Here is a 54,350-nt window from a genome sequence, read left to right as displayed (position 1 = left end):
CTTGAGCGCGGTGGCCAGGTCGTTGGCCTCCACGTCGCGCAGCACCAGCTGCAGCGAGCGGTCGTCGATGGTGACGATGTCCTCGAAGACGAACATCTGCGAGCGGATCCGCTCGGCGAGTTCCGGGTCGCTGTCGTCCAGCCACTCCAGGATGGAGCGCTCGGTCGGGCGGGGGGAGCGGTTGATGATCTCCACCAGGGTGTCCACGCCGCCGACGGTGGCCATGTCCTGGTAGGCCAGCAGGGAGCCCATCCGGCGGCCGAGCTCCTCCTCGACCATCCGGACCATCTCCGGTGCGGTGCGGTCCATCAGCGCGATCCGGTAGGCGACGTCGGCCTGCTGGTCCGGCGGGAAGCCGGAGAGGACCTCCGCCGACTGCGGGGCGGGCAGGTGGGCGAGCACCAGGGCGATGACCTGGGGGTGCTCGTCCTTCAGGAAGGTGACCAGCTGGCGCACGTCGGTGTTGCGCAGCGAGGCGAAGGGCAGCTCGGTGTAGACGACGTTGAGCCGGGACAGGATGCCGTCGGCCTTCTCCTCGCCGAGGCCGGCGGCGAGCACCTCGCGGGCGAAGTCGATGCCGCCGGTGCCGACGAAGCGGCGGGCCTGCATCAGGGAGTGGAACTCGCTGAGGACGTCGTCGACGTCGGTGCCGTCCACCTTCTCCAGGCGCATGAGCTCGCTGGTGAGCTTCTCGACCTCCGAGGGGCGCAGCTGGGCGAGGATCGTGCCGGCCTCCTCCTTGGTCAGCTGGGCCAGGAAGAGGGCCGCCTTGCGCAGTCCGGGCATCTCCTTGCGGGCGACGGCTGACCCGGTCCGGACGGCCGGCGGCATGCCGGCCATCTGCTCCACGCTCGCGATGCTCACTGTCGGATCTCCCCGGTGCTCTCGAAGCGCCCGCTGGCGCCCGCTCCCGTCATCGGCAGTCCCGGGCCCCGTCGGTGTGCGACGGGGCCCGGGAGGTGGGTCACTTGGCGTCGGCGAACCAGCCGCGCAGCATGGTGGCGACCTCGTCCGGGCGCTCGCTGACCATCTCGGAGATCTCGCCGCGGACCTTCTCCCGCTGCGCGGACTCCAGCCGTGCCTGCTGGTCGTCGACCTCGGGGTCGCGGATGCTCTCGACCTGGATCCGCGCCTGCTCCAGCGCGTCCACCTCGTCGTCGAGCTCCTCGTACTCCTCGCGGTTCCGGCGCGAGCGGAGCCAGACGATGAGCACCAGCAGGGCGATGCCGAGCGCGATGCCGCCGGTCTTGATCATCGACCACATGGCGGCGGTCTTCTCCGCCTCCTCCGCGGCGGCGAGGTCCGCGGCCGCCTGGTCGGCGGCGGTGGTGTCGAAGGGCATCGCCGCGACGGTGATGGCGTCACCGCGGGCGACGTCGAGGCCGACGGCGTTGCCGACCAGCTGCTGGATCGCGGCCTGGTCGGCGGCGATGCCGACGTCCATGACCACCGAGACGGTGAGCCGGTTGACCGTGCCGGGGGAGCCGGTGATGGTCTCCACCGTCTTGTCCACGGCGTTGTTGGACGTGGTCGACTCCTTCTCGTAGGTCGACTCGCCCTGGCCGTTGACCGCGAGGTCCTCGGCGCCGAGCACGCCACCGACGGCCCCGCCGGTGCCGGTGTAGTTCTCCCGGGTGGTCGACTCCGACAGTGCCGGGGTGCCCTCGTTGTACTGGTAGCTCTCGGTGGTGGTGTCCCGCTTGGAGAAGTCCAGGTCGGCGCGGACCTTGACCACGGCCTTGCCGGGGCCGGCGACGGTGTTGAGGATCTGCTGGGCGTTGTCGGCCAGCCGGGCCTCGTAGGTCTGCTCCATCTCGGTGCGCGCGTCGCCCCCGGCGCCGGTGACCTCACCGGCGGCGGAGAGCACCGCGCCGTTCGAGTCGGCGACGGTCACGCCCTCCGGGGCCATGCCCTGCACGCTGGAGGAGACCAGGTGGGTGACCGCCTGGATCTGCTCACCGGACAGGGAGGTGCCGGGCTTGAGGTCGAGCAGCACCGAGGCGGTCGGCTCGCCCTCGTCGGTGGCGAAGACCTCGTCCTTGGGCAGCGCGACGTGCACCACCGCGGTCCGCACGCCGCTGATCGACTTCAGCGTGCTGGACAGCTCGCCCTCCAGCGCGCGCTGGTAGGAGATCTGCTGCTGGAACTCGCTGGTGGTGATGCCCTGCTCGTCCAGCAGCGCGTAGCCGGTCTCGTTCCCGGCCGGCAGGCCCTGGCCGCTCATCGCCAGCCGCAGGTCGTACACCTTGTCCTGCGCCACCATGATCGTCTGGCCGCCGTCGGCCAGCTGGTAGGCCGCGCCCTGGGCGTTCAGCTCCTCCACGATCGCCGAGGCGTCGGTGGACGACAGGTTGCTGAACAATGGCGACATGGTGGGCGCGGTGATCCAGCGGGTGAAGAAGAAGCCGCCGAGGAGCAGCCCGGCCAGCAGCAGACCGATGACGATCTTCTGGCCGAGGCTGATCGTCGTCAGCATCGAGCGGACCCGGTCCAGCGGGCCGGCGAGGGCGGCGGGCATCAGATCTGCATCCTCATGATCTCGGTGAAGGCGGCCACCGCGGAGTTCTTCAGCGTCACCACGGTGTCGGTGGCGAGCCGGGCCTCAGTGCTGGCGATCATGTAGTCGTGGGCGTCCTGCAGGTCGCCGGTGGCGGCCTGCAGGGCCAGGGAGTCCGCGGTCGACTGCACGGCCTGCAGGTTGTCCACGGCACCGGTCAGGACGGCGGCGAACCCGCCGGCCCCGTTGGTGGACGGGACGGCGGCGGCCGAGGCGATGCCGGCGGTGCCGGTGAGCTCCTGGACACCGGTGGCCGCGGCGGTGGGCATGCCGAAGGAGATCGGTCCGATGGGGGAGGTCACGGTCAGCCCTTCCCGAGCTGCAGGGCCTGCTGGTAGGCCGAGGTGGCGCGTTCGATGGTGGCCAGGTTGGCCTGGTAGCCGCGCTGGGCCATCAGCAGCTGGGTCATCTGCTCGCCCAGGTCGATGTCGGGGTAGCGGACGTAGCCCTCGCCGTCGGCCAGCGGGTTGTCCGGCTCGTAGACCATCCGGCCCTCGGCGCTGCCGAGCTCGGTCCGGGCCACCCGCACGCCGCCCTCACCCGAGCCGTACTGCACGGCCTCGGCGACGATCATGCGTTCCTGGAAGGCGTCCTCGCCGGCCGGGCGGACGGTGTTGATGTTGGCCATGTTGTCCGCGACGGCGTCCATCCACTTGCGGTGGACGAACAGCGACGAGCCACCGATGCGCAGGGTGTCGAAGACGCTCATCACTGCGTCCGCAGGGCAGAACGCAGCAGCGCGTACTTGCCGTCGAGGGCGTTGATCGCGAGCTGGTAGCGCAGGCCGGTCTCCTGGGCGATCACCGTCTCGGTGTCCAGGTTGACGTTGTTGCCGTCCATCCGGGTCGGGTCCATCGACCGGGTCACGGAGCCCTGCCCGACCCGGGCGGCCTCCCCGTTGGCGATCTCGGTGCGCAGGGTGGACTCGAAGTCCACCCGGCCGGCGAGGTAGCCCGGCGTCTGGAGGTTGGCGATGTTGTCGGCGGTCACGCGCTGGCGCTGCTGCAGGCCGGTGAGCGAGGCGTGCAGCGCCGTCATGGTCGAGTCGGTGATCACCGGACGCCCAGCGTGGAGCGACGGAGCACGAGATACCTCCGGGTACGGCGAGTCGCGCGGGCAGGTGGGCCTGCGCGCGTGAGGGGGGTCGCCGATCCGTGGCGGGATGGTGCATTCCGTGCAGCAGAGTCATCGGCAGCTGCGGCGCCCGGCATGACCACGTGCACTCGATCGTGCACCTCCAGTCACACAACGCACACGTCCCCCGGGGCAGAAATGGCCCTTTCTGCCCCGGGGGACGGGGGAGGTGCGTGGGGTGGAGGAGGTCAGAGGGCCCGGTCGATGAAGGAGGCGACCGGGCGTGACGGTGCGTAGCTCATCCGGGCGGCGACGTCGCGCTGCTTCTGCGACTGGGTGATCCGCTCGACGAGGGCCTCGGCCACGGCCAGCTGGTGCTGCAGGAGCCGGGCGGCGCGCTCGCGCAGGTCGTCGGGGAGCGGACCCAGGTTGCTCGGCGGGATCCAGTCCGTGGACCGCCGTCCCCAGGCCGCGATCTCCTCGGCCCGGCCCCGGGCGAGGGTCTCCTCGGCGTCGTGCACGTCACCTTCCAGCGCGTCCAGCACGGCCGGCCAGTTGCGGGCCTCGTCCACCAGCGCCGGGAAGTCGCCGACCCGGTTGCGGGCGGGGTCGTCCCCCGCCCGGTCGCCGATCATGCGGGTGCGGACGTGAGGGAGGCCGCGGCCTCCCGCCAGGCGTCCCGCAGCGGCTCGACGACCTTGCGGCAGTCCCCGACGCGGCGCAGGTCGCCCTTGACGGCGGCCTGCCCCAGCTCGGCGATCAGCCAGTTGTAGAGGGCAGCCAGCCGCGGCGCGCCCTCCCAGGCATCGACCTGCAGGCTCTCCAGCAGGCCGAAGACGACGTCCTGGGCGTGCTGCAACTGCTCCTGGGCCGCCTGCCGGTCGCCGTTCTCCAGGGCGGTCTGGCCGCGCTCGAGATCCAGGGCCAGCCGGTCGTAGAGCATGACCAGCAGCCGCTGCGGCGAGGCGGTGGTGACCGTGTCGCCCAGGTAGCGGGCGCGGAGGGAAGCGGTGCTCATCGTTTCGGGGCTCCAGGGGAAGACGCGGCAGCGGGGTCAGGACTACTTGGAGGAGGAGGACCAGGAGGGCAGCCCGGCGATCTGCGAGGTCAGCCAGGACGCCTGGTTCTGCATCGTGCTCAGCGCGGTCTCCATCGCGGTGAACTGCCGGGTGAGCGTGGTCTTGCGCAGCTCGAGCCGGATGTCCCAGGCGGCGATCCGGTCCTCGAGGTCCCGGGCGAGTGAGTCCCCGCTCTTGGCGAGCAGCACCAGCGACCCGTTCGTGCTGTCGCTGGCGCCCTTGGCCAGCACCTCGAGCTGGGCGGCGAAGCCGACCGGGGAGGTGACGTCGTCGGCGTTGCCGCTGATCCCGTCCGTGCCGGCGCTGACGATCTTCTTCTCGGTGAGCAGCGCCTGGACCGCGGCGGGGTCGCTGCTCAGTGCCTTGGTGAAGACCGCCTTGTCGAAGGTGAGCTGGCCGTCGCGGGTCAGCTCGATGCCGACCGTCGAGGCCGACTTCCCGCCGACGGCGCGGGACACGATGTCGAGGATCTGGGTCGACAGGCCGCGCAGCGTGCTGTCGCCCTTGAGGACCGCCGAGGTGCTCTCCGCGTCGGTGTAGGAGGAGACCGCCGAGAGCAGCGAGTTGGCTGCGTCGACCAGGCTCTGCACCTTGGTGGCGGTCGCGTCCGGGTCCTTGGCCACCGTGACCGTGGCCGCGGCGTCCTTCTTGCTGACCGTGAAGGTGGTCCCGGGGAGCACGTCGGTGAACGTGTTCGTCGACGACGTCACGTCGTAGCCGGTGGTCGCGTCCCCGACCCGGAGCTTCGCGTCGGTGCCGGTGGTGAGCGTCGAGACCGGGACGTCGCCGGAGACGGTGAAGACGCCGCCGGCGCCCGATGTCTTGGACGTGAGCTGGAGCCGGACGCCGTCGCCGGTGTTGACCGCCACCGCGGTGACCCCGGCGGTGGAGTCGTTGATGGCCTTGACGGCGTCGTTGACCGTCTTGCCGGCGGTCAGCGTGACGTCGACCCCGCCGATCGTGAGCGTGGTCGGTCCGCTGGCGTTCAGGGCGGTGTCGGCGGTGGCCCAGCTGCCGTTGCTGTAGACGGCGTGGGTGGCCGCCAGGCTCGTGACGGTGAAGCTCAGCGACCCGGTGGCCGCGCCGGCGGAGGCGGAGGCGGTCACGGAGGTGTCCGAGCTGCTCGCCTTGGTCGTCGTCCAGGCGGTGTCCGCGGTGAGCGCGGCCGCGGCGGTGCGCAGGGCGTCGAACCGGGTGTTGACCGCGCGGTAGGCGGCGGCGTCGGCCTGGGTGGCGGACAGCTGCTGCTTGAGCAGCGTCTGCGGGTTCGCCTCCACCTGCATCAGCTGGGTGATCATGGTGCTGTAGTCGATGCCCGAGATGAGGCCCGTGCTCACGCTCATGCCTGCCATGCCGGTGCCTCCGTCGTTCGGGGATCAGGGAGTGGAGCACCAGTGAGGGGGGAGGCCCGAGGGCCTCCCCCCTCACCGGGTGTTCAGGTGGTGCGGGTGGATCAGCCCAGCAGCTTCAGGATGCCCTGGGGCGCCTGGTTGGCCTGGGCCAGCATCGCGGTGCCGGCCTGGGTCAGGATCTGCGTGCGGGTGAAGTTGGTCATCTCCTGAGCCATGTCCGTGTCGCGGATCCGGCTCTCCGACGCCGACAGGTTCTCGACGGCGACGTTGAGGTTGTTGACCGTGTGCTCGAACCGGTTCTGGATGGCACCCAGGTCGGCGCGAGTGGTGGAGACCGACTTGATGGCCTCGTCGATCATGCCGATCGCCTCGGAGGCGCCCGAGGCGGCGGTGAAGGACACCGTCGCGTCGGCCAGCTCCTGAGCGGTCGCCGGGTTGGGCGCTGCGGCGCCGGTGAAGGTCAGCCCCGTGGCGGTGTTGGCCACGGTGACCCCACCGGAGCCGAAGGCAGCGGTCAGAGCGGTCTGGATCTTGGTCGTCTTCTGCGCGGCGGTGTCCGTCTCGGCGAACTTGACCGAGGACAGGTCCACGCTCTTGCCGTTGTAGGAGATCGACCCGTTGAGGGTGTCGAACGACGCCGCGACGGTGTAGTCGTTCGCCGCGCCGACGGTGGCCACCGAGGAGGCGCCGGCGGCGGCCGCCGTGGTGGTGGAACCGGTGGTGGCGGTGCCGGCGACCGACACGTCGACCCCGTCGACACCCAGGCCCTGGGCGCCCATGTTGGTGCCGATGCTGACGCCGATGGTCTCCCCGGCGTTGGCACCGACCTGGAAGGCGGTGTTGTAGTTGCCGTCCAGGAGCTGCTTGCCGTTGAAGTTGGTCGTGGACGCGATGCGGTCGAGCTCGGACTTGAGCTGGCCGATCTCGGACTGGATGTTCTTCTTGGCGTCGCCGTTCAGGGAGCCCTCGTTGGAGGCCTGGACGGACAGGTCGCGCATGCGCTGCAGGATCTTGTGCGTCTCGGTGAGCGCACCTTCAGCGGTCTGCACGACCGAGATGCCGTCCTGGGTGTTGCGGACGGCGACCTTGAGGCCACCGATCTGCGAGCGGAGGCCCTCGGAGATGGCCAGACCCGCAGCGTCGTCGGCGGCGCGGTTGATGCGGAAGCCGGAGGAGAGCTTCTCCAGCGACTTGCTCATCTGGCTGTCGGTGACCGACAGGTTGCGGTACGAGTTCATCGCCGCGATGTTGTTGTTGACGCTCAGACCCATGGTGTTCCTCCGTGGACGTGGGTTTCAGGATCCCGCTGCATCCGTGCTGCGGGGTGTTGCAGTGCCAGGATCGGCGGGTGCCGAGCCGGTCTTGACCTGAAACGGGAACGAACTTCCGAAGGCCCCCAGGAGGGCCCGAGCGGGTGCGCGGACGGTCGGCGCAGCGGTGAGGGGGGGAGGCCGGGGCCTCCCCCCCTCACCGGGTGCTGCTCAGGGAGTGCGGGTGGGTCAGCCCAGCAGGCGCAGGATGTTCTGCGGCGCCTGGTTGGCCTGGGCCAGCATCGCGGTGCCGGCCTGGGTCAGGATCTGGGCCCGGGTGAAGTTGGTCATCTCCGAGGCCATGTCCGTGTCGCGGATCCGGCTCTCCGACGCGGTCAGGTTCTCGACGGCGACGTTGAGGTTGTTGACCGTGTGCTCGAACCGGTTCTGGATGGCACCCAGGTCGGCGCGGGTGGTGGAGACCGCCTTGATGGCGTCGTCGATCTGGCCGATCGCCAGGGACGCGCCCGAGGCGGCGGTGAAGGACACCGTCGCGTCGGCCAGCTCCTGGGCGGTCGGGGTGGTGCCGGGGGCGGTGCCGGTGAAGGTGAGGCCGGTGCCGCTGTCGGCCACGTCCACCACGCCGGTCCCGAAGGTGGCGTCGGCGGCGGCCTGCAGCTTGTCGCGCGCGTCACCGGCGGTGTCGGTGCTGGCGTACTTGACCGAGGCCAGGTCCAGGCTCTTGCCGTTGTAGGAGATCGAGCCGTTGAGGGCGTCGAAGTCCGCGGTGGTCAGCGCAGCGCTGGCCGTGACGGTGGCGATCGACGCCTGGTTGGCCGCAGCGGCCTGCGTCGTGGAACCCGCGCTGCCACCGGCGCCGTCGGCCAGCGAGACGTCGACGCCGTCGACGCCCAGGCCCTGGGCGCCCATGGCGGTGCCGATGCCGACGGCGATGGTCTCGCCGGCGTTGGCACCGACCTGGAAGGTGGTGTTGTACTTGCCGTCCAGCAGGCTCTTGCCGTTGAAGTTCGTCGTGTTCGCGATCCGGTCGAGCTCGCTCTTGAGCTGGCCCACCTCGGACTGGATGTTCTTCTTGGCGTCCTCGTTGAGCGAACCGGAGTTCGACGCCTGGACCGACAGGTCACGCATGCGCTGCAGGATCTTGTGCGTCTCGGTGAGCGCACCTTCCGCGGTCTGCACGACCGAGATGCCGTCCTGGGTGTTGCGGACGGCGACCTTCACGCCACCGATCTGCGAGCGCAGGCCCTCGGAGATGGCCAGGCCCGCGGCGTCGTCGGCGGCGCGGTTGATGCGGAAGCCGGAGGAGAGCTTCTCCAGCGACTTGCTCATCTGGCTGTCGGTGACCGACAGGTTGCGGTACGAGTTCAGCGCCGCGATGTTGTTGTTCACGGTCAGACCCATGAGGGGCTCCTCCTTGACGGGGTGGCCGCGGCATCCGTGCCGCGGTCGTTGCTCCCCTGTCAACGGACCGGCCCGGCGGCTCCTTGAGGCCCGGCCGGCGGTGTCCCCCCATCGGGTGGGTGACCGCTCCGGTCAGCTCAGCAGCTGCAGCACCCCGCGGGCGCTCTGGTTGGCCTGGGCGAGCATCGCGGTGCCGGCCTGGGTCAGGATCGACGTCCGGCTGAGGGCGGTCGTCTCCGCGGCCAGGTCGGCGTCGCGGATGCGGCTCTCGGATGCCGCGGTGTTGTCGATCGCCGCCCCGAGCTTGGCGATGTTGTGCTCGAACCGGTTCTGCACTGCGCCCAGCCCGGCGCGGATGGTCGACACCTGACCGATCGCCGCGTCGATCACCGCGATCGCGTCCGGTGCGCCCCCGGCCGTCACGGCCACCCCGGACACCCCCAGGCCGGTGGCGGACACGGAGGAGTCGAGGTCCACGGAGATCGTGTGACCCACGTCGGCGCCGACCTGGAACACCGTCCGGTAGCTGCCGTCCAGCAGCTTCCTGCCGTTGAAGGAGGTCGTGTCGGCGATCCGGTCGAGTTCGGCGGTCAGCTGCCCGATCTCGGTCTGGACGTTCGCCAGGGCCGCGTCGTCCACGGCCCCGGCGTTCGCCGCCTGGACGGCGAGGTCCCGCATCCGGTGCAGGATCGACTGGCTCTCGGTGAGCGCACCCTCGGCGGTCCGCAGCACCGAGATGCCGTCCTGGGTGTTCCGCAACGCGACCTTGAGGCCGCCGATCTGGGTGCGCAGGCCCTCGGAGATCCCCAGGCTGGCGGCGTCGTCGGCTGCCCGGTTGATCCGCTGGCCGGAGGACAGCCGCTCCACGGAGGTGACCAGTTGCCGGTCGGCGACCGAGAGGGCGCGGTGGGCGTTCAGCCCGGGGATGTTGCTGTTGACGACGAGGCTCAAGGAACCCTCCGGAGACCGAGCGCGGCGAGGAGGCCCACCGCAGGGTGCGGTGGGCCTCCTCTCCTACGGTCCGCCCGGTCCGGTGTTGACCCGAAACGGGTGAGGTCCCTGATGCGGCTGTGACTCGGCCGCCCCGGATCAGGCGGGCTGGGCGGTGGGCTCGTGCTCGGGCGCCTGCCATCCGTACCGCTGGCGCACCCGGGCGGCGGGTGCCGGCACCGGTGCGGGAGCCGGCGGGTGCACCCGGGCCGGTGCGGCCGCGGGAGCGGAGGGCCCCGGCGCCGCGGCGGTGCGGACCGCCGGCCGGGCGGCGTTCCGCCCGGCGGCCTGGGCGGCGGCGACGCGGTCGACGTAGGCGCGCTGCTGGTTGCGGGCGCGCACCCCGCCGTCGGCCGGTACGGGGGTCTCGTCCCAGATCTCGCTCATCGCCGCGTGCAGCAGGGTGAGCGCGCGGGCGCGCATCTGCGAGACCCGGGAGAGCGTGACGCCCAGCGAGTCGGCGATGTCGGTCAGCGACTCGTCGCCGAAGAAGTTCCGTTCGACGACCTCGTCGAGGCGGTCGGGCAGCGCGCGGATCGCCTCGTGCAGGTGCCGGGCCCGCTCGGCGCGCAGCAGCGCCCGCTCGGGGGAGTCGCCGGTGTCGGGCAGGTCCAGGGACGTGCCGCCGGCACCGGTCTCGGCGTCGATGCTCACCATCACGGCGCGGTGCACGTCGACCTGCAGGGAGTCCAGCTCGGCGCGGCCGACGCCCAGGCTGGCCGCGAGCTCCTCCCGTGTCGGGGGCCGGCCCAGGCTCATGGTCAGCGCGTCCGCCGCGGCGTCGCTGCGCCGGGCGGCGGCCCGGACCGAGCGGCTGGCCCAGTCCCCGGAGCGCAGTTCGTCGAGGACCGCGCCCTGCAGGCGGGGCAGCGCGTAGGTGGCGAAGGTGGCGCCGGCCGTCGGGTCGAAGCGGCGGGCCACCTCGACCAGCGCCACGCGGGCGCAGGCCTGCAGGTCCTCGCGGCTGACGTGGCTGGGCAGGGAGATGCGCGAGGCCACCGCGTTCACCGCGAAGTGCGTCAGCGGCAGATGGGTGGTCACCAGTGCGTCGACGTCGGGGTGTCGGCGTTCGCCCCCGGCGACGGGGGTGGGGCTGGCTGCGGTCACGTCGTCTCTCTCGGCGGACCGGAACCGGTCCGGGACCGGTGCGCACGGATTTCTGTGCGGCCGCGCTGCTCGGCTTGACCGGGCGCCGGGCCGTGCCGATGGGAGTGGCGTCGGCACGCCCCACCCGGGCCCGTGCCGCAGACGGACACGACGACGAGGAAGGCGGCCGGCATGGACCACCAGCACCTGTCGACGTTGCTGTGGCGGGAGCACGAGCTCCTGGACCTGCTGCTGTTCAAGGCCGAGGAGAAGCAGTACCTGATCCTCACCGGGAAGAGCCGCTGGCTGCCCCGCATCGCCCACGAGATCGAGGTCGTCCTGGAGCAGCTGCGCACCCTCGAGGTGGAGCGCGCTGCGGCGACCGAGCAGATCGCCGGGCGGCTGGGGCTGGACGCCAACCCCTCCCTGCGGCAGCTGGCCGACTCCGCGCCCGCGCCGTGGAACGACCTCTACGCCAAGCACCACGAGGCGCTGCTGACGCTCGTCACCGAGCTGCGCAGCCTCTCCGACGCGAACAAGGAGCTGATCGAGAGTGGGTTGTCGGTGATCGGCGACGCGCTGCTGTCCACCCGCACCGGGACGCAGTCCGGGACGTACACCCAGAACGGCCGCGCCGCGGGCAACGCCTACCGCTCGGTGACCCTGGACGGTGCGATGTGAGCACGTTCTCCGGCCTCAACACGGCGACGAGTGCGCTGTGGGCCCAGCAGCGCGGGCTGGACGTCACCGGCCAGAACATCGCCAACGTCAACACCGAGGGCTACAGCCGCCAACGCGCGGAGCTGCAGTCGATCGGCGGCAACCCGGTGCCGGCGATCTGGTCGGTCAGCAAGGACGTCGGGCAGGGCGTCAACGCCGACACGGTGATCCGCATCCGGGATGCCTTCCTCGAGGCCCGCGCCCAGGCCGAGAGCGGCAAGACCGCCTCGATGACCGTGCACGACACCACCCTGGCGCAGATCGAGCAGGCCTTCCGGGAGCCGGGCGAGACCGGCATCCAGGCCAAGCTCACCGACGTGTTCAAGTCGTGGGGCGACCTGGCGAGCAACCCGACCGAGGACGGCGCCCGGACCGCGGTGCTGCAGAAGACCGCCACCCTGGTGGCCGAGTTCCACACCACCGACGCCGCCCTGGACAAGGCCTGGACGCAGACCCGAGGCGCGCTCGACGTGCTGGCCGACGACATCAACACCACCATCACGCAGGTGGCCGACCTCAACACCGCGATCAAGAAGGCCACCCAGTCCGGGCTGCCGAGCAACGAGCTGGCCGACAAGCGGGACGCCCTGGTGCTGCAGCTGTCGCAGTCGATCGGCGCGACGTCCTCGAAGGGCGACTTCGGCACCGTCGACGTCGCGGTGGGCGGGGCGACGCTCATCTCCGGGAGCTCCGCCACCGGCGTGCGGGTCGTCGGCACCGCCGACCCGCTGGAGGCGAGGACGACGCCCCCGCGGCTGGTGACCGATCCCGGTGGCACGACCCTGAACGCGGGCGGCACCGCCGGCGGGCAGCTCACCGCGCTGCGCGACACGATCCCCGCCTACCGCGAGCGGCTGGACGGCGTCGCCCAGAGGATGGCCGACGAGTTCAACGCGGCGCACACCACCGGTGTCGACAAGACCGGCGCCCGCGGCGGTGCCCTGTTCGACGACGGCGCGGGCGCCACGACCGGCATCACGGCCGCGACGCTCCGCCTGGCGATCACCAACACCGACCGGCTCGCCGCAGCGGACCTGGGCACGGAGGGCACGCCGAGCACGGACAACGGCAACGCCATGGCCATCGCCAGGCTGCAGAGCTCCGCGGACGGTACGGCGGTCGGCTACCGGCAGCTGATCGTGAAGCTGGGCGTGGAGGCGTCGGTGGCCACCGGCAACCTGAAGACCCAGACGGTGGTCGCCAGCCAGGTGGACGCCTCCCGGGAGTCGGTCTCCGGGGTGAACCTCGACGAGGAGATGACGAACATGCTCCGCTTCCAGCACGCCTACTCGGCGGCGGCTCGCATGATCACCGCGATCGACGAGACGCTCGACGTGCTGATCAACCGCACCGGCCGCGTGGGGCTGTGACCCGATGAGGATCACGCACAAGGCGGTCGTCACGACCAGCCTGCAGGGGCTGAACCGGAACATGGACGCGATCCAGAAGCTGCAGCAGCAGCTGACCTCCGGCAAGACGATCAACAAGCCCTCGGACGACCCGGCCGGCACCAACGCCGCGATCATCGCGCGGCAGGAGCTCGCCACCGCGACCCAGCACGCCCGCAACATCACCGACGGCATGGGCTTCCTGGACGCCACCGACTCCACCCTGCAGAACATGATCGCGCAGGTGCAGAAGGTGCGGGACCTGACCGTCCAGGGGCTCAACGACGGCGCCAGCTCGGAGAGCTCACGGGCGGCGATCGCCACCCAGGTCGCCGGCATCCGGGAGAGCCTGCTGGGCCTCGCCAACCAGACGGTGCAGAACCGTCCCATCTTCGGCGGCATCACCGCCGGCGCCACCGCCTACGACGTCACCACCGGCGCCTACGTCGGCAACGGGAGCGGGGAGACCCCGATCAACCGGCAGGTCTCCGACGCCGACGTCATCCGCATCGACATCACCGGGCCGGAGGCGTTCGGCGTGACCGATCCCGCGACGGGGCAGCGCGACCTGTTCACGATCATCGGGGACATCGCCGCCGACGTCGGGCCCGACCCGGCGGCGCTGGAGGGGCACCTGGCCGCCCTCGACGGGGCGCTCAAGGACATGCTCAAGGTCACCGCGGACATCGGGACGCGCACCTCACGGCTGGAGACCGCCAAGCAGGTCAACACCGACCTGCAGCTGTCCCTGACCAGCCGCTCGGCCGACATCGAGAACATCGACCTGGCCAAGACGATCATGAACCTGCAGATGCAGCAGACCGGCTACGAGGCGGCGCTGTCCGCCACCGCGAAGGCGATCCAGCCCTCGTTGCTGGACTTCCTGCGCTGATCGGGGAAGGTCGGGTGCCGCACCGGCGCCCGGCCTGCCGAGAAGGGAAGTGCAGGGCGCCGCGCGGCGGCGTCCCGCCCCGCACCGCGGGGCGAGCCACGGATGGCACCACACCCATGGAGGGGTCAACGACATGCTCACACTCACCCGCAGCGTCGGCGAGAGCATCCGCATCGGCGAGGACATCGAGGTCTACGTCGTCGAGGTCCGCGGCGGCACCGTGCGGCTGGGCTTCAAGGCCCCCCGCGAGGTGGCGATCCACCGCGAGGAGGTCTACCGGCAGATCGCCGAGGCCAACGCCCTGGCTGCCGAGGTGGCCGCCGATGCGCTGGGCGCTTTGGCAGCATTCGCGCCAGAGTCGGAGCAGGCATCCAGCAAGAAGTGACAACGAGCTGGTCATATCGGGCCAATAACCGCTCGACACGTTCGCCTCAGTAGTCACAGGGCGGCGAGTCTTGCCGTCGCAGCTTCGGATCGTGCGCAAGCCTTCCCCTACCGCGCCAGCTACAGGGGGAGACCAAGATGGCACTCAGCGCACGCACCACGAGCACGGTCGATGCGGTCGACCTGCTCGCCGACAGCACCACGGCCGACCGGTACCGCACGGTCGGTGACGAGCACCTCGAGCCCGGCTGCCCGGACTCCGCCTGGTCCGACACCGTCGTGGTGCACGTGCAGCTCCGCCCGCGCCGCTCGGCCACCCGTCGCTGCCTCGCCGCGCTCACCGAGCTGGCCGCACGACACGAGTCGGTCGCCTTCGCCCTGACCGGCCTGTCCGGTGACGCCCGTGCGGTGCGGGTGACGGTCGGCGTCGAGCTGGGGCCGCGGGACCAGATCGCCCGGTTCTCCGCCGAGGCGCAGGCGGCCTACGCCTTCGTCGACGCGCTGTTCACCGACCTGTACGACTTCATGCCGGTCTACGTCGGTGAGCCGAGCGAGGCCGAGCGGGTCGCCGCGGCCGGCGTGCTCGACGCCGTCGGCGGAGCGCGGACCCCCGCGCCCCGTTCGCCGATGCCCCGCATCCCCACCCCCCGCACCCCGTCCTCGGTCGCGGGTGCGGCGGTCGCCGGCTTCCGCGGCATCCCCGTCCCGGCCTGAGCCCGGTCGTCGGGCCGCGCCTCGCCGCTCCGCCGCTTCGCCGCCTCGCCGTCGGCCTCCGGCCCCTCGTCACCCCGCCCACCTGCACTTCCCCTCAGGAGGACCCGGTGCCCCAGCACACCACCACCCCCGCCGACACCTCACCCGCGGCCGACGACGACCGTGGCCGCAGCCGCGAACCGCTGGTCTTCGGCGGACTGACCGAGGCCGAGGGATGGGCGCTCGCGCCCATCACCCCCCGCGACCGGGTGCACTTCCGCACCGACCGGGAGCTGTCGCTGACCGACTTCCGGGCAGCCCTGCCCACCGGCGTCGAGGTGAGCTACGACGAGGGGGAGGGCCTCTACCGGGTCGACGGCCGGCCGGGCACGGGGGAGGCGCTCGCCACCCTGGTCCGCGGCTGGTGCGCCGGGGAGGGGATCGCCACCGTCGGGCTGCGCCCGGAGGCCGGCGTCCGCCGCCGCGCCCCCCGGGACCTGCCGCCGGCCTTCCTCGCCGACCTGTGCCGGCACTACTGCCGGGTCAGCCTCAAGCGCCTGCAGCGGAACATGAGCACCATCCGGCTGCACCTGCCGGACAACGACGACATCGACCAGCAGGTGGCCGAGTGGGTGCTCAAGGCGGTGTCCACCTACGACGAGACCAAGTCGGTGCCGTTCGGCGCCTACCTGGCCACCCAGCTGTCCAAGTGGGTGCACGACCTGGGCCGCAACGCCTACGGGCGCACCGCCGCGGACACCGAGAACAAGCAGCAGAAGGCGGTCGCCGCCTTCACCGCCGAGCACCAGCGCCGGCCCAGCGAGAAGGAGCTCGCCGCCTACATGGGGCAGAGCGTGGCCACCCTGCGCCGCAACTCCCAGACCGTCGCCACGCTCACCGGGCTGCGCAACCTCCAGTCGCTGGACGGCGGTGCCGACGCCGTGGAGTTCGTGCTGCCCGACGGCGCCGAGGTCCCCGACGAGATCATGGGCGAGGCGGAGCAGACGCTGCTCTCGCACGCGCTCACGGCGGCCTGCGCCCCGGACCCCACCGCGCGTCGCGACCAGCGCGCCGCCCAGCCCAACGTGCTGGGCTGGGCCACCTGGTACCTGACCACCTGGGGTGGCAAGACGAAGACCCAGCTCTCGGCGGACCTGGGCACCTCGGTGCGCAACATGAACGTGCACGCCGACCGCGCGGAGAAGGCCCTCAAGACCCGGCTGACCGAGCTCGGCGGCTGACCCCACCGCACTGACCGGCGACCGCCCGGCACCCCGACCCGGGGTGACCGGGCGGTCGGCGTTCCGGGCCCGCACGGACGGCGGAAAACGGTCGACTACGGGTCCACCTGGCCGCCGACCTGCCGATATCCCTCTCGTGACCGCCCCCGACCGCTCCCGCCGCCCGCGGGAGCCCCGGGGGGAGCGGCTCGTGAGCGTCCCGCCGGCCGAGGACACCCGGCAGCCCGTCCTCGTGCCGCACTGGCTCGACGCCGCTGATCGCAGTGAGGTCGAGCGGGCGGTCCAGACCGCCCTGGACGGGGCTCCGGTGCACCCCGTGGCGGCCGTCCACCTCGGGGACGTGCTCACCGAGCTGCACGTGGCGGCCGCCCGCGAGCTGGTCTGGCCGGCCTCGGTGGCGCGGGTGCGCAGCGCGACCGGCTGGGGGGACGACGTCGTCCCGGTCCGGCTCAGCGCCGTGGAGCTGGCCAGCGTCCTGTCGCTGACCGGCCTCGGCCCGGTCGCCCGGGCGGCGCTGACCGGGGGACGCAGCCGGTGACCGACTCGCCCTTCGGCTCCCCGGCCGGGCTGCTGCGCCGGCTGGTGCGCACCGAGGTGGACGTCGACGACGTCCGGGACGCCGTGGACCACCTGGCCGGGACCCACGAGCTGCCCGGGCTGCGGCTCTCGGTGGCCGACGGGCCGCGGGGTGCGCTGCTGGTCGTCGAGGAGGCCGGCCGGGTCAGCCGGGCGCTGCTCGATGACCTCGCCGAGCAGATGACCCGGGCGCGCATCGACAGCACCCCGGACGCCGTGCTGGCCGGGCTGCGCGCCTGGCTGGACCACCGGCCGGTGCCCGACCCGGTGGCTGCCGCGGCCGGGGTCGCCGTGCTCGACTGGGCCGAGGGCCGCGGCGAGATGCTGGGGTGGCGGGTGGTGGTCCGGCGGGCCGGCCTGCTGGTGCCGTGGCGCCCGTCCCGGAGCGCCTCGCTGCCCGACGTGCACCGCACCCGCGCCGCCGCCTGGGACCGGTCGGCCGCGGTGGAGGCGGCGCTGCGGATCGAGGGCCCGGTCGGCCTGTGGACCACCACGAGCGTCCCCGGCGCCGACTCGGCGGTCCTCGTCGACCCCGAGCGGCTGCTGGGTGAGATGGCCGGGCGGGGCCTGCGGATGCACGACGTGCACGTGGTCGTGACGCCGCAGCGCCCGGTCGCGTGCGCGGAGGCCGGCGTCGCCCGCCGGCTGGTGGCCGAGGCGGCCGACCAGAGCGTCGTCCTGCCCTGGCGGCGCGTCGCTGACCTCGGCTGGACCTGATCGACCCGTCGTCCCGGACGCCGGAGCTCAGGTCAGGCTGCCGTACTCCCAGTGCCAGGGCTCCGGGTTGCTGCCGTCGGCCTGCGCCCAGTCGGGGTGCACCCAGCCCCAGCGACCGGCGTTCGCCTGCATCCAGGCGGTCTGCACGGTGCCGAAGACGTTGATCCCGCCGCAGAGGTCGACCGCCAGGGCCCAGCCGTGGTTGGAGGTGCCCGGGATCGCGGTGATCCTCGGCTTGCGGTGGTGGGCGTCGACCTGCGCGCCCAGCGACCGGTAGGAGTCGGTGATGCACAGCGGTGCGCCGAAGGCGGCCTGGTACGCCGCGGACATCGCCGAGTAGGCGGCCGCCGCGTCGCAGCGCAGCCGGTGCGGGTACCCGATCGAGCAGAGCTGGTCGCGGGGGATCTCGCCGTTGGCGAAGCCGCCCCAGGCGCCGCTCACCGGTGCCCGGTCGCTGCCCGGTGCGGGCACCGGGGCGGTGCAGGTGGCCGGGGTGGGGGTCGCGACCGGCAGCGGCGTCGGCGTGCTGGCCGGCACGGTCACGCGGACGGCGGCGCGCAGGTCGGGCACCTCGCGCACCGCGACCTGCCAGCGGTCGGCGGAGGCGGACAGCACGCTGCGGCCGCCGACGTAGATGCCGACGTCGTCCAGCGTGGTGCCGCCGACGGTGCTGAACACCAGGTCGCCGACCTGCAGCTGCCCCTCGGGCACGGGCGTGCTCTGCGCCCACTGGCCGGCCAGGCCGACGGGCAGGCCGAATCCGCCGTGCGCCCAGACGGCGGAGGTGAAGCCGCCGCAGTCGAACCCGTCGGGGCCGCTGCGGCCGGGCAGGTACGGCCGGCCCAGCAGGGCGAGACCGGCGCTGACCGCGGCGACGGTCTCGGCGGGCAGCACGGTGATCGTCGCGCCGGCGGCGTAGGTCAGGGCGACGCCGGGCACCGGGGTGCCGGCCGCGTCCCGAACGGCGGCCAGGCCGGTCGGCAGCGACCCGGGGGCGGCCAGCTCGGCGGCCGCCGGCGGCGTGATGCCCGCGACCGCGAGCCGGGTGAGGTAGTCCTGCCAGCCTGCCAGGGCGGCGGCGTTGTCGGCCGCCTGCGCGGGGCCGACCGGGGTGGCGGCGGAGCCGGCCCAGGTGGAGGCGGCGAGCGGGTCCAGGTCGGCGACCAGGTCCCGCACCTCGGCGAGCACCTCGGCGGCGTCCCGCCGCGCGTCGGCGGCGCGCTCCTCGGCGGCAGCTGCGGCGTCGGTGAACTCCGCGGCGTGCACGGCGGCCCGGGCGACACGGGCCACCCGGGCGTCCTGCGCGTCGGTGAGCTGCTCGGCGAGGCCCTGGGCGTGCAGCACGTCGCCGGTGGTCCCGGGGGAGTGCAGCGAGAGCTGGGCGAGCGGCCAGCGCTCCTCCGCGCTGCGCTGGTAGGCGGCCACGGCGATCTCGCCCACCGCGACCCGGTCGGCGGCGACCTCGGCCTGCGCGGCGGCGCCGGCGTCGCGGGCCTGCTGCGCCTGCGCGCCGTGGCGCGCGGCCGTCTCGGCGGCGGCCCGGTAGCGGGCCGCGGCGTCGGCGAGCGCGGTCGCGGTGACGCCGACCCGCCCCGGGTCGGTGACCTGGCCGGCCTCGGTCGGCGGCTGGGCCACCGAGCCCATCAGTGCCACGATCGCGACGGTCGCCCCGGTGACGACGCCGAGCCGGCGCCACCACAGGCGCAGGTGCCCGGTGGAGCCGGCCGGGCGCTTCCCGGCCGGCCGGCGCCGCGATGAGGGGCGTCCCGAGGTGCGGGGACGCCCGGTGCCGCCGTTCCGGCGCTGGGGCGCGCCGGCCCGGGGGGCGGCGGACCGGGCGGGGCTGCGGCCGGCCGGGGTGCGGGCCCCCGTCGCCGGACGCTGGCGGGGGGCCTGGGCGCGGGTCCGTGGCGCAGCGGACTGCGCGCGCGGTGCGGGCACCGGGTGCTCCCTCGGGTCGTCGGCCGGATCGCGCGGCTGCCGGTGGCAGCCGTGTCCTGATCTCATCGACGCCCCCCGGGAGGGGGTGAAGGGTCCTCACGCGTTCGGGGGGTGCGCCTCACCCCTCCGGGGGGTGCCGGTCACCCGGAGGCAGGGCGAGCAGTTCTGGTCGCCGACACAGGGGGACCCGCCGTCGGCGACCGCAACGACGCTCACTCGGGCCGCGGCCCCGTCGCCCCGGGCACGACGAGGCCCCGCCGTCCGCAGGGACGACGGGGGCCTCGTGAGGGGCTGGAACGGCCCCGCTGCAGGGGCCCGCCGCGAGCTCGCGAGCGGTGGGGGGCAGCGGGGTCCTTGATCAGCGCTGGGCGATCTCGACGAAGGAGCGCTCGGCGGGGCCGGTGTAGACCTGCCGGGGGCGCCCGATCTTGGTGGCCGGGTCCTCGATCATCTCGCGCCACTGGGCGATCCAGCCGGGGACCCGGCCGAGCGCGAACAGCACGGTGAACATCCGGACGGGGAAGCCCATCGCCCGGTAGATCAGCCCGGTGTAGAAGTCGACGTTCGGGTAGAGCTTGCGCTCGACGAAGTAGTCGTCGGAGAGGGCGATCTCCTCGAGCTGGCGGGCCAGGTCGAGGAGCTCGTTGTTGCCGCCGAGCTTGCTCAGCACGGTGTCCGCGGTCTGCTTCACGATCGCCGCGCGCGGGTCGTAGTTCTTGTAGACCCGGTGCCCGAAGCCCATCAGCTTGACGCCGGGCTCCTTGTTCTTGACCCGCTCGACGAAGCGGGGGATGTCGCCGCCGTCGCGCTTGATCGCCTCCAGCATCTCCAGCACCGACTGGTTGGCGCCGCCGTGCAGCGGGCCGAACAGCGCGTTGATGCCGGCGGAGACCGAGGCGAACAGGTTGGCGTGGGAGGAGCCGACCAGCCGCACCGTGGAGGTGGAGCAGTTCTGCTCGTGGTCGGCGTGCAGCACGAAGAGCATGTCCAGCGCCTTGACCAGCTCCGGGTCGGCCTCGTACGGCTCGGCCGGGAAGCCGAAGGTCATCCGGAGGAAGTTCTCCACCAGGCCCAGGGAGTTGTCCGGGTAGAGCATCGGCTGACCGACGGACTTCTTGTAGGCGTAGGCCGCGATCGTGGGGAGCTTGGCCAGCAGTCGGACGGTCGACAGCTCGACCTGCTCGGGGTTGAACGGGTCGAGCGAGTCCTGGTAGAAGGTCGACAGCGCGCTGACCGCCGAGGAGAGCACCGGCATCGGGTGCGCGTCGCGCGGGAAGCCGTTGAAGAACTGCTTGAGGTCCTCGTGCAGCAGGGTGTGCCGGCGGATCCGCTGGTCGAACGCCTCCAGCTGGTCGGCGGTGGGCAGCTCGCCGTAGATCAGCAGGTACGACACCTCGAGGAAGCTGGCCTGCCCGGCCAGCTGGTCGATCGGGTAGCCGCGGTACCGCAGGACCCCGGCGTCACCGTCGATGTAGGTGATCTCCGAGGTGCAGGAGGCGGTGTTCACGAAGCCGATGTCCAGGGCGACCCTGCCGGTCGTGGACAGCAGCTTGCTGGTGTCGATGCCAGGGGCGCCTTCCGTCGCGGGGATCTCCCGCAGGGGGAGTTCGCCGCCGGGGAAGCGCAGGGCCACGTCGTCGGTGCTCGCTGTCTCGCTCATCAGTTCTGGACGCTACTGCCCCGCGCCCCCGGATGGCGTGCCAGGGGGCAGGATTCCTGCTCTTTGCACGCCATCCGGCCCCTCTGCAGGGGCCCGCCGCGAGTTCGCGAGCGGTGGGGGGCAGAGGGGTCCTTCCTCAGGGGTGGGTCATGGAGAGGACGTCGAGGGCGGCGTCCAGCTGCTCCTCGGTGAGCTTCCCCTGCTCCACGTAGCCGCGCTCCACGACGACCTGGCGGATCGTCTTCTGCTCGGCCAGCGACTGCTTGGCGACCTTGGCCGCCTCCTCGTAACCGATGTACTTGTTCAGCGGGGTGACGATCGACGGCGAGGACTCCGCGTACTCGCGGCACTGCTCGACGTTGGCCACGATGCCGTCGACGCAGCGGTCGGCGAGCAGCCGGCTGACGTTGGCCAGCAGCCGGATCGACTCCAGCACGTTGCGCGCCATCAGCGGCAGCGTCACGTTCAGCTCGAAGACGCCGGTGGTGCCGGCGTAGGTGACGGCCGCGTCGTTGCCGATCACCTGCGCGCCCACCTGGATGACGGCCTCGGGGATCACCGGGTTGACCTTCCCCGGCATGATCGAGCTGCCCGGCTGCAGGTCCGGCAGGGCGATCTCGCCCAGCCCGGTGCGCGGGCCCGACCCCATCCACCGCAGGTCGTTGGCGATCTTGATGAGCCCGACCGCGATGGTCTTCAGCTGGCCGGAGCCCTCGACCAGGGCGTCGCGGGAGCTCTGCGCCTCGAAGTGGTCGCGCGCCTCGGAGAGCGGCAGGCCCAGGTCGGCGGCGAGCTTCTCGATGATCGCCGCGGCGAACCCGGGCGGGGTGTTGATCCCGGTGCCGACGGCGGTGCCGCCCAGCGGGAGCTCGCCGACCCGGGGCAGCGAGGCCTGCAGCCGCTCGATGCCGTAGCGCACGGCGGCGGCGTACCCACCGAACTCCTGGCCCAGGGTGACCGGGGTGGCGTCCATCAGGTGCGTGCGACCGCTCTTCACGACCTCCGCGTACTCGGTGGCCTTGCGCTCCAGCGAGGCGGCGAGGTGCTCCAGCGCCGGCACCAGGTCGACGACGATCGCCCGGGTCGCGGCGACGTGGATCGCCGAGGGGAAGACGTCGTTGGACGACTGCGAGGCGTTGACGTGGTCGTTGGGGTGCACGGGCGAGCCGAGCGCCTCGGAGGCCAGGGTGGCGATGACCTCGTTGGTGTTCATGTTGCTCGACGTGCCCGAGCCGGTCTGGAAGACGTCGATCGGGAAGTGCTCGTCCCACTTGCCGGTGGCGACCTCGGCCGCGGCGGCGGCGATGGCGTCGGCGACGTCGGCGGGCAGGACGCCGAGCGAGGCGTTCACGGTGGCCGCGGCGCCCTTGATGGACGCCAGGGCGCCGATGAGCTCACGCTCGATCGGGGTGCCGGAGATGGGGAAGTTCTCGACGGCGCGCTGGGTCTGGGCCCGCCACTTCGCCCAGGAGGGGACGCGGACCTCCCCCATGGAGTCGTGCTCGACGCGGTAGTCCGTCTCGGTGGCCACGGTGCGCTCCCGGTGTGGTGTGGATGGTGACAGTGCTCCGCCAGCGACCCTAGACAGCCGCCCGGACGGCACGGCTGCGGGCGCCTGTGGACAACGGCTCCGCAGCGCCGCGCCGGCGCCCTACGCTCCGCCGGACCCCGGACCGGTGCTCCGCCGGCCCCCGACAGCAGGAGACGTGCATGTCCGAGCAGCACCCCGCACCACCGCCGCCCGTGCCGGGACCGCCGGCGCAGCCCGCCGGCTGGCCGGACGCCGGGTGGTGGCCCGGCACCGGAGGGTCCGGCCCCGGGGGGACGGGCGCGCCCGGTCCGACTCCTCGCGTACCCGCGCCGCGGCGCCCCGGGCCGCCGGTGGCAGCGGCCGCTGTCTTCGGCGGCGTCATCGCGCTCGGCATCGTGCTGGCCGCGTTCCTCGGCGCACTCGTCGTCCGGTCGGGCGCCGAGGACCTGGGCCGGGGCATCGGGGAGGGGCTCGCCGAGGCCTCGGCCGCGGCGATGGACGAGGCGCTGTCCGGCCTCCGGGACGACTTCGCCCTGGACGACTACGGCCTCGACGGCTTCGGCCTGGACGACTACGGCTCGGGGGACCACGGCCCGGACGCCGCGCAGGTGGAGCAGACCGACCCGGTGCCACCCGACGGCCTGGGCGACGACCCGGTGCTGGACGGCCTCGCCCAGCAGTGCTTCGACGGCGACCTCCAGGCCTGCGACGACCTCTACCAGGAGGCGCTGCTCCAGCCGGGGTACGGGGACTACGGGCTCACCTGCGGCGGCCGGGTCGAGGAGTTCGCCGTCTACACCTGCACCCAGCTGGACTGAGGTCTGCCCCGCTAGGGTCCGGTCATGGTCGAGGAGCCAGCTGCCGAACGTCCCGCCGTGCGCGCGTCGGACGCCGACCGCGAGGCGGTGGTGACCCGGCTGCAGACCGCCCTCGGTGAGGGCCGGATCGACGTCGACGAGTTCACCCAGCGGGCCGACGCCGCCTATGTCGCGACCACCGTCGGGGAGCTCGACGGTCTGCTGGCCGACCTCCCCGCGCCGGCGTCGGCCTTCCCGGCGGTGGGGGAGATCGTCGGGGAGCGGACCAACGGCTCGGTCGCCAGCGTGTTCGGCGACGTCAAGCTGACCCCGGTGGTCGGCGTGCCGGAGCGGGCCAGCACCGTGTTCGGCGACGTCCGGATCGACCTGCGTGGCCTGCGCACCGCCGCGGACACCGTGCAGCTGCAGCTGGGCACCGTCTTCGGCGACGTCGACGTGATCGTCAGCGAGGGCGTCGCCGCGGAGATCGAGGGCTGGACGGTGTTCGGCGACCGGAAGACCCAGCTGGCACCGGTGCCCCGGCTGGCCGGCACGCCGCTGGTGGTCGTCCGCGGCTGGACGGTCTTCGGTGACCTGCGGCTGCGCAGCCTGGCGCCGGGGGAGTCGCCGAGCAGGTGGCGCGCCGTTCTGGACCGGCTCGCCGACCGGCACACGCCCCCGCCGCCCCAGGCATAGGAGGCTCTGCACCCGGTTCCCGGGCCCGGACCGGGTGCAGAGCCTCCTATGCCTCCGTCGGTGCCTCGTCGCCGAAGGGCACGGCCGAGTACTCGTTGAGCTTGGCCAGCGAGTGCAGGCTGTCGATCGAGCGGATCGTGCCCGACCGCGACCGCATGACCAGCGACTGCGTGGTGGCCCCGCCGGCCCGGTACTGGACGCCGCGCAGCAGTTCGCCGTCGGTGATGCCGGTGGCCACGAAGAAGACGTCGCCCTGCACCAGGTCGTCGATGGTCAGCACCCGGTCCAGGTCGTGCCCGGCGTCGAGCGCCTTCTGCCGCTCCGCGTCGTCGCGCGGCCAGAGCCGACCCTGCAGCGCGCCGCCCATGCACTTGAGGGCGCAGGCGGTGATGATCCCCTCCGGGGTGCCGCCGATGCCCATCAGCAGGTCGACACCGGTGCCCTCGCGGGCGGCGGCGATCGCGCCGGCGACGTCGCCGTCGGTGATGAACTTGATCCGGGCACCGGCCTCGCGGACCTCGCTCACCAGCTGCTCGTGGCGCGGCCGGTCGAGGATGCACACGGTGACGTCGCCGACCGAGCTGCGCTTGGCCTTCGCGACCTTGCGGATGTTCTCGGCCACCGGTGCGGTGATGTCGACGACGTCGGCCGCGGCCGGACCGGTGGCGATCTTGTCCATGTAGAAGACCGCCGAGGGGTCGTACATCGCGCCGCGGTCGGCGACGGCCATCACCGCGATCGCGTTGGGCATGCCCTTGGCCATCAGCGTGGTGCCGTCGATCGGGTCGACGGCGACGTCGTAGTCGGTGCCCCAGCCGTCGCCGACGTGCTCGCCGTTGTAGAGCATCGGCGCCTCGTCCTTCTCGCCCTCGCCGATGACGACGACGCCGCGCATGTGGACGGTGCCGATCAGCGCCCGCATCGCGTCGACCGCCGCGCCGTCACCGCGGTTCTTGTCGCCACGCCCGACCCACCGGCCGGCGGCGAGCGCGGCGGCCTCGGTGACCCGCACCAGCTCCAGGGCGAGGTTGCGATCGGGGGCGGGGCGGTCGGCGCGGAGCGTCGACGGGGGCCGGGTCGGCAGCGGACCGTCGGGCAGGGGCAGGGACACGGGTCCTCCTGACGTCCGCACGGCGCTGTGCGGCAGGGTGGTGGCACGGTGCTGCGATCCTAGGGGCATGCCCGAGACCGGCCAGGCCGCCGACCAGGACCACACCCAGCGAGCCGGCGAGCACCGCCCCCGGACCACCACCGACGACGCCGCCGCGACCGACGCGCCGTCCGCACCTGCTGCCGCCGCGCCGTCGGCGGCCGGGGCGAGCGCGCCGCCGGTCGACCGCATGCAGCGGTTCACCCCGGCGAACATGGTCCGGTCGCTGCTGCCCCTGGTGGTGATCTGCCTGGTCATCGTCGGGGTCACCGCGCTGCGGCAGAACCCGGAGGACCCGATCCGGGAGGTCGCCATCGCCGGCACGGTCGAGCGCACGGCGGCCGCCGCGGGCCACCCGCTGCCGGTGCCGCAGGACCTGCCCGACTCGTGGCGGCCGACCAGCGTGCGCACCGACGTGCAGGCTCCGGTGACGCTGCAGATCGGCTGGTACACCCCGGGCGAGGAGTACGCCGGGTTCGTGGTGAGCGACGACCCGGACGCCGCCGCCCTCACCGACGTGCTCGGCGACGCGACGGGTGGCGGCTCCACCGAGGTGGACGACAAGACCTGGCAGCGGCTGACCAGCGCGCGCGGGGAGACGGTGCTGACCCGCACCGAGGGCCCCTCGACGCTGCTGGTGACGGGGTCGGCGACCGACACCGAGCTCGAGCAGCTCGCCGCCGCCGTGAAGCCCCTCGCCCCCTGAACGGCCCCCTCCAGGGCACCGCCCCGAGCCTGCGAGGGGGTGGGGAGGAGGGGGGCCCTGCTCAGTCCTCGGTGGGGGTGGCGGCGGCGAGGCGCTCGCGGGCCCGGTCCAGCCAGTGCTGGCACATCTCGGCCAGCTGCTCGCCGCGCTCCCACAGCGCGAGCGACTCCTCGAGGGTCAGGCCTCCCGCCTCCAGCCGACGGACGACGTCGGCGAGCTCCTCGCGGGCCTGCTCGTAGGTCTGGGTCGGCTCGGCGTTCTCCGGTGCGGGGGTCTCGCTCACGGGTGCCCATCCTGCCTGTCGACGCGCACCGGCAACCGGCCACCCGCGACCCGCACCTGCAGCTGCTCGTCGTCACCGACCTCCGCCGGGTCGCGCACCAGCGCGCCGTCGGCCCGCTGCACGACCGCGTAGCCGCGCTGCAGCGTGGCGGCGGGGGACAGCGCGGTCACCCGGGCCCGGGCGTGCTCCAGGTCGCGCTCGGCGACCTCCACCCGGTGGGTGACCGTGCGGGTGGCGCGCTGCCGCAGCGCGGTGACGTCGTCGGCGCGGCCGGCCAGGAGTCGCCCCGGGTCGGCCAGCACCGGGCGGCTGCGCACCGACTCCAGCCAGCGCTCCTGCTGCTCCAGCCGGGCGCCGACCAGGTGCCGGGCGCGCGCCCGCAGCCCCTCGACCAGCCGCCGCTGCTCGCCGATCTCGGGCACCACGCGGTGCGCGGCGTCGGTGGGCGTGGCCGCCCGGACGTCGGCGACGTGGTCGACCAACGTGGTGTCGGTCTCGTGGCCGACGGCGGTGACCACCGGGGTGCGGCAGGCGGCGATGGCCCGCACCAGCCCCTCGTCGGAGAAGGGCAGCAGGTCTTCCACCGAGCCACCGCCGCGGGCGAGCACGATGACCTCGACGGCCGGGTCGGCGTCCAGCCGCTGCAGCCCGGCGATCACCGACTCCGCGGCCGTGGGCCCCTGGACCGCGCAGTTGTGCACCGCGAAGCGGATGGCGGGCCAACGACGGCGGGCGGTGACCAGGACGTCGCGCTCGGCGGCGCTGTCCCGGCCGGTGATCACCCCGACGACGGCGGGCGCGAAGGGCAGCGGCCGCTTGCGGTGGGCGTCGAACAGCCCTTCGGCGGTCAGCAGCCGGCGGATCCGCTCGATCCGGGCCAGCAGCTCACCGAGGCCCACCGCGCGGATCTCGGTGGCCCGCAGCGAGAAGGAGCCGCGGGCCACGTAGTAGTCCGGCCGGGCGCGGACGATCACCCGGGCGCCCTCGGTCAGCTCGAGCCCGGGCCGGTCGGCGACGTCGCGGTGGCAGGTGACCGGCACCGACAGGTCGGCCGCCGGGTCGCGGAGGGTCAGGAAGACCGTCGCCGCCGCGCCGCGGCGGGACAGCTGCGCGACCTGGCCCTCGACCCACACCTCACCGAGCCGGCCGATCCACTCGGCGACCTTGCGGGCGACGGTGCGCACCGGCCACGGCGACTCGGGGGACGACGGACTGGTCACCCGACCGAGGGTGTCACGTGCGGAGTGACGTGCCGGAACGGCCTCGCCCAGAGGCTCGCCGCGAGCGTGCGAGGGGTGAGGGGGGCGAGGTCCTTCATCAGCCCGGGTACCCGGGGGCAGCGGGCAGCCCGAAGAACTCCTCCAGGGTGGACGCTCCGGAGCGCTGCAGCTCGGTGGCCAGCGCGGTGCCCACGTACCGCACGTGCCAGGGCTCGTACTTGAAGCCGGTCACGTCCTGTGCCCCCTCCGGGTACCGCACGACGTAGCCGAACTCCGCGCCGTGGTCGGCCACCCACCGGCCCTCGGGGGTGGTCGCTAAGCAGGTCTCGATGTCGCAGCCACCGCCGCCGACGTCCGCCGCCAGACCGGTCTGGTGCTCGCTGTAGCCGGGGCGGGCCACCTGGACCTCGGCCTGCTCCTCTCCGAACCGGCTGACCTGGGCGTCGAAGAGGCCGACCTGGTAGTCGTACGAGCGGTAGGCGCTCTGCACGCTGAGGGAGAGACCCTGGTCCGCCGCGGCGGCGAGCATCGCGTCCATCGCCTGCGCAGCCTCGGCCCGCAGCAGGTACCCGTCGCCGACCGGGACCAGGTCGGTGGGCGCGTGGTCGATCGGGTTGAGCGGGCGGGTCTTGTTCACCACCACCCAGAGGCTGGCCGGGTCGTCGAGGGAGAGCTGGGTCCGGTCGAAGGTCGGCTCGGCCGGCGTGCTCGGCGCGGGGGTGACGACCGGCGGCGCCGGGGCCGCGGACGGCTCGGGAGCGGGGGTGGTGACGGCGGCGACGGTGGGCGCGGAAGAGCGGGCCTCCCGGACCACCAGGACAGCACCGGCCGCCAGGACGACGACCACCAGCCCGAGCAGCAGGCTGAACAGCCCGGCCCGCCGTCGCCGCGGCGTGTCGCCGTGCCTGCTGCTGTCGGTCACTGGCTTCCCCCGCTCGGTGCGCCGGCGCCGCCCGCCGGACGGTGCAGATCCTGGCATCGCCTGCGGCTGCGCCACGGGGGTGCCCGGTCCGGCGGGCGGCGCGGGTCAGCCGCGGTCGGCGTTCAGCTTCTCCAGCCGGTTCTGCAGCAGCGTCACGTACGGCGCCCGCGCCCGGGTGGCCCGCTCGTAGTCGAGCAGGTCGGCGACCGTCTCGGTCGGGTAGGAGCGCAGGTGACCGCGCAGCGCGGGGATGCTGAAGGAGTCGTAGCCCTCGACCGGGGCGGACACCGCGGGCTGCTCGCCGGCGGGCACCAGCGGCTCGCTCGCCGCGCTGTCGGTCACCGGGCTGCCCGGGGTCACGCTCTCCGCCGCCTCGGGTCCACCGAGGTCGACGAGCTCCTCGGCCGCCTCCTCGAGTGCGGCGTCGTCCCGTGCGGTGTCGTCCCGTGCGGTGTCGTCCGCTGCGGTGTCGTCGGGTGCGGTGTCTTCGGGTGCAGGGCCCCCGACGACGGCGTCGGCGACCACCTCGTCGGCGACGGCGTCCTCGATCGCCTGCTCGTCCTCGGCGACGTCGGCGACGGTGTCGGCGGTGAGGTCGGCCAGCACCTCGTCGGGCACGGCGTCGGGGACCTCCTCGGCGATCTCCTCGGCCACGTCGTCGGCCAGCTCGTCGACCACCGCGGTGATCGCGTCGGCGGCCGGGTCGCCGGGCAGCGCGGCGACCTCGGCCGGGGTGATCTCGTCGACGGTGGGGGCGCTGTCGTCCAGCACGGCAACGGCGACGTCGTCCGGGAGCACCTCGGCGTCGGCCACCGGCAGCGCGTCGACCGCGAGGTCGTCGGCCAGCACGTCGGCGCGCTCGTCGGCGTCGGTCTCCTCCGGGAGGTCGGCGACCCGGTCGAACGCGGAGCCGCGCGGGGCCGGGCTGCCGGTCGGCGAGGACGGGCCGGGGAGGTCGTCGTCGAAGGTGGCCATGCCCGGCTCGGCGTCGCCGCGCAGCCCGGTGAACAGCTCGTCGCCGCGGGCGACCAGCCCCGAGTACTGCTGCTGCAGCCGCAGTGACGTCTGCAGTGCCTGGCCGATCAGCCGCACCGGCAGTCCGGGCAGCGTCTCGGGCAGCTTGCGCGCCTCGTCCAGCACGGTGGCGGCCAGTCCGGCGGCCGCGCGGACCACCTCGGGGATCTCTCGAGCCATGGCCCCAGCGTGCCGTACCGGGCGGCGCACGGCAGCCCCAGCAGGCGCGCTGCCGCCCGGTGGAGGGACGGCGCCCGGGGTGGTCCTCGTCTCGACGCCGCCGCACGTGCGCGCTGCGCACTTACCATGGGGGCATGGCTGAACCGCGTGGACGAGTCCTGCTGGCCGACCCCCGGGGCTACTGCGCCGGCGTGGACCGGGCGGTGGTGGCGGTCGAGCGGGCCCTGGAGATCCACGGGGCGCCGGTCTACGTCCGCAAGCAGATCGTCCACAACAAGCACGTGGTGGCCACGCTCGAGCGGCGCGGCGCGGTCTTCGTCGACGAGACCGACGAGGTGCCCGAGGGCTCGGTCGTCGTCTTCAGCGCGCACGGGGTCTCCCCGGCGGTGAAGACCCAGGCCGCCGAACGGTCGCTGCGGACCATCGACGCGACCTGCCCGCTGGTGAGCAAGGTGCACATGGAGGCGAAGCGGTTCGCCAAGGACGACTACGACATCCTGCTGATCGGCCACCGCGGGCACGAGGAGGTCGAGGGCACGATGGGCGAGGCCCCGGCGAACACCCAGCTCGTCGACGGTCCCGAGGACATCGCCAACGTCCAGGTGCGCGACCCGGAGAAGGTCGTCTGGCTGTCCCAGACGACTCTGTCGGTCGACGAGACGCTGGCGACGGTCGACTCGCTGAAGACCCGCTTCCCCGGCCTGCAGAGCCCGCCCAGCGACGACATCTGCTACGCCACGCAGAACCGTCAGCAGGCGGTCAAGCAGATGGCCGCCGAGTGTGACCTGGTGCTGGTGGTCGGGTCGACGAACTCGTCGAACTCGGTGCGCCTGGTCGAGGTGGCGCTGGAGGCCGGCGCCCGCGACTCGCACCTGGTCGACTTCGCCTCGGAGGTCGACGAGGCGTGGCTCGACGGCGTCGCCACCGTGGGCGTGACCAGCGGCGCCTCGGTGCCGGAGATCCTCGTCAGCGAGGTGCTCGACTGGCTGGCGGCCCGCGGCTATGCCGACGTGGAGACGGTGAAGGCGGCCGAGGAGCGGCTGGTCTTCGCGCTGCCGCACGAGCTCAAGACGCGCCGTGCGGCTCTGGCGGTCGACACCGAGTAGCCCCCGCGACGACGGACGGCCCGGCACCCTGGAAGGGGTGCCGGGCCGTCTGCGTTCGAGGCGGGCCGTCAGCGGCGGGTGACCAGCCGGAACAGCCAGACGGCGACGGCGGCGCAGGTGGCGATCGCCATCGCCGGGAAGCCGCGCACCAGCAGGGTGGCCAGCGTCGGCAGGGTGAACGTCGCCGAGGGGGCCAGGGCGATGTTGAGCAGGGCGACACCGATGAACACCAGCGGCGGGGAGACCAGGACGGTCATCAGGTCCCGGCGGCGGACGACGAGGGCGGCGAAGCCGCTGCTCGCCGTGAGCACCACGAGGGTGAGCGTGCCCAGGCCGATCCCGATGTAGGAGTCGGCGGCGGCCGCGGCGAGCGTGACCAGGAAGGCGCCGAAGACCGCGACCAGACCGGGCACCCGGGGGCCGGTGGTCGACGCCGGGCGGCCGGCCGTCGACGAGCCGCCGCGGCGGGGTGCCTCGGCCGGCGCGTTGCGGCGCTGCGGGGGCACCGGACGGGAGTCCCGCGGCCGGCGCGGGTCCAGGTCGGCCGGGCGGCGGGCGCCGGTGGCCTCCCACGGGTCGGTGCCGCGGGGGTCGGGGCGGCGGCGCTCGGGAGCGCGCCCGCGGTCGGGAGCCCGGCCGCGTGCGTCGCGCGGCAGCGGGTCGCGGCCACGCGGTGCGCCACCGCTGGACGCCCGCGGCGAGGGGTACGAGCGGCCCGCGGCTGCGCCGGTGTCGCTGCGTTCTGCCCGCATGGCGTCCTCCCGCCTGTCCTGGAGCCTGGCATCGACACTGACCGGAGTGATCGTGCACCTCCTCGTCCTCGGGAGGAGGTGCGCCCCTCACCGGTCGGGCCACGGTAACGGCCCTTCCTGAGTAGACGCTGGAGCCTGGACGCAGCGGCGGGTCAGATGTGCCCGTGTCGACACCGGCGACGTGGCGGATTCTGTGGGGTCCGGCCCCAGTCGCACCATCCCTCACCGCCGTCCCAGCCGTTGCGGAACGGCGGCGGCGACGGACGGCCCGTCAGCCGCTGGTGCCGTCCCGCTCGGACGTCGGACGCGCGGTGAGCTCGCTGTCGTCGGGCGGGGCCGTCGGCGGGCGCGCGGTGCTCGGCGGCACGTCGGGCACCGACCGCAGGGCGCGGACGGCGGTCTCCGCCGATGGCGGGGTGGGCACCGGGTCGGCGGCGACACCGAGCTCGTCGAAGCGGCGGGCGGCGGAGAGCACCGAGCGCTCGTAGGAACCGACCGTCTCGTTGTAGCGGGTCAGTGCAGAGCCCAGCGCCGAGCCCAGCCGGGTGAGGTGCCCGGAGAGGGTGCCCAGCCGGGCGTGCACCGTGCGGCCGACCTCGAGCACGGCGGCGGCGTCCTGGGCGAGCCGCTCCTGGCGCCAGGAGTAGGCGACGGTGCGCAGCAGGGCCAGCAGCGTGCTCGGGGTGGCGATGACGACGTCGCGGCCGAAGCCGTGCTCCAGCAGCGCCGGCTCGGCCTCCAGGGCGGTGGTGAGGAAGCCGTCGGAGGGGACGAACAGCACGGTGAACGGTGCCGCGGTGCCGAACGCGGTCGGGTACCGGCGGGCGGCGAGGACGTCGACGTGGGTGCGCAGCTGCCGCGCGTGGTCGGCGACCCGCTGGGCGCGCACCGCGGGGTCGGTGGCCTGCACCGCCTCGATGTAGCCGGTGAAGGGGACCTTGGCGTCGACGACCACCTGCCGGCCGTCGGCGAGGGTGACCACCAGGTCGGGCCGGACGGCGACGCCCTCGGCGGTGGTGGCGCCCGGCTGCTCCACGAAGTCGCAGTGCTCGAGCAGGCCGGCCACCTCGACCACCCGGCGCAGCTGGAGCTCGCCCCACCGGCCCCGCACGTGCGGGGTGCGCAGGGCGGTGACCAGCGCCGCGGTCTCCTGGCGCAGGAGGGCGGAGGTCTGGCCGATGGTGCCGACCTGCTCGCGCAGCTCCCCGTGCGCGGTGGCCCGGTCGCGCTCGATGCCGGCCAGCAGCCGGTGCAGGTGGTCGAGCGACTCGTGCACCGGCTCCAGCGCGTCGGGTGCGGCAGCGGACCGGCCGCGCAGCGCGACGAGGCCCAGGGTGATCGCGGTGGCGAGCAGGGCACCGAGCAGGAGCCCGAGCAGCAGGGAGGCGGCGTCCATGGTCGGGGAGCCTGCCCGACCCCACCGACAGTTCCGGGTCATGTGCGGCCGCGCCTCGCGAGGCATAGGAGCTTTGCACCCGGTTCTCGCCGCAGAACCGGGTGCAAGGCCGCCTATGCCTGGGGGAGGGGGGCGGTGTGGGCGGCCTCGTGGTCGAGCAGCCAGCGCTTCACCGGGGTGCCCCAGCGGAAGCCGCCCAGCCCGCCCCCGGTGGCGAGCACCCGGTGGCAGGGCACGAACAGCGCCGCGGCGTTCCGGGCGCACGCGCCCGCCGCGGCGCGCACCGCCGCCGGCCGCCCGCAGCGGACGGCGAACTGGGCGTAGGTGTCCGGGCGCCCGGCCGGCACGGTGCGGAGCACGTCCCACGCCTCGGTGAGGAACGGGCCGGAGCGCTGCCGCACCGGCACCCCGTCGATCGCGGCCACCTCGCCCGCGGCGAACGCCTCGACGGCGTCCAGGACCGGCAGCCGGCCGGCGGGCTCCACCGCGTCGGGGCGCAGGGCCGGGTGCACCACCGGGAGCAGGTCGCCGACGTCGGCCGTCCAGCCGCTGGCGAGCACCACCTCGTCGTCGACCAGCACGGTGAACGGGCCGGGTGGGGTGGTGACGGTGGCGTACCGGGCAGGGGGCGTCCGGGCAGGGGTCATGAGGCGCTCCGTTCGGGGAGGGGGCCGCGGGTGAACAGGGACGGGACGGCGAGCGCCCACAGGTGCATCACGGCGTAGGAGCGCCACGGTCGCCAGCGGGTGGCGGCGTCGGCGTCGGAGCTGCCGAGCGCGGCGAGGCTGCGGCGCAGCGCGAGGTCGCCGGGGAGCCAGACGTCGGGGTCGGCGAGGCCGCGCAGGCCGACCAGGGCGGCGGTCCACGGGCCGATGCCGGGCAGGGCGAGCAGCGCCCGCTCCGCCTCGTCGCGGTCGACGCCGGGCCCGAGGGCCACCGTGCCGTCGGCGAGCGCGGTGGCCAGCGCGGTGACCGTCCGCCGGCGCGCGCCGGTCAGGCCGACGGCGGTGAGGTCGGCGCCGGCCAGGTCCTCCGCAGCGGGGAAGGCGTGCGTGAGCGTGCCGACGGGCTCGGCGAGGGGCCGCCCGGCCGCGGTGACCAGCCGGGCGGTCAGCGTCCGGGCGCCGGCCACCGACACCTGCTGGCCCAGCACCGCCCGCACGGCGAGCTCCGCGGCATCGGGGGAGGCCGGCACCCGGCGTCCGGGGGCGGTGGCCACCAAGGGGGCAAGCGCCGGGTCGGCGCCGAGCAGCTCGTCCACGGCGGCCGGGTCGGCGTCGAGGTCGAGCAGCCGGCGGCAGCGGGACACCGCCGTGCCCAGGTCGCGCAGGTCGGTGAGCCGCAGCTGTGCGGTGACCGCCGGCCCGCCGTCCGGGGCGGGGGAGAGCCGGACGACGGCCGGGCCGTGCGGCAGCGCGAGCACCCGGGAGAACGTGGTGCCGTCCCACTCCTCCAGCCCGGGGGTGGCGTGCGCGCCGAGGAAGAGCAGCACCTCGTCGGCGGCGAACGGTGCCCGGGCGGCCAGCCGGAGGGTGAGCCGGCCGGGGCCGCCGCCGTCGCCGCGCGGGGTGGCCGGGCGCAGCGCGGTGGGGGTGGTCGCGAACACCGACCGGATGGTGTCGTTGAACTGCCGGATGCTGGCGAAGCCGGCGGCGAAGGCGACGTCGGCCATCGGGAGCGCGGTGGTCTCGATGAGCACCCGCGCGGTCTGCGCCCGCTGCGCGCGGGCCAGCGCCAGCGCGCCGACGCCCAGTTCGGCGGTGAGCAGCCGGTGCAGCTGCCGTTCGGAGTAGCCCAGCCGCGCGGCCAGCCCGCCGACCCCGGCGCGCTCCACCTCGCCGTCGGCGATCAGCCGCATCGCCCGGGCGACGACGTCGGCGCGCACGTCCCACGCCGGCGAGCCGGGAACGGCGTCGGGCCGGCAGCGCCGGCAGGCGCGGAAGCCCGCGGCCTGGGCGCCGGCGGCGGTGGTGTGGAAGGAGACGTTGCGCTGCAGCGGGGTGCGCGCCGGGCAGGAGGGGCGGCAGTAGATGCCGGTGCTGTGCACGGCGGTGACGAACCAACCGTCGAAGCGGGCATCGCGGCTGGCGACTGCGCGGTAGCAGCGCTCGGCGTCCAGCAGCTCGGTCACGGCGTCGAGCATGGCACCGCCCCGAGCCGGCCACTGGCGGGTATCGGACACGGCGGTGGGCGGCTGCCGTCCACCGATCGGTGGACGGCGGACCCACGGCTCGACGGTCCCGGCATCCGCCCACCGCGGACAGGCTCGGGCCATGACGACGACAGAGGCGGCGCCGCTCGCGGCGACGACCACCGGAGGGCCGCCGGCGATCAGCGTGCGCGGCCTGGGGAAGCGCTACGGCGGCCGGGCGGTGCTCGAGGGGCTGGACCTCGAGGTGCACCGGGGGGAGTGCTTCGCCCTGCTGGGGCCCAACGGTGCCGGCAAGACCACGACGATCGAGATCCTGGAAGGCGTCCGGAGCCGGGACGGCGGGGAGGTCGGCGTCCTCGGCGTGGACCCGGCCACCGCCGGCCGCACCTGGCGCGCCCGGATCGGGGTGGTCAGCCAGGGTGAGGGCGCCGCGCAGGCGCTGACCGTGCGCGAGGCGCTGGACCACTTCACCACCTACCACGCCACTCCGCGACCCACGGACGAGCTGCTGACCGCGGTCGGGCTCACCGAGCAGGCCGGCACCCGGGTGGGGAGGCTCTCCGGTGGGCAGCGCCGCCGGCTGGCGGTGGCGCTGGGGGTGCAGGGCCGGCCGGAGCTGGTCTTCCTCGACGAGCCGACCACCGGGATGGACCCGGTCGCCCGGCGGCAGTTCTGGGAGCTGGTCCGCGGTCTGCGGGTGGACGGGACGACGGTGCTGCTCACCACCCACTACCTGGACGAGGCCGCCGAGCTCGCCGACCGGGTCGGGGTGGTCAGCGGCGGGCGGCTGGTCGAGGTCGCGCCGCCCGACGAGCTCGGGGCGGCGCTGCGCCGCCGGGCCACCGTCCGCTGGACCGAGAGCGGCGTGCGCCGCGAGGTGCGCACCGAGAGCCCGGCCGCCGTGCTGCGCGACCTGCTCGCCGCGCAGCCCACCGGCGAGGTGCCCGACCTGTCCGTCACCCGGCCCGGCTTGGAGGACGTCTACCTCGCCCTCGTCGGCGCCGCCCCCACCGGGACCACCGACCTGCAGGGAGAGACCCGATGACCGCCGTCCTGGCGCCCTCCACCACCCGGCCGGTCCCGCCGTCCGCCGCGCGGATCGCGCTGGCCCGCACCCGGCTGGAGCTGCGGCTGTTCGCGCGGGAGCGCCAGCAGGTGGTGTTCTCCTTCGCCTACCCGATCGTGATGATGGTGGTCTTCGGCTCGGTGCTGGGCGGTGACGTGCTGCCCGGCGGCGTCCCGTTCCCGCAGTACTTCCTGGCCGGCATCGCCGCCACCGGCATCATGCTGAGCAGCTTCCAGTCGATCGCCACCTCGATCGCCGCGGAACGGGAGGCCGGTCAGCTGGAACGGCTGCAGGTGCTGGGCACCCCGCCGGTCGCCTACTTCGCCGGCAAGGCCGGGCTCGTGCTGGTGACGACGGCGGTGCAACTGGCCCTGCTGCTGCCGGTGGCGCACTGGGGCTACGACGTCCCGCTGCCGGCGGGCGCCGGGGCCTGGGCGACGTTCGGCTGGGTCGCCGTGCTCGGTTCCCTGGCCGGCACGGTGCTCGGCATCGCCGTGGCCGCGCTGCCCGGCAGCGCCCAGTCGCTGACCACCGGGGTGACGGCCTTCGCGGTGGTGCTGCAGTTCTTCAGCGGGGTGTTCTTCGCCTTCCCCGAGCTGCCGGGCTGGATGCAGCAGGTGGCGGCGGTCTTCCCGCTGAAGTGGCTCACCCAGGGCATGCGCTCGGCGTTCCTGCCCGACCAGGCGGCGGCGTTCGAGGTGGCGGGGGGATGGGAGCACGGCAGGACTGCCCTGGTGCTGGTCGCGTGGGTGATCATCGGTGTCGTGGTGTGCACCCGGACCTTCCGCTGGCGCTCGGCCGATCGATGAGACAGGCCGACGGGTGAACCTGGCCGCCCGGCTCCGCGCCGCCGTCGTCCCCGCCCGGGGCGGGGACGACGGCGGCGCACCGCTGTCCGACCGCAGCTGGCGGGCCACGGTGGTCGGCCTGCACGTGGTCTTCGTGGTGATGCTCGGCGTCGCGGTGCTGGCCACCTTCGTCGCCCGGGTGGAGGGTTCGCGGGCGGTCACCCTGGGCGCTCTCGCGGTGCTGGTGGTCGCCTACCTCGTGCTCGGCGCCCCCGCCATCGGCGAGGACCACCCGCGGCGGGCGGTCGGGTACCTCACGGTCCTGGTGGGGGTCTTCGCCGTGCTCGGCTGGCACGCACCGGAGCTGCTGTTCCTGCTCTTCCTCGCCTATTCGCAGGTCTGGTTCCTGGTCGAGTCGGCTCGGCCGGGCGCCACCTGGACGGTCCTGCTGGCGCTGGCCAGCACGGCTGGGCCGACGGTCTCGTGGACCCGCGGCACCGAGCCGTTCTCGGGCATCGTGCAGACCTCGGTCGGGCTGGTGTTCAGCCTGGCCCTGGGCCTGTGGCTGAGCCGGGTGCTGCAGCAGAGCCGCGAGCGCGCGCAGCTGATCCGGGAGCTGGAGGACACCCGGGTCGAGCTCGCCGCGGCGCACCGCGAGCAGGGGGTGGCGGCGGAGCGGGAACGGCTGGCCCGCGAGGTGCACGACACGCTGGCGCAGGGCTACACCAGCATCGTGGTCCTCGCCCAGACCGCCGCGGCACAGGTGGACACCGACCCGGCGGCCGCCGCCGAACGGCTGGCGCTGATCGAGGAGGTGGCCCGGGACAACCTCGTCGAGGCCCGGGCGATGGTGGCGGCGTTCGCGCCGGTGCCGCTGGACTCCACGACGCTGCTGGAGGCGCTGCAGCGGCTGGTGGAGCGGTTCGGCCGGGAGACCGGGATCGCCATCCGGGTCGACCTCGCGGCGCTCGATGCGCTGCCGGGCCTGAGTCGTGCGGAGGAGATCGTGCTGCTGCGCGGCGCGCAGGAGGCGCTGGCCAACGTGCGCCGGCACGCCGCCGCCAGCGCGGTGGTGCTGCAGGTCAGCCGGGTGGGCGCTGAGGAGGCGGGCCAGGTGTCGGTGCACGTGGCGGACGACGGGGTGGGCTTCGACCCGGCGACATCGGCCGGGGTCGGCCTGGCCGGCCTGCGCGATCGGGCAGCCGAGGTGGGCGGCGCGGTCGACGTGGTCTCGGCACCGGGAGAGGGCACCCGGGTGACCGTGCGGGTGCCGGCGCCATGACCACCACCCGGGTGCTGGTCGTCGACGACCACCCGGTGGTGCGTGGCGGGCTCGTCGGCTGGCTGGCCGCGCAGCCGGACCTGGACGTCGTCGGCGAGGCGGGCGACGGGCTGGCGGCCCTGGCGGCGGTCGCCGAGCACGGGCCGGACGTCGTCCTGATGGACCTGCGGATGCCGCGGATGGACGGCGTCACCGCGACCGGCCGCATCCTCGCCGCGCACCCCGGCGTCCGGGTGCTCGTGCTGACCACCTACGACACCGACGCCGACATCGTGCGCGCGGTGGAGGCGGGTGCGGCCGGCTACCTGCTCAAGGACACCCCGCTGCCGCACCTGGCCGACGCGGTGCGCGCGGCCGCCCGCGGGGAGACCGTGCTCGCCCCGCCGGTGGCGGCGAAGCTCTTCTCGCGGATGCGGGCGCCGGCGGCCGACGCGCCCACCGAGCGGGAGCTGCAGGTGCTGGCCGGGGTGGCCCGGGGGCTGACCAACGCGCAGATCGGCCGCGAGCTGTTCATCGGCGAGGCGACGGTGAAGACCCACCTGCTGCGGGTGTTCGCCAAGCTCGGCGTCGATGACCGCACCCGGGCGGTGCTGGTGGCCGTGGAGCGCGGCCTGCTCCCGGGGCCGGGAGCGGCCTCGGGCTGACCGCCGGTTCAGCCGTCGGCACCCCACGGCACCACCGGGCCCAGCAGCTCCCCGTCGTGCGGCACCCCGTCGGCGTCGCGGTGGACGGCGCGGTGCTCGTGGCTGCCGGCGGCGTGCGACAGTGCGGCGAGAAGCAGCCGCACGGCGTCCCGGTCCAGCCCGGCGGCCAGGTCGGCGAGGTCGACGGACTGGCCGTCGGCGAGGCTGGCGGCGGCCCGCAGCAGCCGCCGCTGGCTGCCGGTGCCGGTGATCGCCCCGGTGCGCAGGGCGCCGTCCAGCTCCGGCCACAGCACGGCGGCCCAGGGCCCGCCGTCGAGGGCGCCGTCCAGGGCGATGGTGATCAGGCCGGCCGTCTGCAGCCGGGGCAGCCAGTGGCCGTCGTTGGCCAGCAGCAGGACGGCGGCCTCGGCCGCGTAGTCGCCGACCGCGGCGCGCAGCAGGGCGCCCTCGAGGTCGACCAGGTCGAGGTCGGCCACCCGTGGTTCGTCGAACACCGTGCCTCCCTGGGCTGCGGACGGAGTGCCCGGCAGTGTGCCCGCGGGCTCCGACAGTTCCGGCGCGTGCGGGGAGTGCCACGGTTGGCCTCCGGCTCGCCGGGTGGCAACGTGCCACCTCGGAGGAACCGACCCGTCGACGGGAGGAGCAGGCGTGCGGACAGGGAGGACTGCGCTGCAACTGGCTCGGATCCTCGTGCTGCTGGTGCTGCTGCGCGCGACCGGGTGGTACGTCGACACGAGGAACCAGCGGACGCCGCCTGTCGACACGGGCGAGCTGTGGGGATCGTGGGCGCTGGTGTCCCTGGTCAGCGTCCTCTTCGTCGCGGGGGTGCTGGTGGGCCGCCGGCACCGGCACCCGTGGGCGGTGCTGGCCGTCGAGGCCGTGGTCGCGGCCGTGCTCGCGTTCGTCCCGCCCTTGCAGTGGGTGCTCTGGTTCGGGATCGGGGGTGGGTGGATCACCGCCGTGGGCGGCGGCTTCGTGCAGCCGTTGGCGGTGGCGTGGCTCGGGGTGGTCGTCGCCGTGGGCCTCCGCCAGGTGCGGAGTGCCCGTGCAGCGGCGTCCCGCACCCCGGCAACGGACGTGTCCGCCTCGGCCTGACCCGCCGGAGGTTCGTCCGCCAACGGTCCCGTGCCCGCTGCCGCGGCGGCATCGACCGCGACGCGTGGCAGACGCCGGCGCCGGCTCGCGTCTCCCCGTACGGAGTGCTGCACGGGAGGCTCGCCTCCGTGCCCGACCGCTCGCCGTCGGCGGCCGACTGGCGGGGTGCACCTAGGCTGTGCTCCCGTGAGTCTCACCATCGGCATCGTCGGCCTGCCCAACGTCGGCAAGTCGACGCTGTTCAACGCCCTGACCAAGAACGACGTGCTCGCGGCGAACTACCCGTTCGCGACGATCGAGCCCAACGTCGGCGTCGTGGGTGTCCCCGACCCCCGCCTGGAGAAGCTGGCCGAGGTCTTCGGCTCGCAGAAGATCATCCCGGCCACGGTGAGCTTCGTCGACATCGCCGGCATCGTCCGCGGCGCCAGCGAGGGCCAGGGGCTGGGCAACAAGTTCCTGGCCAACATCCGCGAGAGCGACGCGATCTGCCAGGTGATCCGGGTCTTCACCGACCCCGACGTGGTGCACGTCGAGGGCCGCGTCGACCCCGCCGACGACATCGAGACGATCAACACCGAGCTCGTGCTGGCCGACATGCAGACGCTGGAGAAGGCGGTCCCGCGGCTGGAGAAGGAGTCGCGCAAGGACAAGGACCGCAAGGCCCTGCATGACGCCGCCGTCGCCGCCCAGGCGGTGCTGAACGAGGGGAAGACCCTCTTCGCCGCCGGGGTCGACCCCGAGCCGCTGCGCGAGCTGTCGCTGCTGACCACCAAGCCGTTCCTGTACGTTTTCAACGTCGACGCCGACGAGCTGGCCAACGAGGAGAAGCTCGACGAGCTGCGTGCCCTGGTCGCGCCGGCCGAGGCGATCTTCCTGGACGCGCAGACCGAGTCCGAGCTGATCGAGCTGCCCGCCGACGAGGCCGCCGAGCTCCTCGCCTCGATCGGGCAGGACGAGCCGGGGCTGGACCAGCTGGCGAAGGTCGGGTTCCGCACGCTGGGCCTGCAGACGTACCTCACCGCCGGCCCGAAGGAGTCGCGGGCCTGGACCATCCCGGTCGGCGCGACGGCGCCCGAGGCGGCCGGGGTGATCCACACCGACTTCCAGCGCGGCTTCATCAAGGCCGAGATCGTCGGCTTCGACCAGCTGATGGAGGCCGGCTCCATGGCCGAGGCCAAGTCGCGCGGCTGGGTGCGCATCGAGGGCAAGGACTACGTCATGGCCGACGGCGACGTCGTGGAGTTCCGCTTCAACGTCTGACAGGCACTGGACCTGCAGGTCAGCGGCTAGTCAGAGACGTCCAGTCCGCACAGAGTCCGCAGGATCGTCGAGTGCTGCGGACATCAGGCCGTCCGTGGCGGCCCGGTGCGGTCGTAGGCGTCGGGCCACAGGTGTCCGTAGGTGTTCAACGTCGTGGTCGCCGAGGCGTGCCCGATGGCGCGCTGGACGGTGACCACGTCGCAGCCGGAGGCGATGAGGCCGAAGGCGAAGAAGTGCCGGAGGTCGTGCAACCGCAGGCCGGTCAGCTGGCGAATCGGAAGGACCACCATGCGGATCGCCGAGATCCACCTCTACCAGGTCGACCTGCCGTTGAACGGCACCGTCTACCGGTTGTCCGAGGGCGCCTACACCGCCCTGGACTCGACGGTCGTGCAGATCGTGTCGGACACCGGGCTCTCCGGATGGGGCGAGACGTGCCCCATCGGCCCGACCCACGCCCCAGCCCACGCCCTCGGCGCTCGCGCGGCCCTGACCCAGATGGCCCCGGGCCTGATCGGCCAGACCGTGACCGGGCCCGTGGCGGTCCAGCGCGCGCTGCACGGCCTGCTCCACGGCCACAACTACGCGAAGGCCGCGATCGACATCGCGGTGTACGACCTGGTCGGCAAGGCCCACGGCCTGAGGGTGTGCGACATGCTCGGCGGCGCGATGACCGATCAGGTCGACTCTTACTACTCGCTGACGCTCGACGACCCCGACGAGACCGCCCGCATCGCGGCGGAGAAGGTCGCCCAGGGATACCCCCGCCTCCAGATGAAGGTCGGTGGACGTCCGGTCGAGATCGACATCGAGGCGATCCGGAAGGTGTGGGAGGCGACCGGCCGCACACCGCTCGTCGTCGACGCCAACCGGGCGCTGCTCACGCGCGACGTCCTGCGGATCGACCGGGAGTGCGCCGACATCCCGTTCGCGTTCGAGCAGCCCTGCAACACCATGGAGGAGATCGCCGCGATCCGCGCCCAGCTGGACCACCCGGTCTACCTGGACGAGAGCACCGAGAACCTCGGCGAGGTGCTGCGGGCGATCTCGCTCGGGGTGTGCGACGGGTTCGGACTCAAGGTCACCCGGCTGGGCGGCCTCGGAGCCATGGCCACCGTCCGCGACGTCTGCGAGGCACGCTCGCTGCCGCACACCTGCGACGACTCCTGGGGCGGGGACATCATCGCGGCGGCCTGCGTCCACATCGCCGCGACCGTGCACCCCCGCCTGCTCGAGGGCGCCTGGATCGCCGAACCCTTCGTGGACCGCCACTACGACTCGGCACACCCGGTCCGGGTCGAGGGCGGCCGCATCCAGGTGCCGACCGGTCCCGGACTCGGTGTGGTCCCCGACGACGGCGCTTTCGGCGATCCCGTCGCATCGTTCGCCTAGATCAGCTCAGCCCTGCCGGGTGAGGAGCTCGTCGAGAACGAGGTCGCGCGATGTAGGAGCGGCCAGGACCACGCGCGATCACCCCCCCGCCCCCCCCCGGCGAGCCGGCTGCGCCGGGCCACGCGGCCCGCGCCCGTGCGTCCACCTCCACAAATCGGACCATCGGGAAGTGGCGCCTCTCGTCGACTTGGCACCTCGGGATCTTTCGGTCCAAGGCGGCGCTCGGCGGCCCGAAAACGGTCGGGTAGTGGTCAGTTCGTTAACGGGCGTTATCGGTCAGCATGCCCGGGGCGCCGCCGGTACTGTGTGGGTGTCTCCGGTCCCGCAGTGGGCACCATGTCCGCTGATGCCACTTAAGCCAGTGATGGAAGGGAACAAGGTGAGCACGGGACTGGACAACTGGGTGGACAGGCCAGCGGGGGATGACCTGTTGCGCAAGCTGGTGTTACGGCCCCTTCAAGAAATCGATCTACCGGTCCTTCAGCAGTTGGGCAGCCGTGACGCGAGCGGCTGGAACTGGTCGGGACACCGGTCGGAGGTCAGTCTGCGACGCCGCTTCGAGGAGGACGGCTACCTGGGCGACGAGGACGGCTGGATGGTCGCTGCGGTCGGCGACGGTCCGTGTCTGGCGTCGGTGGGCTGGCGCGCCATCAACTGGGCCAAGCCGCCGTACTCCCGGGCCTGGAACATCGGGATCACCGTGCACCCCGAACACCGCCGGCAGGGCATCGGAACGCGCGCTCAGCAGCTGCTGTGCGACTACCTGTTCGAGACGACGAGCGCCAATCGCATCGAGGCAGTGACCAATGCCGAGAACACTGCAGAGCAGCGTGCGCTCAAGGCAGCCGGCTTCAGCTACGAGGGCACCATCCGCCAGGCGGAGCTCCGGTTCGGTCGTTGGCACGACATCCAAATGTTCAGCCGCCTCCGCAGCGAGTGGCCGTCCTGATCTTCGCACCCGCGCGCTCGCCGAGCGGCCGTCCACATCGCTGACGCTCGTCGGCCCGAAAACGGTCGGGTATCGGTCAGTCCAGTAACGGGCGGTTGTGGGCCGCCGTTTCGGTACCCGTTTTCGGTACGCAGAGTGACGGTGGCCGACTTTCGCTAGTACGCCCTCGCGGGCTCGCCAATGGTTACGTGATCATCGTCGGCGAAGAGCGGCGTGGTCAGGTATGGCGACTGTCTTGCAACGGGAAGTCGGCCGGTCGGGTTGTTCCTACGTATCGTCTAGATCTGTGACGGCTGCTCTGCTTAATGCCCAACTGGTCCGAGCCGGGTTCGATGTGACCGAGGTCCGTCCAACCAGTCAGGGCTTCGCTGCCGTCTCGGGGTTTGCCTCGCTCGCGGACGGCCGCAGCGTCTTCGCGAAGACCTTCGCTCAATCTCCTGGTGCTGAGGTCTTCGCCGCCGAGGGGGACGGGCTCGACGCGCTGCGCGCCGCGGGCCTGGCGACCCCGCAGATCGTGTACCGCGACGCGGAACTACTCGTCCTCTCCCTGTTGCGAGCTCATGGTGAAACGGTCGAGTTCTGGGAGCGGCTCGCGCAGGACCTCGCTCACGTGCACGCGACGACGGTGCACCCCAGATTCGGCTGGCCGGTCGACAACTGGATCGGGCCTTTGCCGCAGCGCAACGCATGGCACGACGATGGTTTCGAGTTCTTCACCGAGTGCCGCGTACTGCGCTGGCTGCCCGAGCCGCGCGTGGAAGCGAAACTCGACCCGTCCGACCGGAACGCACTCGAGCGGCTGTGCGCGGCACTGCCGGACCTCATGCCGGCACGATCTGCGTGCTTGACGCACGGCGACTTCTGGAAGGACAACATCCTCGCAACCGACGACGGCTCGCCCGCCGTCATCGACCCAGCGGTCTCATACACGTGGGCCGACGTAGACGTCGCGCACCTGTGGTCCACACCGCGCCCGACCCAGGCCGCGACGTTTTTCGCTGTGTACGGCGAGCTGACCGGCGCCGAGCCGGGCTGGACTGACCGGCTCGCCTACGTGCAGCTGCGTCAGCACCTCGCGCTGATGGCGATGTTCGACGATGATTGGGGATCGACCGACGCGGTGCATGCGCTGATCGCACCGTTCCGCCGGATCGGCGTCTAAGTGATGGACCCACCACGGACGCCGGTCCCAATCTTGGCCGATTGACGCTCATCGGACCAAAAACGGTCGAGTGTCGGTCAGTCCGTTAACGGGTGGTTGTGGGCCCCTGTGTCGGAACCCATTTCCGGTCACACAGATCGACGGTCAGGGAGAACCTGCCACCGAAGAGCTCCCTGCTGCGGGAACCTCAGCTTCGGCGCCCAGGCCGTAGTTGCCGTCAGGTCTTAGTGTGAACCCGATGGCGTCCACCGAGTCCAGCCATTCTGAGCCGAACTTCTCAGTTGGCGGGAAGTGCTCCAGCAAGACACCGCGCCGCGGGCTCTCGAAGGTCAGCATGTGATATCCGCTGACGGTGACACCCTCGGAGTCGACAGGCGCAACGTCCGTGATGGTGACCGGACTCGAGCCTCTCTCGCTGGGGAGCATCAGACCCAGTGCCGAATCAGGCCAGTCGGCCGCCGGTGCACACACGATGTCCTTCGACTCGTCGAAGTGGAGTGGTCCGGTGGAACTGCCGGCGGCCGCACAGGCCGCTGGACACAGGCTGAGTACAGCCAACGCAGCGATCCTGCCGATCGATTCGCATGCGCCGCGGTGCCACCGAGGGGTGGCTAATCCGATCAAGCAGACACTTCCCGATGCCACGTCGCCCCGCTGATCTTGCATGACTCAGCTGCCCTTGGTGAGGTCGGCATGCGGGGTGACCGGCGCCGGTCGTCGATCGTTTTGTGCTCAGCGCCGGCGGGTTCCACTGCACCAGGGACTGCTCGCCGGGCCGATCGAAGCGGTGGACGCCGGTGCACCATCTGGCCAGCGTATGGGTGCTCACCGGTCCGGCGTGAGAAGCGAGGTCCCGTAGCGGCGCCCCATGGGCAGCTCTGGAAGAAGCCCGAGGGGCCCTCTCAAGGTTGGGCGGCCCGGAAACGGTTGGGTATCGGTCAGTTCGTTGGGGGGGGGGGGGGCGAGTTGCGTCTGGCGTGCGTGCTCGTCAGAGCAAGCGCATCCACCGGACAGGGGCGGCTCGGTGCGCGCCTGGGTGAGCGCTGCCAGCTGGCGGTCCCGCGCAGCCGCAGGCTTCGTCGGGTGACCGTCGCCGGCCTGTGGGGAACTGGTCGGCGGCGCGGGCGACCTGACTCAGATGCCGACGTTGAACGATGACCGGGTGACGCCCTGGGCCCGCTGGGCATCCCGATCGGCCAGTAGGTCCAAAGCCTTGTTGAGTCGGTCGGGAGAGAACGATGCGGCCATGTCCGAACTGCCCGCGTACTGCCTGAACAGGCCCGTCAGGTAGCCAGACGTGACCTCACCTTGCAGCTGACCGTTCTGCCGGTGAATCGCCATGATCACGATCATGGAGTCGACGGGCTCCTTGCCGGGGTTCAGCACTGTGCCATCGGAGGAGATCTCATACCCAGTGGCGGCCTGCAGCAGTTGCCGGTCGCCGGGGGTCAGGTAGCTCAGCAAGTTGTCGCCGTTCGGGGCGTAACGCTGGGCGTCGCTCATCGTCGGCTTGGAAGCCACCGAGGCGAGGGCAGCCTCGAAACCGCCGCTCTCGGATGGTCCGGTCGCAGAGGGCGGCGGGCCGGACTGCCGAACTGCGCTGAGTGACTGAAAGTACGAGTTCGCAGGACCAATATGCACGATGACTCCTTGGCTCGACACTGTGCACCTGGGGGAGGGGCGGGCGATAGAGCTACAGGTCAGACTGCGTCGGAGCTTCTCCGGCCGGCGGACCATGCCGAGGTGAGTACGGGCCCGGCAGCCGCGGGCTCGGAACGGGTGGTCGGGCTCTGCCGGCCGAGGGCGTCGATCAGCTTGTCGACGCCGGCCTTGAGGTTCGCGAAGTCGGAACTGCCGCTGTTCTCGCTGATGAGGTTGTGGAGGTAGCCGGCCGAGATCGGCTGGCTGGCGGGGAGCCGTCCCTGTGCCCGGTCGATCGCCATGATGTGCACCAGCATCGGGGCCAGGGCGTGCCCCTTCGGGTCGACTCCGTCGGCGTTCAGGTCGACGCCGAGAGCGTCAGTGATCAGGCTGCGGTCGGCGGCGGTCAGGTTGGCGAGGTTGTTGGCCTTGCCGTTCCAGCGGTCGGTGACACCAGCCGTCGGCGCCGTCGGCCGCGGAGCGGCTGCGGCAGCTGACCCCGACACCGAGAAGCTTGAGTTGATCACTAGCTCACCCTCCTGCTGAGACAGCCCTGTGCGGTGCCGATGACAACTGATTGCTGTTATCGGCACCGAGCCGGGCGGATATGACGCCGAAACAGCCCGGAAGCGGGCATTCGGGTCACTCCCTCCGCTGAGCCATAGGCGACAGCGTCCGTTTCCCGCTGTCCGACCTCAGCTTCTGGGTGTGGTCAGTTGGACGGACAGGTCTAGCGCGGCACGCGGATGTAAGAGCTGAACTCGTCGAGGTCGCTGGGCACCGCGCAATCCAAGTCGAAGTTCCCTGTCGCTCAGAGCCGCCCGCGCTCCCTTCGTTCGGCAGCGACGCGCTGCCATCGCCCGTCTCAGCACTCCTCCCTCGGCGGGACGTCCACCCTGAGACCGTCCGACGTGGCGGCGGGGCTACCGGGAGCCTCGGCGTTCCCGATGGCCCCACCGATGGGAATGTCGGCGCGGTCGTCGGTGGGCTCGGACGCAGTCGTGGGCTCTTCGTCAGAGTCCGGGGAACCCGGGGTGGCCCCGGTCAACCTCGCAGGCCGGACTCGAACGCCCGCCGCAGGACGAGCTCCGCCGTGGTCGGATCGGCGGCTGCCGCGCGCGAGCACCCCACGGCTCCCGGTGCCAACAAGTGCCACCAGTTGCCTTCGACCTCCAGTACGACGGCGCTGGCTCGCACCGCCCCGGGGTCCACCCTCCGGTCGAAGGCGACGTCCTCGGCGACTTGACGGACCAGCCGATACGGAAAGCTGCCTTCCCGTTCATCGCGCTGCTCGAGCCGGAGCTGATTCACCCAGCGGTGCGCGTGCGGAAAGGTGTCGACCGCGGCCCGCTGCAGCGCTGGACGGTCAGCGAGGGCAGCAAAATCTGGCGGCGACCCGGCCTGCTCGCGCCGCGCTCGCAGCGCTTCGCGTACCGCCGACATGCCCGGGTCCGCAGGCTCCCCTTGCGTCTGCACCTGAAAGTTGCGTCTGCACCTGAAAGCCGAGCACGGTCGCCCACCAATCGGCCCACTGCTGCCCCGCCTCCTGACGCTCCTCGGTAGAGAGCAGACCGCGGTGGTCCGGGACCGTGCCGGAAAGCGGCGGCGGCACCGCTGGCCCTGGCAGCACCGGCAACCCAAGGGCATCACGGATGAACAGGGCGACGTGCGACATCTCGTCGCGGCCAGAGTCAGCGAACCGCCACGACGTCGTTCCGGCGAACTTCACAACCTGCCTCCCTCGGACGTGGACACGCTCTCGCAACGCACCGCCGCGGTCTAGCGGACGCGCAGCGCGGCCTCAGCCCCGCCAGGGCTCGCCGGCCCGAAAACGGTTGGGTATCGGTCAGTCCGCTAACGGGCGGTTTCGGTCAACCTCATGCGTGGGCTGACTGGCCGACCTGCTGCCCATCAGCGGCGATCGGCTCAAGCGCCACGTCACTTGATCCAAGAGGATGACCGCATGACCGGGTTGTGCGACTTCCTGTTGGCCCGCATCGCCGAAGATGAGGCGGCGGCCTATGCAGCGTTCCAGTCGGTCGGAGAGCACCAGGTGGGCGGCTGGTACTGGAGCAACGCGGGTGACGCTGTCTTTCTCGATCACACAGCCAATCCAGTCGCTTGCGGCCCGTGGCAGCAGTTGATGCACCAGCCGTCCGCCCACCACATCGTCCGCTGGGATCCTGAAAGAGTCGTCGCAGAGTGCGACGCTAAGCGGAGGGTCGTAGAGGGGTGCGCAGCAGCGCTCGTTGTCCCTCCGCTCCATCGGAAGCTCTTGGCCAGCAGTGTGAACTACGACAGGGGTCGGCGGGAGCTCGCCGACCAAGCCCTACGCCTGCTCGCCCTGCCGTACGCCGACCACCCTGGCTATCGCCAGGAGTGGCGGCCATAGGCCTGCGCCGCAATTGGCTGATCGTGGTGCTTACTGCGCTTGACTGCGGTGCGCCGGTAAAGGCCGTTCTGTCGGCTCAGTGCGAAGTTGTCGACATCACGGCGCGGGGACGTGGTTGCCGCGCCGCGCTGCGTGCCACCGTGCCGGCGCCGAGTCTCGGCAGGCTCTCCCGGGTCCCTGTCGGGCGCCCGGCTGCCCTGACCGACGGGCTCAGTCGAGCTCACCCCTCAAGTCGTCAGACTGTCCGGTCGAGTGGTCCGTTGGGGGCCGAGGTCGCGCCGTCCAGTCCGCAGAAAGTCCGCAAGAGTCCGCAAAACGGTCGACTCTGGCCAGCAGGCCCCAACGCCACCAAATGGCAAAGGGGCAGCTCGGCAGCCTGTTCCGTTGATCGTCGTCGACGTCCGGACACCCCGTCGACGTTCCGCTTCAATGTCTGAGCCGCCCACGGCGGGGCGGCGGGCATTCCCGGCGTCGCTCCGGCGTTGGTCTACAGCACCCGCTCGCTGCTGCCGATGTGGCCCACGACCGGATGCTGCGTGGCCACGTCGGGTGACCACCGGGACCGCACGACCGAGGAGACGTCATGGAGTACCTGCGCCAGTTGCAGGCGGAGCGGCCGGTGCTGTTCTGGGTGGGCATGCTGGTGGCCTTCCTGGTGGTCTTCCAGCTGGCCCTCTACCTCATCGGGCTCGTCATCGGGCCGTTCGGGCTGCCGTCGTGGGCGCCGATCGTGGTGCTGCTGGGTGGCCTGGTCCTCGTCGCCCGACGCCAGCAGCGCTGACGCCGGGGGGAGGCGGCCCGTCGCGCCGGCCGGCGGCACGGCGCGACGGGCCCGGTCCGGTCAGCAGCGCCGGAGGTTGGCAGCGGCGTCACTCACCATCGCGGTGCCGCCGACCACCAGCACGTTGTCCCGCATCCGGAACTCGTCGATGTAGTCGAGCGTCGGCCCCGGCACGCAGGCCTTCCGGGTCAGCAGCACGTTGTACTCCGACTGCTGGGCCTGGGTGTACGGCACCGCGGACAGCGCCGGCTGCCACATCTCGCCGCTGACCAGGACCACGTTGATCGGCTCCCAGCCGACCGTGCGCAGCGCCTCGACGTTCGTCTCGTACCGGTCGGCGCCGGCGATCCGCTGCACGACGGCGCCCGGGGTGATCGACCGGACCTGGGTCAGCACCGAGCCGGAGAGCACACCGGTGTTCCCGATCAGGACGACGCGGCTGGGCTGGAGCCGGCGCAGTTCGGCCTCGGTGGCCGGCGGCAGCGACGCCTTCTGCGACAGGAGCACCGTGCCGCCGGCCTGCAGGGCCGCGCCCATGCCGGCCTCGGCCTCCTGCGGCACCTCCCCGGACAGCAGGAAGACGATGTCGTTGCGGGCCTCGAACCGCTGGGAGACCTGCGCCGCGGTCTCGTAGCGGTCCACCCCGTTGATCCGCTCCACCGTGCCGGCGTACGAGCGCAGCGCCTTCTCCGTGGCCGAGGAGACCTTGTTCGTCCCACCGAGGACGACGATGTGGTCCAGCTCCATCTGCCGCAGGGCCGAGGTCACCACCGCGGGCATCGCTCCCTTGGTGGGCACGAGCAGCACGGGCGGTTCCCACTGGTGCCGGCCGTCGTCGACCCGCATCGCGTGGGCGACCACCGGTGCCATGAGGACGTCGGCGGGGTCGCTGCCGGAGGCGATCACCGCGACCCCGGAGTTCTCCGCTGGATCGCCGGCGGTCAGCAGCGCCATCTGCGCGGCGTTGGCGTACACGTCGTCGGTGCCCATCCGGTACGGAGCCGCATGGGCCGTGCCGGCCGCTCCGATGATGAGCGCGGCTGCCGCCGCCCCGACGGTCAGACTGCGTCGTCCGAACATCCTCGACCCCCGTGGAGATGTGTGTGGGCCCGCAGTGTGGCAACGCCCCCGCGGTCGTGACAGCCGCTGTCGCGGGCCCCTCGGTGCGGCGCTCGGCGACACACGGGCTCGGCGGCGGTGCGTCCCTCTCGATCACCCCGGCGTCACGCTGAGCAGTGCGTGGTCCCGATCCAGCGGCTCCCCGCGGCGGGCACGACTGATCCGCGGCCCGGCTGAGCATCCACCGGGGATGCCGGTCGACCCGCACCCGTCCGACGTCCTGGCCGCGACCGAGGACGTCGACGTCGTCATCGACGACGAGATCGCGCTCAGCGAGGTCCTGCAGGCGACGGGGGTGTTCCTCGCCTCGATCCTGCTCGCGGTGCTGCTGCGGCGGCTGCTGGTGCGGGCCCTGGACCACGACGCCAGCCGGCACGTCGGTCTCGTCGCCGGACGGTTCCTCGGGCTGGTCGCGGTCGCTGTCGGGGTGGTCTGGGCCCTGGACCTGCTGGGCGTGCAGATCGGCCCGCTGGTCGGCGCCCTGGGGGTGGGGGGCATCGCCATCGCGTTCGCCGCCCAGGACATGCTGCAGAACCTGATCGCCGGGGTGATGCTGCAGATCCGCCGTCCGCTGCGGCTGGGCGACCAGGTCGCCAGCGGCGACTACGAGGGCGTCGTCGCCGACGTGAACCTGCGGACGACGGTGCTGCAGACCTACGACGGGCTCGTCGTGTACCTGCCCAACGCCGAGGTGCTGAAGAACCCGATCATCAACTACACCCGCACCCCGCTGAGCCGGACGTCGCTCACCGTCGGGCTGGCCTACGACACCGACCTGGCGCGGGCCCGGGAGGTGCTGCTGGCGGCCTGCGCGGCCGCGGACGGCGTCGCGGACACCCCGCCCCCGGAGGTGTGGGTGGAGGAGTTCGCCGACTCCTCGATCAACCTCGCGGTGCGCTACTGGCACGCCGCTGACATCGCCAGTCGCTGGCGGGTGCGCAGCGGTGTCGCGATCTCGGTGAAGTCCGCACTGGACCGCGCCGGCATGACCATCCCGTTCCCGCAGCGGGTCCTCTGGTCGGGGAACGAGGGCCGGTAGGCGCCTGTTCGGAGCGGCTCACCCCAGGGACACGCTGAGCACGACCCGCTCCTCGCTGACCGTCGTGCACTCCAGCGTCAGCCCCACGACGGTGACGCTCTGGTCCTCCCGGCAGGACACCTCCGCGTTCTCGCCCACCCCGACGGTGGCCGTGCCGTCCTGCACGTCGCCGAGCGAGATCGGGGTGCCCAGCACCTCGACCGTGGTGCCGTCGCCGGGCAGCGTCACCGAGCAGGTGCCGTCGGCGCAGTTCACCCCCGGATCGCCGGCGCCGTCCCCGGCCGAACCGCTGGCCGGGGTGTCGGGAAGGGTGGCCCCACCGGCCGGCGCGGACGAGGGATCGCCGTCGCCGGAGCACCCGGCGGTCGGCGCGAGCAGGACACCCCCGGCGAGCACGCCGGCGGCCAGGCGGAGAGTGTGGGTGCGGACCATGACCCAGGCTAGGTCGGCGTGGCGCGGGCGCTCCACCGCGCGCCGGGTTCTCCCCGCCGGACGGCGGCGTGCGGCAGGATCGCTCCGTCGTCCGACCCCCCGACGGGAGCCCCGCACCGTGACCAGCCCGCAGCACCAGCCCGCCGCCATGGTGGTGCCCGCCTTCTTCGTGAAGCAGCGGATCACCGTGATGGTCAACCGCTACGAGATCCTGGCCGCCAACCCGGACGGCTCCGAGGGCCAGCTGCTGGCCCTCGCCGAGCAGAAGCGGATGAAGCTCAAGGAGGAGGTCGTCTTCTTCGCCGACGAGTCCAAGAGCCGCCGGGTCTTCTCCTTCAAGGCCCGCCAGCGGCTGGACGTCGCGGCCGAGCACGACGTGTACGACGAGCAGGGCCAGCCGCTGGGCATGTTCAGCAAGCAGTTCGGCGCCAGCCTGCTGCGCTCGACCTGGAAGCTCTCCGCCCCCGGCATCGAGGCGGTCGGGCAGGAGCGGCGCCCGGTGCTCGCCGTCGTCCGCCGGGTCTGGACGTTCCTGCCCGTCGTGGGCGACGTGTGGGTGCCGTTCGTCTTCCACTTCGACTTCACCGACACCGCGAGCGGGCAGACCGTGCTGGTCAGCGAGCGGCAGAAGGCCGTCCGGGACCGCTACCGGGTCACCGTCCCCGATCCGCGGCTGGACTTCCGGGTGGCCGCGTCGATGGCGGTGGCCCTGGACGCACTGCAGAGCCGCTGAGCCGCACTGCAGAGCCGCTGAGCCGCGCGGCGGTGCCGGTGACCGCTCAGAGGTAGCGGGCCTCCAGCTCGGCGAAGAACGCCTTCGCCAGCGCGACGAAGTCGGCCTCGCGCAGGGCGATCTCGTCGCCCACCCGGTGGCCCAGCACGCTGTGCCCCCGGTGGCAGCGCAGCTGCCGGTCGGCCAGCACCCGGCCGCCGTTGAGCAGTGAGGTGGCGAGCAGGCGCACCTCGGTGAGCGCGTTGCCGTCCCCGCCCTCGGCGTCGCGGCCCCGGTGCACGAAGGCGCCCTCGAGCAGCAGCACCAGGTCGTTGAAGTAGACCGGCTCGAACTCGTCCAGGGCAGGGTGCCCGCCCACGGCGGTCACCAGTTCCCGCCAGGCGGCCACCCGGGCGTCGACGACCGCCCGCCGGGCGTCGATGTGGTCCTGGCTGTAGCAGCTGTGGCTCAACACGGCGACTCCTCGACGAGACGCGCGCTCCTGCCGGGGCGTGGTCTCCCGAGGATCCCACCGGGGGGCCTCAGGGGAAAGGGGTCAGACCCAGCTGTAGCGCTGCTCGCCGGTCCGCGGCCGAGGGACCTCCCAGCCGGCCGGCGACGGGGCGTCCTCCCAGCGGTGTCCGTACCGGATCGGGACCACGAGGTCGTCGTCGGTCCGGTGCCGAGGGACCGGCGGCGGGGTGTAGCGGGCGGCCTGCCACTGGGGGAGCCGGACGTCGGCCAGCGGCATCCAGCTGGCCCGCCGCAGGCCGCCGATCTCGAACTGGACCCGCAGCTCGCAGGTGCCCCAGGCGTCGTGACGCCACCCCACCAGGGCGGCGGGGAACCACTCGCCTAGGTGGAAGAACTCGATGTCCAACGGTGCGCCCGCGAGCGTCGTCATCCCCTGATCCGGCACGAGGCGGACTGTAAGGCGTTGATCATGTACGCCGGGTGAGGCGCGCGACGGATGTGACCTGCGGGCCGAACGTGACTCGGCGTCGCCGGCCGGCCACCTCCGCGCTGGCCGGCCGGCTGCTCCGGCGTCCATCCAGGAGGGGAGCCGGCGCAGTGCGGCAGCGCACCGGCCGGGCGGGAAGCAGGTCCGGGACCTGCGCGTTGTGCAGGTCAACCGACTGGAAGGCCTGCACCTCATGCGCATCCCGCTGTCCGTCCTCGACCTGGCCCCGATCGCCCGCGGGGAGACCGCCAGCAGCAGCATCGCGGCCAGCGTGGCCCTCGCCCAGCGCGCGGAGGCCGCCGGCTACCGGCGGGTCTGGTACGCCGAGCACCACAACATGCCCACCATCGCCTCCTCGGCGACCAGCGTGCTGATCTCCCACGTGGGGGCGCAGACGAGCTCGATCCGGCTCGGCGCCGGTGGCGTCATGCTGCCCAACCACTCGCCGCTGACGATCGCCGAGCAGTTCGGCACGCTCGCCGCGATGTACCCCGACCGCATCGACCTGGGCCTGGGCCGGGCGCCCGGCTCGGACCAGAACACCATGTACGCGCTGCGCCGCGACCCGAACTCCGCGGAGACCTTCCCGCAGGACGTGCTGGAGCTGCAGGCCTACCTGACCGGCAACTCCCGGGTGCCCGGTGTGGACGCGATCCCCGGCAAGGGTTCCGACGTGCCGCTGTACATCCTCGGCTCCTCCCTGTTCGG

General features: G+C 72.9%; 59 protein-coding genes (2 of these 59 cut by a window edge). 26 read left to right on the top strand and 33 right to left on the bottom strand.

Features of this window, described 5'->3' with window-relative positions:
• The 12 genes from fliG to ACI79Y_RS06000 form a co-directional block, all read right to left on the bottom strand.
• Positions 1 to 864: the 5' portion of a flagellar motor switch protein FliG gene (gene fliG / locus ACI79Y_RS06055; RefSeq protein WP_457157603.1), read on the bottom strand. 210 nt of this gene lie to the left of the window's left edge; the window shows 864 of its 1,074 coding nt (coding positions 1-864); its start codon is at positions 862 to 864; its stop codon lies beyond the left edge, outside the window.
• Between the two features lie 100 nt (positions 865 to 964).
• Positions 965 to 2,518, bottom strand: a complete 1,554-nt coding sequence (gene fliF / locus ACI79Y_RS06050) for a flagellar basal-body MS-ring/collar protein FliF (protein ID WP_457157602.1) — start codon at positions 2,516 to 2,518, stop codon at positions 965 to 967.
• Entirely contained in the window at positions 2,518 to 2,859 is a 342-nt protein-coding gene (locus tag ACI79Y_RS06045) for a flagellar hook-basal body complex protein FliE (protein ID WP_457139311.1), read from the bottom strand. Before ACI79Y_RS06045 ends, fliF begins: the two co-directional genes overlap by 1 nt.
• Positions 2,860 to 2,861: 2 nt before the next feature.
• Positions 2,862 to 3,266 (bottom strand): flagellar basal body rod protein FlgC, encoded by a 405-nt coding sequence (locus ACI79Y_RS06040; protein WP_457082976.1) that lies wholly within the window; start codon positions 3,264 to 3,266, stop codon positions 2,862 to 2,864.
• Positions 3,266 to 3,613: a flagellar basal body rod protein FlgB gene (locus ACI79Y_RS06035; RefSeq protein WP_457082978.1), complete on the bottom strand. Its 348-nt coding sequence runs from the start codon at positions 3,611 to 3,613 to the stop codon at positions 3,266 to 3,268. The genes ACI79Y_RS06040 and ACI79Y_RS06035 overlap by 1 nt, the downstream gene beginning before the upstream one ends.
• A 266-nt stretch (positions 3,614 to 3,879) precedes the next feature.
• Entirely contained in the window at positions 3,880 to 4,266 is a 387-nt protein-coding gene (locus ACI79Y_RS06030; protein ID WP_457157601.1) for a hypothetical protein, read from the bottom strand.
• Positions 4,263 to 4,649: a flagellar export chaperone FliS gene (gene fliS, locus ACI79Y_RS06025; RefSeq protein WP_457157600.1), complete on the bottom strand. Its 387-nt coding sequence runs from the start codon at positions 4,647 to 4,649 to the stop codon at positions 4,263 to 4,265. Before fliS ends, ACI79Y_RS06030 begins: the two co-directional genes overlap by 4 nt.
• A 42-nt stretch (positions 4,650 to 4,691) precedes the next feature.
• On the bottom strand, positions 4,692 to 6,053 hold the full coding sequence (fliD, locus tag ACI79Y_RS06020; RefSeq protein ID WP_457157599.1) for a flagellar filament capping protein FliD: 1,362 nt from the start codon (positions 6,051 to 6,053) through the stop codon (positions 4,692 to 4,694).
• Positions 6,054 to 6,163: 110 nt separating this feature from the next.
• Complete coding sequence (locus tag ACI79Y_RS06015) at positions 6,164 to 7,333, bottom strand: flagellin N-terminal helical domain-containing protein (protein WP_457157598.1); 1,170 nt, start codon at positions 7,331 to 7,333, stop codon at positions 6,164 to 6,166.
• Positions 7,334 to 7,561: 228 nt separating this feature from the next.
• The gene (locus ACI79Y_RS06010) at positions 7,562 to 8,734 is read right to left on the bottom strand and encodes a flagellin N-terminal helical domain-containing protein (RefSeq protein ID WP_457157597.1); all 1,173 of its coding nucleotides are present in this window, start codon (positions 8,732 to 8,734) and stop codon (positions 7,562 to 7,564) included.
• 132 nt (positions 8,735 to 8,866) lie between these two features.
• Positions 8,867 to 9,685, bottom strand: a complete 819-nt coding sequence (locus ACI79Y_RS06005; protein WP_457157596.1) for a flagellin N-terminal helical domain-containing protein — start codon at positions 9,683 to 9,685, stop codon at positions 8,867 to 8,869.
• A 138-nt stretch (positions 9,686 to 9,823) separates the two neighbouring features.
• Positions 9,824 to 10,831: a sigma-70 family RNA polymerase sigma factor gene (locus ACI79Y_RS06000; RefSeq protein WP_457157595.1), complete on the bottom strand. Its 1,008-nt coding sequence runs from the start codon at positions 10,829 to 10,831 to the stop codon at positions 9,824 to 9,826.
• A gap of 132 nt (positions 10,832 to 10,963) precedes the next feature.
• On the opposite strand from ACI79Y_RS06000, the gene ACI79Y_RS05995 reads away from it, so the two are divergent.
• From ACI79Y_RS05995 to ACI79Y_RS05960, 8 genes are all read left to right on the top strand, one after another.
• Positions 10,964 to 11,491: a flagellar protein FlgN gene (locus ACI79Y_RS05995; RefSeq protein ID WP_457157594.1), complete on the top strand. Its 528-nt coding sequence runs from the start codon at positions 10,964 to 10,966 to the stop codon at positions 11,489 to 11,491.
• Positions 11,488 to 12,900, top strand: coding sequence for a flagellar hook-associated protein FlgK (flgK, locus tag ACI79Y_RS05990; RefSeq protein WP_457157593.1), 1,413 nt, complete (start codon positions 11,488 to 11,490; stop codon positions 12,898 to 12,900). Before ACI79Y_RS05995 ends, flgK begins: the two co-directional genes overlap by 4 nt.
• 4 nt (positions 12,901 to 12,904) lie before the next feature.
• On the top strand, positions 12,905 to 13,810 hold the full coding sequence (flgL, locus tag ACI79Y_RS05985) for a flagellar hook-associated protein FlgL (RefSeq protein WP_457157592.1): 906 nt from the start codon (positions 12,905 to 12,907) through the stop codon (positions 13,808 to 13,810).
• A gap of 133 nt (positions 13,811 to 13,943) precedes the next feature.
• Positions 13,944 to 14,195, top strand: a complete 252-nt coding sequence (gene csrA, locus ACI79Y_RS05980; RefSeq protein WP_153361098.1) for a carbon storage regulator CsrA — start codon at positions 13,944 to 13,946, stop codon at positions 14,193 to 14,195.
• A gap of 137 nt (positions 14,196 to 14,332) precedes the next feature.
• Entirely contained in the window at positions 14,333 to 14,908 is a 576-nt protein-coding gene (locus ACI79Y_RS05975) for a hypothetical protein (RefSeq protein WP_457157591.1), read from the top strand.
• 107 nt (positions 14,909 to 15,015) lie between these two features.
• Entirely contained in the window at positions 15,016 to 16,128 is a 1,113-nt protein-coding gene (locus ACI79Y_RS05970) for a flagellar biosynthesis protein FliA (RefSeq protein WP_457157590.1), read from the top strand.
• Positions 16,129 to 16,318: 190 nt separating this feature from the next.
• Complete coding sequence (locus ACI79Y_RS05965) at positions 16,319 to 16,666, top strand: hypothetical protein (RefSeq protein ID WP_457083005.1); 348 nt, start codon at positions 16,319 to 16,321, stop codon at positions 16,664 to 16,666.
• Positions 16,663 to 17,421: a hypothetical protein gene (locus ACI79Y_RS05960; RefSeq protein WP_457157589.1), complete on the top strand. Its 759-nt coding sequence runs from the start codon at positions 16,663 to 16,665 to the stop codon at positions 17,419 to 17,421. Before ACI79Y_RS05965 ends, ACI79Y_RS05960 begins: the two co-directional genes overlap by 4 nt.
• Before the next feature lie 27 nt (positions 17,422 to 17,448).
• Here ACI79Y_RS05960 and ACI79Y_RS05955 read toward each other — a convergent pair whose 3' ends face one another.
• The 3 genes from ACI79Y_RS05955 to ACI79Y_RS05945 all read right to left on the bottom strand — a co-directional run bounded on the left by ACI79Y_RS05955 (position 17,449) and on the right by ACI79Y_RS05945 (position 22,553).
• A complete protein-coding gene (locus tag ACI79Y_RS05955) occupies positions 17,449 to 19,362 on the bottom strand; it encodes an NlpC/P60 family protein (RefSeq protein ID WP_457157588.1) in 1,914 nt (637 codons plus the stop codon).
• A gap of 358 nt (positions 19,363 to 19,720) precedes the next feature.
• A complete protein-coding gene (locus tag ACI79Y_RS05950; RefSeq protein WP_457157587.1) occupies positions 19,721 to 21,022 on the bottom strand; it encodes a citrate synthase in 1,302 nt (433 codons plus the stop codon).
• A gap of 136 nt (positions 21,023 to 21,158) precedes the next feature.
• Positions 21,159 to 22,553: a class II fumarate hydratase gene (locus ACI79Y_RS05945; protein ID WP_457157586.1), complete on the bottom strand. Its 1,395-nt coding sequence runs from the start codon at positions 22,551 to 22,553 to the stop codon at positions 21,159 to 21,161.
• Between the two features lie 350 nt (positions 22,554 to 22,903).
• Here ACI79Y_RS05945 and ACI79Y_RS05940 point away from each other — a divergent pair, with 350 nt between their 5' ends.
• Both ACI79Y_RS05940 and ACI79Y_RS05935 read left to right on the top strand, forming a co-directional pair.
• Positions 22,904 to 23,371: a hypothetical protein gene (locus ACI79Y_RS05940; RefSeq protein WP_457157585.1), complete on the top strand. Its 468-nt coding sequence runs from the start codon at positions 22,904 to 22,906 to the stop codon at positions 23,369 to 23,371.
• Between the two features lie 24 nt (positions 23,372 to 23,395).
• Complete coding sequence (locus tag ACI79Y_RS05935; protein ID WP_457157584.1) at positions 23,396 to 24,046, top strand: DUF1707 domain-containing protein; 651 nt, start codon at positions 23,396 to 23,398, stop codon at positions 24,044 to 24,046.
• Between the two features lie 46 nt (positions 24,047 to 24,092).
• Here ACI79Y_RS05935 and glpX read toward each other — a convergent pair whose 3' ends face one another.
• Positions 24,093 to 25,157 carry a class II fructose-bisphosphatase gene (glpX, locus tag ACI79Y_RS05930; RefSeq protein ID WP_457157583.1) on the bottom strand — a complete coding sequence of 355 codons (1,065 nt, stop codon included), beginning with the start codon at positions 25,155 to 25,157 and terminating at the stop codon, positions 24,093 to 24,095.
• A gap of 67 nt (positions 25,158 to 25,224) precedes the next feature.
• On the opposite strand from glpX, the gene ACI79Y_RS05925 reads away from it, so the two are divergent.
• Positions 25,225 to 25,902, top strand: a complete 678-nt coding sequence (locus ACI79Y_RS05925; protein ID WP_457157582.1) for a DUF4245 domain-containing protein — start codon at positions 25,225 to 25,227, stop codon at positions 25,900 to 25,902.
• Positions 25,903 to 25,963: 61 nt separating this feature from the next.
• Here ACI79Y_RS05925 and ACI79Y_RS05920 read toward each other — a convergent pair whose 3' ends face one another.
• The 4 genes from ACI79Y_RS05920 to ACI79Y_RS05905 all read right to left on the bottom strand — a co-directional run bounded on the left by ACI79Y_RS05920 (position 25,964) and on the right by ACI79Y_RS05905 (position 29,521).
• Positions 25,964 to 26,185: an exodeoxyribonuclease VII small subunit gene (locus tag ACI79Y_RS05920; RefSeq protein ID WP_457157581.1), complete on the bottom strand. Its 222-nt coding sequence runs from the start codon at positions 26,183 to 26,185 to the stop codon at positions 25,964 to 25,966.
• A complete protein-coding gene (gene xseA, locus ACI79Y_RS05915; protein WP_457157580.1) occupies positions 26,182 to 27,405 on the bottom strand; it encodes an exodeoxyribonuclease VII large subunit in 1,224 nt (407 codons plus the stop codon). The genes ACI79Y_RS05920 and xseA overlap by 4 nt, the downstream gene beginning before the upstream one ends.
• Positions 27,406 to 27,502: 97 nt before the next feature.
• The gene (locus ACI79Y_RS05910) at positions 27,503 to 28,327 is read right to left on the bottom strand and encodes a M15 family metallopeptidase (RefSeq protein WP_457157579.1); all 825 of its coding nucleotides are present in this window, start codon (positions 28,325 to 28,327) and stop codon (positions 27,503 to 27,505) included.
• A gap of 105 nt (positions 28,328 to 28,432) precedes the next feature.
• Positions 28,433 to 29,521 carry a hypothetical protein gene (locus tag ACI79Y_RS05905; protein WP_457157578.1) on the bottom strand — a complete coding sequence of 363 codons (1,089 nt, stop codon included), beginning with the start codon at positions 29,519 to 29,521 and terminating at the stop codon, positions 28,433 to 28,435.
• A 134-nt stretch (positions 29,522 to 29,655) separates the two neighbouring features.
• On the opposite strand from ACI79Y_RS05905, the gene ACI79Y_RS05900 reads away from it, so the two are divergent.
• The gene (locus ACI79Y_RS05900; RefSeq protein ID WP_457157577.1) at positions 29,656 to 30,627 is read left to right on the top strand and encodes a 4-hydroxy-3-methylbut-2-enyl diphosphate reductase; all 972 of its coding nucleotides are present in this window, start codon (positions 29,656 to 29,658) and stop codon (positions 30,625 to 30,627) included.
• A 68-nt stretch (positions 30,628 to 30,695) separates the two neighbouring features.
• Here ACI79Y_RS05900 and ACI79Y_RS05895 read toward each other — a convergent pair whose 3' ends face one another.
• The 4 genes from ACI79Y_RS05895 to ACI79Y_RS05880 all read right to left on the bottom strand — a co-directional run bounded on the left by ACI79Y_RS05895 (position 30,696) and on the right by ACI79Y_RS05880 (position 34,906).
• A complete protein-coding gene (locus tag ACI79Y_RS05895) occupies positions 30,696 to 31,379 on the bottom strand; it encodes a DUF6542 domain-containing protein (RefSeq protein ID WP_457157576.1) in 684 nt (227 codons plus the stop codon).
• A 271-nt stretch (positions 31,380 to 31,650) separates the two neighbouring features.
• A complete protein-coding gene (locus tag ACI79Y_RS05890; protein WP_457157575.1) occupies positions 31,651 to 32,775 on the bottom strand; it encodes a DNA recombination protein RmuC in 1,125 nt (374 codons plus the stop codon).
• 113 nt (positions 32,776 to 32,888) lie between these two features.
• Positions 32,889 to 33,422, bottom strand: a complete 534-nt coding sequence (locus ACI79Y_RS05885; RefSeq protein WP_457157574.1) for a methylated-DNA--[protein]-cysteine S-methyltransferase — start codon at positions 33,420 to 33,422, stop codon at positions 32,889 to 32,891.
• Positions 33,419 to 34,906 carry an AlkA N-terminal domain-containing protein gene (locus ACI79Y_RS05880; protein ID WP_457157573.1) on the bottom strand — a complete coding sequence of 496 codons (1,488 nt, stop codon included), beginning with the start codon at positions 34,904 to 34,906 and terminating at the stop codon, positions 33,419 to 33,421. Before ACI79Y_RS05880 ends, ACI79Y_RS05885 begins: the two co-directional genes overlap by 4 nt.
• 142 nt (positions 34,907 to 35,048) lie before the next feature.
• On the opposite strand from ACI79Y_RS05880, the gene ACI79Y_RS05875 reads away from it, so the two are divergent.
• From ACI79Y_RS05875 to ACI79Y_RS05860, 4 genes are read left to right on the top strand one after another with little or no spacing between them, the layout of a single operon-like run.
• Positions 35,049 to 35,972, top strand: a complete 924-nt coding sequence (locus tag ACI79Y_RS05875; protein WP_457157572.1) for an ABC transporter ATP-binding protein — start codon at positions 35,049 to 35,051, stop codon at positions 35,970 to 35,972.
• A complete protein-coding gene (locus tag ACI79Y_RS05870; protein WP_457157571.1) occupies positions 35,969 to 36,802 on the top strand; it encodes an ABC transporter permease in 834 nt (277 codons plus the stop codon). Before ACI79Y_RS05875 ends, ACI79Y_RS05870 begins: the two co-directional genes overlap by 4 nt.
• A 13-nt stretch (positions 36,803 to 36,815) precedes the next feature.
• A complete protein-coding gene (locus ACI79Y_RS05865) occupies positions 36,816 to 38,063 on the top strand; it encodes a sensor histidine kinase (protein ID WP_457157570.1) in 1,248 nt (415 codons plus the stop codon).
• Entirely contained in the window at positions 38,060 to 38,707 is a 648-nt protein-coding gene (locus tag ACI79Y_RS05860) for a response regulator (RefSeq protein ID WP_457157569.1), read from the top strand. Before ACI79Y_RS05865 ends, ACI79Y_RS05860 begins: the two co-directional genes overlap by 4 nt.
• 8 nt (positions 38,708 to 38,715) lie before the next feature.
• Here ACI79Y_RS05860 and ACI79Y_RS05855 read toward each other — a convergent pair whose 3' ends face one another.
• On the bottom strand, positions 38,716 to 39,201 hold the full coding sequence (locus tag ACI79Y_RS05855; protein WP_457157568.1) for a hypothetical protein: 486 nt from the start codon (positions 39,199 to 39,201) through the stop codon (positions 38,716 to 38,718).
• Between the two features lie 154 nt (positions 39,202 to 39,355).
• Here ACI79Y_RS05855 and ACI79Y_RS05850 point away from each other — a divergent pair, with 154 nt between their 5' ends.
• Entirely contained in the window at positions 39,356 to 39,802 is a 447-nt protein-coding gene (locus tag ACI79Y_RS05850; protein WP_457157567.1) for a hypothetical protein, read from the top strand.
• Between the two features lie 186 nt (positions 39,803 to 39,988).
• Positions 39,989 to 41,062, top strand: coding sequence for a redox-regulated ATPase YchF (gene ychF / locus ACI79Y_RS05845; protein WP_457083052.1), 1,074 nt, complete (start codon positions 39,989 to 39,991; stop codon positions 41,060 to 41,062).
• An 83-nt stretch (positions 41,063 to 41,145) separates the two neighbouring features.
• On the opposite strand, the gene ACI79Y_RS05840 is transcribed toward ychF, so the two are convergent.
• Positions 41,146 to 41,352: a tyrosine-type recombinase/integrase gene (locus ACI79Y_RS05840; protein WP_457157566.1), complete on the bottom strand. Its 207-nt coding sequence runs from the start codon at positions 41,350 to 41,352 to the stop codon at positions 41,146 to 41,148.
• Between ACI79Y_RS05840 and ACI79Y_RS05835 the strand changes: the two genes are divergently transcribed.
• From ACI79Y_RS05835 to ACI79Y_RS05825, 3 genes are all read left to right on the top strand, one after another.
• Complete coding sequence (locus ACI79Y_RS05835) at positions 41,351 to 42,454, top strand: mandelate racemase/muconate lactonizing enzyme family protein (protein WP_457157565.1); 1,104 nt, start codon at positions 41,351 to 41,353, stop codon at positions 42,452 to 42,454. The genes ACI79Y_RS05840 and ACI79Y_RS05835 overlap by 2 nt on opposite strands.
• 379 nt (positions 42,455 to 42,833) lie before the next feature.
• Positions 42,834 to 43,403 carry a GNAT family N-acetyltransferase gene (locus tag ACI79Y_RS05830; RefSeq protein ID WP_457157564.1) on the top strand — a complete coding sequence of 190 codons (570 nt, stop codon included), beginning with the start codon at positions 42,834 to 42,836 and terminating at the stop codon, positions 43,401 to 43,403.
• 286 nt (positions 43,404 to 43,689) lie between these two features.
• Entirely contained in the window at positions 43,690 to 44,565 is an 876-nt protein-coding gene (locus ACI79Y_RS05825) for a fructosamine kinase family protein (protein ID WP_457157563.1), read from the top strand.
• Between the two features lie 1,134 nt (positions 44,566 to 45,699).
• On the opposite strand, the gene ACI79Y_RS05820 is transcribed toward ACI79Y_RS05825, so the two are convergent.
• The 3 genes from ACI79Y_RS05820 to ACI79Y_RS05810 all read right to left on the bottom strand — a co-directional run bounded on the left by ACI79Y_RS05820 (position 45,700) and on the right by ACI79Y_RS05810 (position 47,649).
• Positions 45,700 to 46,086: a hypothetical protein gene (locus tag ACI79Y_RS05820; protein WP_457157562.1), complete on the bottom strand. Its 387-nt coding sequence runs from the start codon at positions 46,084 to 46,086 to the stop codon at positions 45,700 to 45,702.
• A 179-nt stretch (positions 46,087 to 46,265) separates the two neighbouring features.
• Positions 46,266 to 46,799, bottom strand: a complete 534-nt coding sequence (locus tag ACI79Y_RS05815) for a hypothetical protein (RefSeq protein ID WP_457157561.1) — start codon at positions 46,797 to 46,799, stop codon at positions 46,266 to 46,268.
• A gap of 451 nt (positions 46,800 to 47,250) precedes the next feature.
• Entirely contained in the window at positions 47,251 to 47,649 is a 399-nt protein-coding gene (locus ACI79Y_RS05810) for a hypothetical protein (protein ID WP_457157560.1), read from the bottom strand.
• Positions 47,650 to 48,085: 436 nt separating this feature from the next.
• Between ACI79Y_RS05810 and ACI79Y_RS05805 the strand changes: the two genes are divergently transcribed.
• A complete protein-coding gene (locus tag ACI79Y_RS05805) occupies positions 48,086 to 48,598 on the top strand; it encodes a DUF6221 family protein (RefSeq protein ID WP_457157559.1) in 513 nt (170 codons plus the stop codon).
• 583 nt (positions 48,599 to 49,181) lie between these two features.
• Positions 49,182 to 49,379: a hypothetical protein gene (locus tag ACI79Y_RS05800; protein WP_457157558.1), complete on the top strand. Its 198-nt coding sequence runs from the start codon at positions 49,182 to 49,184 to the stop codon at positions 49,377 to 49,379.
• Positions 49,380 to 49,439: 60 nt separating this feature from the next.
• Here ACI79Y_RS05800 and ACI79Y_RS05795 read toward each other — a convergent pair whose 3' ends face one another.
• Entirely contained in the window at positions 49,440 to 50,459 is a 1,020-nt protein-coding gene (locus tag ACI79Y_RS05795) for a cell wall-binding repeat-containing protein (RefSeq protein WP_457157557.1), read from the bottom strand.
• A 229-nt stretch (positions 50,460 to 50,688) separates the two neighbouring features.
• On the opposite strand from ACI79Y_RS05795, the gene ACI79Y_RS05790 reads away from it, so the two are divergent.
• A complete protein-coding gene (locus ACI79Y_RS05790; protein ID WP_457157556.1) occupies positions 50,689 to 51,537 on the top strand; it encodes a mechanosensitive ion channel family protein in 849 nt (282 codons plus the stop codon).
• A gap of 18 nt (positions 51,538 to 51,555) precedes the next feature.
• Here the strand turns inward: ACI79Y_RS05790 and ACI79Y_RS05785 are convergent, their stop codons facing one another.
• Positions 51,556 to 51,969 (bottom strand): hypothetical protein, encoded by a 414-nt coding sequence (locus tag ACI79Y_RS05785; protein WP_457157555.1) that lies wholly within the window; start codon positions 51,967 to 51,969, stop codon positions 51,556 to 51,558.
• Positions 51,970 to 52,087: 118 nt separating this feature from the next.
• Between ACI79Y_RS05785 and ACI79Y_RS05780 the strand changes: the two genes are divergently transcribed.
• A complete protein-coding gene (locus ACI79Y_RS05780; protein ID WP_457157554.1) occupies positions 52,088 to 52,702 on the top strand; it encodes a hypothetical protein in 615 nt (204 codons plus the stop codon).
• Positions 52,703 to 52,748: 46 nt separating this feature from the next.
• On the opposite strand, the gene ACI79Y_RS05775 is transcribed toward ACI79Y_RS05780, so the two are convergent.
• Together ACI79Y_RS05775 and ACI79Y_RS05770 are read right to left on the bottom strand one after the other, a co-directional pair.
• Positions 52,749 to 53,156, bottom strand: coding sequence for a hypothetical protein (locus ACI79Y_RS05775; protein ID WP_457157553.1), 408 nt, complete (start codon positions 53,154 to 53,156; stop codon positions 52,749 to 52,751).
• 81 nt (positions 53,157 to 53,237) lie between these two features.
• Positions 53,238 to 53,585 (bottom strand): hypothetical protein, encoded by a 348-nt coding sequence (locus ACI79Y_RS05770; protein WP_457157552.1) that lies wholly within the window; start codon positions 53,583 to 53,585, stop codon positions 53,238 to 53,240.
• Between the two features lie 217 nt (positions 53,586 to 53,802).
• Between ACI79Y_RS05770 and ACI79Y_RS05765 the strand changes: the two genes are divergently transcribed.
• A protein-coding gene (locus tag ACI79Y_RS05765; protein ID WP_457157551.1) for an LLM class flavin-dependent oxidoreductase crosses the window boundary here: on the top strand, positions 53,803 to 54,350 show its 5' portion. Its footprint extends 466 nt past the window's final position; 548 of the gene's 1,014 nt are visible here — the first part of the coding sequence; its start codon is at positions 53,803 to 53,805; the stop codon falls past the right edge of the window.

Source organism: Modestobacter sp. SYSU DS0875 (assembly GCF_054050915.1).
The sequence above is the reverse complement of the archived record's forward strand: the minus strand, read 5'-3'. Positions and strand labels throughout refer to the sequence as shown.

What these genes read in the sequence shown, in the direction of transcription:
- fliF (WP_457157602.1), bottom strand. Translation starts at nt 2,518, where the DNA reads ATGCCCGCCGCCCTCGCCGGCCCGCTGGACCGGGTCCGCTCGATGCTG.
- ACI79Y_RS06040 (WP_457082976.1), bottom strand. Translation starts at nt 3,266, where the DNA reads ATGAGCGTCTTCGACACCCTGCGCATCGGTGGCTCGTCGCTGTTCGTC.
- ACI79Y_RS06030 (WP_457157601.1), bottom strand. Translation starts at nt 4,266, where the DNA reads ATGATCGGCGACCGGGCGGGGGACGACCCCGCCCGCAACCGGGTCGGC.
- fliS (WP_457157600.1), bottom strand. Translation starts at nt 4,649, where the DNA reads ATGAGCACCGCTTCCCTCCGCGCCCGCTACCTGGGCGACACGGTCACC.
- fliD (WP_457157599.1), bottom strand. Translation starts at nt 6,053, where the DNA reads ATGAGCGTGAGCACGGGCCTCATCTCGGGCATCGACTACAGCACCATG.
- ACI79Y_RS06015 (WP_457157598.1), bottom strand. Translation starts at nt 7,333, where the DNA reads ATGGGTCTGAGCGTCAACAACAACATCGCGGCGATGAACTCGTACCGC.
- ACI79Y_RS06010 (WP_457157597.1), bottom strand. Translation starts at nt 8,734, where the DNA reads ATGGGTCTGACCGTGAACAACAACATCGCGGCGCTGAACTCGTACCGC.
- flgL (WP_457157592.1), top strand. Translation starts at nt 12,905, where the DNA reads ATGAGGATCACGCACAAGGCGGTCGTCACGACCAGCCTGCAGGGGCTG.
- csrA (WP_153361098.1), top strand. Translation starts at nt 13,944, where the DNA reads ATGCTCACACTCACCCGCAGCGTCGGCGAGAGCATCCGCATCGGCGAG.
- ACI79Y_RS05975 (WP_457157591.1), top strand. Translation starts at nt 14,333, where the DNA reads ATGGCACTCAGCGCACGCACCACGAGCACGGTCGATGCGGTCGACCTG.
- ACI79Y_RS05950 (WP_457157587.1), bottom strand. Translation starts at nt 21,022, where the DNA reads ATGAGCGAGACAGCGAGCACCGACGACGTGGCCCTGCGCTTCCCCGGC.
- ACI79Y_RS05935 (WP_457157584.1), top strand. Translation starts at nt 23,396, where the DNA reads ATGGTCGAGGAGCCAGCTGCCGAACGTCCCGCCGTGCGCGCGTCGGAC.
- ACI79Y_RS05925 (WP_457157582.1), top strand. Translation starts at nt 25,225, where the DNA reads ATGCCCGAGACCGGCCAGGCCGCCGACCAGGACCACACCCAGCGAGCC.
- ACI79Y_RS05905 (WP_457157578.1), bottom strand. Translation starts at nt 29,521, where the DNA reads ATGGCTCGAGAGATCCCCGAGGTGGTCCGCGCGGCCGCCGGACTGGCC.
- ACI79Y_RS05900 (WP_457157577.1), top strand. Translation starts at nt 29,656, where the DNA reads ATGGCTGAACCGCGTGGACGAGTCCTGCTGGCCGACCCCCGGGGCTAC.
- ACI79Y_RS05895 (WP_457157576.1), bottom strand. Translation starts at nt 31,379, where the DNA reads ATGCGGGCAGAACGCAGCGACACCGGCGCAGCCGCGGGCCGCTCGTAC.
- ACI79Y_RS05890 (WP_457157575.1), bottom strand. Translation starts at nt 32,775, where the DNA reads ATGGACGCCGCCTCCCTGCTGCTCGGGCTCCTGCTCGGTGCCCTGCTC.
- ACI79Y_RS05885 (WP_457157574.1), bottom strand. Translation starts at nt 33,422, where the DNA reads ATGACCCCTGCCCGGACGCCCCCTGCCCGGTACGCCACCGTCACCACC.
- ACI79Y_RS05875 (WP_457157572.1), top strand. Translation starts at nt 35,049, where the DNA reads ATGACGACGACAGAGGCGGCGCCGCTCGCGGCGACGACCACCGGAGGG.
- ACI79Y_RS05870 (WP_457157571.1), top strand. Translation starts at nt 35,969, where the DNA reads ATGACCGCCGTCCTGGCGCCCTCCACCACCCGGCCGGTCCCGCCGTCC.
- ACI79Y_RS05860 (WP_457157569.1), top strand. Translation starts at nt 38,060, where the DNA reads ATGACCACCACCCGGGTGCTGGTCGTCGACGACCACCCGGTGGTGCGT.
- ACI79Y_RS05835 (WP_457157565.1), top strand. Translation starts at nt 41,351, where the DNA reads ATGCGGATCGCCGAGATCCACCTCTACCAGGTCGACCTGCCGTTGAAC.
- ACI79Y_RS05840 (WP_457157566.1), bottom strand. Translation starts at nt 41,352, where the DNA reads ATGGTGGTCCTTCCGATTCGCCAGCTGACCGGCCTGCGGTTGCACGAC.
- ACI79Y_RS05810 (WP_457157560.1), bottom strand. Translation starts at nt 47,649, where the DNA reads ATGTCGGCGGTACGCGAAGCGCTGCGAGCGCGGCGCGAGCAGGCCGGG.
- ACI79Y_RS05805 (WP_457157559.1), top strand. Translation starts at nt 48,086, where the DNA reads ATGCGTGGGCTGACTGGCCGACCTGCTGCCCATCAGCGGCGATCGGCT.
- ACI79Y_RS05800 (WP_457157558.1), top strand. Translation starts at nt 49,182, where the DNA reads ATGGAGTACCTGCGCCAGTTGCAGGCGGAGCGGCCGGTGCTGTTCTGG.
- ACI79Y_RS05795 (WP_457157557.1), bottom strand. Translation starts at nt 50,459, where the DNA reads ATGTTCGGACGACGCAGTCTGACCGTCGGGGCGGCGGCAGCCGCGCTC.
- ACI79Y_RS05790 (WP_457157556.1), top strand. Translation starts at nt 50,689, where the DNA reads ATGCCGGTCGACCCGCACCCGTCCGACGTCCTGGCCGCGACCGAGGAC.
- ACI79Y_RS05785 (WP_457157555.1), bottom strand. Translation starts at nt 51,969, where the DNA reads ATGGTCCGCACCCACACTCTCCGCCTGGCCGCCGGCGTGCTCGCCGGG.
- ACI79Y_RS05770 (WP_457157552.1), bottom strand. Translation starts at nt 53,585, where the DNA reads ATGACGACGCTCGCGGGCGCACCGTTGGACATCGAGTTCTTCCACCTA.